This window comes from Nostoc cycadae WK-1 (assembly GCF_002897135.1).
GTDB lineage: Bacteria > Cyanobacteriota > Cyanobacteriia > Cyanobacteriales > Nostocaceae > Nostoc_B.
Window position 1 is genome coordinate 1 of sequence record NZ_DF978428.1, and the last position, 57,421, is coordinate 57,421.

Here is a 57,421-nt window from a genome sequence, read left to right on the forward strand (position 1 = left end):
CCTACCCGACGTGCTTCCGATCTAGGTTTCCAGGTTTAACCTACAGGTAATTCCTGACTCTTATACACATCTAGATGTGTATAAGAGACAGCCTGTAAATTTTTCCACCGGCTTACTTATACTGCTTGAGTCAACAGAGAATCAAGTTGACCTTTGGTGTCTAGCTGATAAATGTCATCACAACCACCAATGTGTTGATTATTAACAAAAATTTGTGGTACTGTTCGACGACCATTAGCTCTTTCTGCCATTTTGGCTCTAGCGGTTTCATCACCGTCGATTTTGTATTCAGTGAAGTTTACGCCTTTCCACCACAGCAACATTTTGGCACGAATGCAGTATGGGCAGGTTTGCCAGGTATAAATTTCGACGTTAGCTTTAACCTTGTCTGGATGACGACCAAGTAGGGGATTGAGGAAGTCCAACATAAGTTTGTATTTTATTGATGTTTGTGAGTTATTTCTAGGCTAGTTTATTATGTTTTACTCCGCCTACCTATCAATTGTTGATAATTAGAAGATAAACGGTATATAAAGCGTGGTATGCCTTCTGGAGATTTAGCGACTTCTTCTTTTTCTACAAAGCCGAGTAAACAAAGTTGTTCTAATCGATAATAAGTCTCTGAGCGACTTCTATTAGTCCACTTTTGCTCGAATGCCTCTTGCTGAAGTCCTCTATTATTATTTGTGGTTTTTGCTTCTATGAAGCTCAGAATATCTTTTTGAGTAGTTGAAAGCAACTTATCTCTTCGCTCAAATAAACTCATTCTAAATTCATTTGGAATAGCTTTTCCTGCATCGAGAGGTAAGTAATATAACAAGGTTGCCAATAAAACAAAAATAATACCCAGTACCAGGGAAGCTAGTCGATACTCTGCATAGGGAGCAACTCCTTTAATTACTGGTAAGTTAAGGTTAGTGGTTAATGCCAAAATGATTAGCAATGCACCCAGTAGAAAAAAAAGAAAGCTAAGAGTGTGTCGTTCTATAAAAATCTGGAATGATTCTAAGATTTTCATAACAATCCTTTAAACTATTGCTTGTGTAATTTAGCGCATAGGTGCGGGAATCCACTGTTGGAAGCTTTCAAAATGACTCCAGTAGGCTAGATATCCGATAAACGCCCAAATCAAAGCAGCCACAATCAACACGACTGTCCCAGTTAATCGCAAAGTACGGTTAGTTTTCCAATACAGAGCAGGTGCGGCAAAAATACCGCCCAAGCCAGTCAGGAGAAAACCTATTCCTGTTAGTACAGGTGTTTTGGTGATGTTTAAATTTATAATGCGGATACCGACAACAACTGCTACCAATCCAGCAAAAAAAGCGTAAATCGCTACTGTCCACAAATCCCAATTTAAAGCTAAGGCGATCGCTGCCGCAATGAACAAAGTTCCGAAAAGGACAGTTGTTTCTCCAAACGCAATAATTGAAGCTACCATGCACAGTCCATGTGAAAATCATGTGTAGCCCAGTTGGCAAGGCAATGGCCCCTGTAATTCCAAACCCAGGAATCCATTGTTTCTGACTTGTGCTAAATAAGCCTCGATTCACGTAATTAGCTAGGAGAACTAATCCAGCAACCATATTGATCAACATAAGAGTGATGTAGTCAATAAACACGCTCAACCTCTGATTTATTTTTCGATGTAGCCAATTTTTTTTCGTAAACTTATACGCAGTTTCTTGACCTAATTTAGTCAATTACACATACAAAAAATACACATTTATTTTGCTGAATTGCTACATTACACTTAAATAAGGCATTACTCATATACTCTCTAAGCCTTGCCCAGCTAAAGCTATGGAGATTTTAACTACTAAGTTAATCTTAATTAGTTAATAGTACAAAAGAACTGTAGTTTCAGCTTACTGGTATTTATTTACATAAATTAGCAGCAAAAATTAACAATTATGTGAGTGAATACTATTTTCCATAGGTATCGGCACTTTGGTAGACTTGAAAACTGAAATGGCCAGATGAAATAACGCAATAGAGAGCAGTTGAGAGGGTGAGTCTGTGGAAAATACGCTTGGGTTAGAAATTATTGAGGTAGTAGAACAAGCCGCGATCGCATCTGCGAAGTGGATGGGTAAAGGCGAAAAGAACACGGCTGACCAAGTAGCAGTAGAAGCAATGCGTGAGCGCATGAATAAAATCTATATGCGTGGTCGCATCGTGATTGGGGAAGGGGAACGTGATGACGCTCCTATGCTGTATATCGGTGAAGAAGTTGGTATCTGCACTAGTCCAGACGCAAAAGACTTTTGTAACCCTGATGAGTTAGTAGAAATTGACATTGCCGTAGACCCCTGCGAAGGTACAAACTTAGTAGCATACGGACAGCCTGGTTCAATGGCTGTGTTGGCAATTTCTGAAAAAGGTGGCTTGTTTGCTGCACCTGACTTCTACATGAAGAAACTAGCAGCACCCCCAGCAGCTAAAGGCAAAGTAGACATTAACAAGTCAGCCACCGAAAACCTCAAGATTCTCTCAGAGTGTCTAGATCGCTCGATTGATGAACTCGTAGTAGTTGTAATGAAGCGCGAACGCCACAACGATTTGATTAAAGAAATCCGCGAAGCGGGAGCCAGAGTCCAACTAATTTCTGATGGTGACGTAGGTGCAGCCATATCTTGTGGTTTTGCGGGAACTAATATCCATGCACTGATGGGTATTGGTGCTGCACCTGAAGGTGTGATTTCTGCGGCGGCTATGCGGGCAATGGGTGGACACTTCCAAGGCCAATTGATCTACGATCCAGCAGTGGTGAAAACAGGTCTAATTGGGGAAAGCAAAGAAGCTAACATTGAGCGTTTGCAGTCTATGAACATCACTGACCCCGATAAGGTCTACGATGCTCATGAACTGGCTTCTGGTCAAAATGTACTGTTTGCTGCTTGCGGAATTACTTCTGGTAATTTAATGCAAGGTGTCCGCTTCTTCCACGGTGGTGCAAGAACTCAAAGTTTGGTTATCTCTAGCCAGTCTAAGACAGCTAGATTTGTCGATACAATCCACATGGTAGAACAGCCTAAGACTCTGCAATTGCACTAGAAATTCGGGAGAGAGATTCATTAAGTCAAAAGTAAAAAGTAAAAAGTAAAAAATATTTTTGTTTTTTACTTTTGCCTTTTGACTTTTTACTTCCATTCCCCAATTGTTAATAACCCATTATTAATTGTTGATAAGAAATGAATATTGCAGTGGTGGGGTTAAGCCATAAAACAGCCCCAGTCGAAATTCGGGAAAAGCTGAGTATTCCAGAACCACAAACTGAAAGTGCGATCGCTCATTTAACTAGTTACCCCCACATTGACGAAGTAGCTATACTTAGCACTTGCAACCGTCTGGAAATTTACATTGTGGCTAGTGAAACTGACCAAGGTGTCCGCGAAGTTACTCAGTTTCTTTCAGAACACAGCAAATTCCCTGTATCTTCTTTAAGACAACACCTGTTTGTGCTACTGCACGAAGACGCTGTAATGCACATTATGCGGGTAGCAGCAGGATTAGATAGCTTAGTCCTCGGAGAAGGTCAGATTCTGGCTCAGGTGAAGAATACTCACAAACTGGGGCAGCAATACAGTGGTATAAAAACAATTTTGAATCGATTATTTAAACAAGCAATTACAGCGGGTAAGCGAGTACGTACCGAAACAAGTATTGGCACTGGTGCTGTTTCTATTAGTTCGGCGGCTGTGGAGTTGGCACAAATCAAAGCTGCTAATTTATCTGCTTGTCGAGTGGCAATTCTCGGTGCTGGCAAAATGTCGCGGTTGTTGGTGCAACATTTAATTTCTAAAGGTGCGGGACAAATTAGTATTGTAAATCGCTCCCGCGATCGCGCCCAGGAATTAGCCAAGCAGTTCTCTGACCAACCAATCCGCATTCATTTGCTGGCGGAAATGATGACCGTAATTGCCGAAAGCGATTTAGTATTTACTAGTACATCTGCAACAGAGCCAATACTTGACCGCGCCAAGTTAGAAATAGTTTTAGAACCTGGCCGTCCTTTGATGTTATTTGATATCTCTGTGCCGCGTAACGTACACTCAGATGTCAATGAACTAGCACATGTCCAGGCGTTTAATGTTGATGATTTAAAAGCAGTAGTTGCACAGAACTACGAAAGCCGACGCAAAATGGCTCAAGAAGCCGAAAAACTTTTAGAAGAAGAAATTGAAGCTTTTGATATTTGGTGGCGCAGTTTAGAAACTGTAACTACTATCAGCTGTCTGCGAAATAAAATCGAAACCATCCGCGAACAAGAGTTGGAAAAAGCTTTGTCGCGTTTGGGTTCGGAATTTGGAGACAAACATCAGGAAGTGATCGAAGCTTTAACAAGAGGAATCGTTAACAAAATTTTACACGATCCGATGGTGCAATTACGAGCGCAACAGGATGTCGAGGCGAGACGACGTTGTATGCAAACGCTACAAATGTTGTTTAACCTTGATGTGGAAGAGCAGTTTGGTTAAAAAAGAGTGTAGGGGTGAAAGGGTATAGAGGGGTAAAGGTGAAAGGAGTCATGATTCTTTCGTCAGTTTTGTAGTCATTGCTCATTCAACTTAAATTAGTTAAGTTAACTTGGTTAATCTTTTCTCTGACACCCTCACACCTCTACACCCAGCCTCAATAGATAACTTTTGTGCTTAAATTTTATTTTGATGCGATCGCCACTTCAAATTCTTCCAAAGCCTGAAGATTGCCTACTTGCCAAGCGCGTTCCACAAAAGTAGGAATGATTTGCTTGATTGGTATGTCTTCAAATACAGGACTATCATCAGAAACTAAATAAATTCCATCACGCAATACATAAATTTTTAGTGTGCCGCTATCATAAACCCAAAGTTCCGGCACGCCAATGGCTGCATAAGCATCAAGTTTGGTTTTAGAAGTGACATCAGATTGAATTGCCAAATCGGGTGGTGGGTCGTCAGGTTCCAAGCGACGACGGCCAATCATACGTTGGTAATTTTGGATGTAAAAGCAAGCGTCGGGTTCAACTCCAGCTATACCTTCCCTTTTGAAAGTAGTGGAACCAAAAGGTTGGTATCTCAGACCTTTTAGCTTTAGCAATATTTTGACAATATCTGAAAGCATGTCTCTGGGTATTTCATGTTCAGGTAAAGGAACCATAATTTCTAAAGTACCCTGGCTATATGCTACTCTCGCACGCCGCTTGTGTCCCAATTCCTCTAAAATCGCCTCGAATTCTGACCAACTGACATCTGGTATAGTAACTGCACTACCAGGAGCCAATTGCATCTGGCTAACAGGTTTTGCTACGGGAATAACAGCAGTCATAATTTCAAGAAGGGAAATATTGTATATTACTTTATCAAATAAATTCTCTTGGCTGGTTTTTGGTCAAGAGAACCGAGCATGATTTTTGAACATTTTTAATTAAAAATAAACACAGATAATTGTTTGTGTTTAATTAAAATATAATTTATTGCCAGAAATATTGTGTGCCTACACAACTTTGTATTTGCTATCTCGGATTTGTTTTTCTTAGGCTAGACTAGTAATCTATGTCAATTAATCATTCACATTGTTGTGGCGATCGCTACTCAATATCGGCAATATTTTTAATTTTTAATCATTATTATTTCAATTACTTATATAAGAGGTCTTGTCCTCGCTTGATAGTCTAGTTTTTGTAATTGTGGAAACTTGCGCTCTTTGAAGTGCTACGTATAAAGTAGATTGGTCTACATCTAAAAATTTAGCCGCCTGTACAACATAAGTACCTTGTTTAATTATTTTGTTTATTCTTTTTCTAGCTAACGAATGTTTCAGCATAGCGAAATGTAAAGAACAACTTAAGAAATTTCATTTTTTTCCTAAACAAATCGCAAAATTGACATTAATTAAAAAAATAAGTGATGGGAAATTAGCGCTGCATTTTAGGAGGACAGCACGAATAATTCGATTTCTTTCTAATTAGATCGGGGTCGAATTAATGATAAAAAATTATGAGAAAAGAACAGTTTAAGACCCTACTACGATTTTTTAAAGTGTTAGCAGACGAAAGTAGATTGAAGATTGTAGGTATTTTGGCAAACCAAGAGTGTAGTGTGGAAGAATTAGCAGCACTCATGCAACTTAAAGAACCGACAGTATCTCACCATTTGGCGAAACTTAAAGAAGTAAATTTGGTGACTATGCGCCCTGATGGTAACAGCCGTTTGTATCAGCTAGATAGTGAAGCCTTAGAAAAAATTAGCCAGGAAATTTTTACTCCAGGAAACATAGCTTCTTTAATTAGCCAGATAGATACTGAAGCTTGGGAAAGCAAAGTTTTGAATAATTATCTAGAAAGCAATCCCACCAGCTTAGATGGAGTTCAACGCCTCAAAGAAATTCCCGTTAGTCGCAAAAAGCGCTTAGTAATTCTCAAATGGTTGTCTACTAAATTTGAGTTAGAAGTTGAATATTCTGAACAGATGGTGAACGAAATTCTCGGTCGTTATCATCCTGACTACCTTACCTTGCAACGCGAGTTAGTTAGTTACAAATTCATTCAGCGAAAGGATGGAATTTATTGTCGGAATCTACAAGATTGAGAATGCTGAACAAAAAATTAAGAATTCAGTAGTCAGCAACCAGAATGTTATTCGGAAGTTCTGACTCCTGAGTGGATTAGATCGAAAATTACTTTCCTAAATAAGCTTCTAAAACTTGGGAGTTAGTTTGAATTTCGCTAGGAGAACCATCAGCTAAATTCTGACCTTCAGCCAGTACCCAAACGCGATCGCACAAGGACATAATCACATCCATATTATGTTCAATAATTAAAAATGTCAGACCGTCTTGGCGGTTCCAGGTGACAATGCGATCGCATATATCATCAATTAATCTTGGGTTTACTCCAGCTGCTGGTTCATCCAACAAAATCAACTTGGGATTAGTCATTAGCGCCCTACCCATTTCTAGCAGCTTGCGTTGTCCACCAGACAAGCATCCAGCGTAATCTTGCGCTTTCTGCGCTAACCCCACAGACTCTAACAAAAACATTGCCCGTTCTTGTAATTGTTTTTCTTCTTTGGCGACTAAGTGGGGTTGGAGTTGCACTTGCCAAAAACTTTCACCTGTTTGCTTTTGCGCCGCCAGTAACATATTTTCCAACACCGACAACCGCGAGAGAGTCCGCGCTACCTGAAAAGTGCGGACTAGTCCCTGTTGGGCAATTTGATATGGTTGCAACTGCTGGATTTGTTCGCCATCAAAAATCACTCGTCCCTTATCTGGACGAATAAAGTTAGAAAGTAAGTTAAATAAAGTAGTTTTACCCGCACCATTGGGGCCAATCAACCCAGTGATGCTACCTTTGAGAACTTCAATTTTTGCCTCATTGACTGCTTTGATCCCGCCAAAGCTTTTGCAAAGTCCAGAGGCTGCTAACAAGGGAAGTGGCGATGATTGGTTATTTACCAAGGGTGAGTTCCTCCTTTTTCCCTAAGATACCTTGAGGTCGCCAAATCATTAGCACCATTAAAATTAAACCAATTACCATAATCCGAAATGCACCCAGACGCGCTTCATCTAGAGGAATAATTCTGGGTAGAACTTCTCTAGTAATGGCATCGTAAGCAAAGTAAATCACTGCACCTAAAATTGTGCCAATGTTATTTCCAGAACCGCCCAAAATTACCATAATCCAAGCGTCAAAAGTTAGCTGCGGTTGGAAATTATCAGGATAAATTGCACTCAACTGCCAAGCAAAGAAAGCACCTGCAACACCTGCGATCGCACCTCCCAACATCAGAGATTGAATTTTGTACCAAAAAACATTTTTACCCAAAGCTTTGGGGATTTCTTCATCTTCGCGGATAGCTTTTAAGACTCGACCCCAAGGCGATCGCACCAAAATTTCTAACCGCCAAAAGACAAATGCCAACACCAACAACGACAACAACATAAAACCAGCTTTGGGGTTGTAATTATACAATCCAATCACACCAGAAATATAAATTGCTGCTGTCAACAAACCCAAAACAATACCTACCCCTAAACGCGATGCCAGTTCTTGCTTGCTGCTGGTTTTTTTAGAAGTATCGGCCACTAAAAATCTTTGGGCTGTGCGAATCCATCGCCACAAAACAAAAAAAGTCACAGCCGCCAACAGCGTCAGCAACCCAATCATTACCAAGCGAACTGCAAAATTTGGTTCTGATGAGAAAGGGATAGTATAACTTTGCACCCCAAACGCCCCAGATATCCATGTATCACCTACAGGTAATTCTTGGTTATTCACCACCAAACGAATTAACTCACCTGTACCAATAGTGACAATAGCCAGATAATCTTCGCGCAGACGCAGAGTCGCAAAACCAATCACCAAGCCCAACAAAGCCGCCACTACTGCCCCAATAACTGCTGATATCAGTAAAGGAACGCCTTTTAAACTTAACAATATTGTTGTATAAGCTCCCAAGGTCATAAAAGCAATATGACCAAAGTTAATTAACCCCGTAAAGCCCCACTGTAAATTCAGTCCCAGACCAAACAAGGCAAAAATTGCCGTAGAAATTGCCAAAAAAATTAAATAGTCAATCATTTTTTAGTCAATAGTCATTTGTTATTGGTCATTAGTCATTAGTTATTCTCCCCTGCTCCCTCTGCACCCTGCCCCCCTGCCTCTTCTTCGTTCCCAAGATAGTACATCTTACCGTTCACCATTGCCAATTTTTGGGAACAATAGCCTTGACTTTTGGAACATAGTTTATTGATATATGAACTTGCTGCGTATAAGAATCCATCATTTAATTGAGCAGTTAGGGGATGAAGAACTCCAAAGCGTTTGGGAGGATGTTCATGCTTTACATTGTGACTTTTATATGCTTAAAGCTATACAGAAAGTTAAGCAATCTCAGCAGCCTTGGGATATCTTGACTCAGGAAGAAGCGATACAAATTTTAATGTTTTACTGATGCAGTGGTGAACAAGGGGTTAGAGGCTAGAGGCTAGGGACTAATCTCTAGTTGACATCTGATTCCCTTACACCCCTACACCCCTATTCCCTTATACCCCTAATAGAGGTGATGCCTAGTGAGTGTGGAAATGCGCTATGCCAGGTCTTTTTTAATGGATCTGAAGAGTTTAGAGCCTGCTGCTTATCAGCGGGTATATGATTTTGTGTTTTTTGAATTTGGGGAAAAGTGGCAGCTGCATTGTCTTCCCGAACTGCGACAGCTAGACAGCGAGGGCATTTTTCATCGTTTTACCCTAGATGATTATTTAATTGGAATTGAAATTAGAGGGGAAATTGTCAAGTTTCTGCGGGTCGTACCTATGCCAGATGTTTAAGACGGCAAATTAGCCCAACACTTAAAACTGTATAAGGCTAGGCAGGGATGCACCTGACCTTACATTAAACTTGTCATGGAAAAACAACTTACTTGAGATTTCCCTATGGATGCAATAGCACTTTGGCAAAGATACCAAGATTGGTTATATTTCCACGAGGGATTAGGACTGTACGTAGATGTAAGCCGGATGCGTTTTGATGATGCTTTCGTGGAATCATTGCGTCCGAAGTTTGATAAAGCATTTGGGGATATGGCGGAATTAGAGAAAGGTGCGATCGCCAATCCCGACGAAAATCGCATGGTTGGACACTATTGGTTGCGAAACCCTGATTTAGCACCCACTCCAGAACTGACACAAGAAATTGTCCAAACCCTGGAACAAATTGAAGCCTTTGCCGAAAAAGTCCAAACAGGTGCAATACATCCTCCGCGAGCTAATCGCTTCACTGATATCATCTCCATTGGTATTGGTGGTTCTGCCCTTGGCCCCGAATTTGTCTCTGAAGCCCTTGCTTCTGATTTTCCTCCGCTAAAAATTCACTTTATTGACAATACCGATCCCGCAGGTATTGACCGCATCCTCAACCAACTACGCAACAATCTCGCCAGCACTTTAGTTTTGGTAATCTCCAAATCTGGAGGTACACCAGAACCCCGCAACGGCATGATTGAAGTCAAAAAAGCCTACGCTGGTCATAATCTCGATTTTGCTCAATATGCTGTAGCGATTACCAGCCCTGGTAGTAATTTAGATAAAGTTGCCCAGTCTGAAGGTTGGTTAGCCACATTCCCCATGTATGACTGGGTAGGAGGCCGCACCTCAGAAATGTCTACTGTGGGTTTAGTACCAGCAGCATTACAAGGCATTGATATACGTGCCATGCTAGATGGTGCAAAAGAGATGGATGATGCAACCCGCATCCCTGATATTAAAAAGAACCCAGCGGCTTTGTTGGCTTTGTCTTGGTACTATGCTGGCGATGGTAAAGGCAAAAAAGATATGGTTGTCTTACCTTACAAAGACAGCTTGGCACTGTTCAGCCGCTATTTGCAGCAGCTGGTAATGGAGTCCTTGGGTAAGGAACAAGATTTAGAGGGTAATATCGTTCATCAAGGTATTGCCGTTTATGGTAACAAAGGCTCAACAGACCAACACGCTTACGTTCAACAGTTGCGTGATGGTGTACCCAACTTCTTTGCAACTTTGATCGAAGTTTTGGAAGATCGTCATGGTCAATCCCCAGAAATCGATCCTGGAGTTACATCTGGCGATTATCTCTCTGGTTTCTTGCAAGGAACTCGGAAAGCTCTTTATGAAAATCAGCGCGATTCAATTACTATAACTATTCCTCAAGTTAATGCTCGCACAGTCGGGGCTTTAATTGCTTTGTATGACCGTGCTGTTGGTTTCTATGGCAACTTGGTTAACATTAACGCCTACCACCAACCAGGAGTAGAAGCAGGTAAAAAAGCCGCTGCTGCTATTCTTGATTTGCAAACTAAAGTAGTTACTGTTTTGCAAGCTGAAAAAACGCCCCTTTCTTTGGGAGAAATTGCTGAGAAAGCTGGTGCGCCTGAAGAAGTGGAAGCCATTTACAAGATTCTGCGTCACTTACACGTCAACCAGCGTGGTGTAGTGTTACAAGGAAATCTTGGTGAACCTGGCAGTTTGAAAGTTTCTCTTAGCTGATTTGTTCGAGAATTTTTCGATCAGCTGAGACGACAATAAAGCATCCTGATCTGAAGTAAAAACTTTCGTTCTCAGGATGCTTTACTTTTAATAAGATAGGTAACAGCATTTTTTAATTACGAATTACGAATTACGAACTAAATTACACCACACTGATCAATCGTTGATTAAAGTAGCTCTTGGGTAAAAAGCACTGGTCAAGCAAAAATGGATTGCGCGTATTTTGGCTAAGAAGATTTTCTGACTTATTCACATGACAAAATGGTGGCACAATTCCCCAATACTCTGCTAACCAAATCCAGTATCCTATTTCGACTCTACCGTAATTTGATACTGTGAGGATTTCTCCCACACTATTATTTATGGAAACTAATTCTGGTGAACATTTAATTTCAATTAATAGCCAAGATAATTCTTCAACTGAAAATTGATAGCCATTATCTTGAGCTATTTTAATGAACTGTTGGGGATTTTTTGCCGCAAGTAATTTGTTTTTCAAAGATGGGATTTTTTGTGCCATATCAAACAGATCCCAAATCTGTTTTCTAGTGACGACAAACCAAGCAAGCGCTTCTGGAGTTAAGTTATAACCATTTTCTTCTGCTAATTTAATAAATGGTTCAATACTGTCAGTTTCTCCTAATTGAGCTTTGAGGGAAAAATTCTGCTCTACTAGTAATAAAAAATCAATAATTTTTTGCCATGTATAATGGTCAAAGTGTTGGTTACAATGGACTTTTTCTTTCCAATAGAAATACTTATCATCTCTCAAGAAAAAATTCCAGATTTGATAATACATAGTTTATTTGTTTCAGGTTTAATAATTGGTAGGGATAGTTACCAGTGTAGTAAGTATAATCAGAGTTAATCGACAGTATTAAATAAACTAATATTGTAAATGAAGTTACACAGTAGTTAAGTATAAATTTTTGGTAAATTTTAGAACATAACAACTTAATATCTACCGAAATTAAGAGAATTTAGAATTATGCGATCGCTCTTTATCCCTGAACTTTGTCAAGCACGGTAATTCTTTAGCCAATTTTTGAAAATTTTATACACAAAATTGTGTGATTATCTCATCTGGTACTTATATCTAAATACACAAACAAACTACAGTGTATGAACTGGTCTACATCAGCAGATACACAAAATAGTTTTGATCCAGTTAACAGAATATTTCTAGAGAATGAATATAGTTTCTCTCAAAAGCAGGAGTAAATACTGCAATTATTACTGCATGATGTGAATCATGAAATTTAAAAATATTTGGAATTGCAAAAGAATTAAGTAGCCAGAACAAGGAACTCACACTATTAAATTGTAAATTGGGTGAGAGATTTAACTGGGTTATTCATCATTTATTGAGAATCTTGGCTCTTGAATTCTCAAGCCTATTCAATAACACAGCATTTAGAAAATGCAGGGTGATGAAAAAATCAATGAACAGTATATATCAAAATCATAAAAAAGCTCCCTTACCTGCGGCTGTACTTCTTTCCGCTTTACTATCAGTTCCTTTTTTAAGTAGCTGTGGTGATGGCTCCCGCACAGCATCACCCCCACCGCCTGTGGATGACACTGTTGGTAGAAACGTAAATTATCCCACTGCTACCAACCCACCCCAAGCTAAAAGAGGATTATCTACTGGACAAAAAGTAGCCGTTTTAGCTGGTGCTGCTGCTCTTTATTACCTTTATAAACAGCGAAAAAATGCCCAAGGAGCAGGGCCAAATGGCAAATATTACCTATCAAAAAATGGGCGTGTTTATTACCGCGATAATCAAGGTCGCGCTCACTGGGTAACGCCGCCACAAGAAGGAATTCGGGTTCCAGAGTCAGAAGCGCAACAGTATCGAGATTTTCAAGGCTATAACGGGCGTTCTACAGGTCGTGATTTAACAAATATTGCTCCCCAAGAAGCGCCAGCTTACTAAATTTATTTAGCACAACAATTCAGGAGAAGCATTATGGTAGACGGCTTTTTTCAAAAAGCGAAAGAGTTTTTCGCAGGTTCAAATAATGATGAGTTTGAGCAAGATAGCGATCGCGAGGTGCGTCCCGCCAGCGAAGATCCCTATGGCGACCCCGCAAATCAAGGCTATGGCGATTTAACTCCCGCTAGTGAAGATCCCTACGGCGACCCTGCTGATGAGTACAGCAATTTAAGTCCCGCTAGTGAAGATCCTTATGGTGATCCTGCTGATGAATATGGACGTTAAGTAAGTAATAAATAATGTCGTGACGATAGATTAAACTGGTGTTGATTAAAGGCGGTGGTATTAATGACCACTGCCTATTTTTTTAGTTATTGAAGAACGAAACAGGCGCAAAATAGTTTTAATAGCTTGGGTGGAAAGTAAAAAGGATTACACTGCTAATTTATAACATTTCTATGTATATTATGGTTGAATTTCTTAATTTTTAAATACTTGATTACTTAATATTGCCGCTCATTGCCGCTTATTACCGCTTAAGGATATAATTTTTAAATTACTACCTTAGAGGGAAGCAATTAATCATGAGCCAAACTGCTATCAATAAGGTTCTAGCTAAAAATGTGTGTAAGCATAAAGCAGGTGATACATGGGAAGCTGGGTGTTGTGGAGAAGATAAACTAGTACAAAAGTATTCTATAAATCTTGAAGAACAAAAGAATGACAATATAAATCCAGTGGAACACACTAGCCCAACCCAATCAATCAAAATATAAATCTGTTAAGAATTTAGCAGACAACTATATTTGTCACTACAATAACTGGCTTGTTTATTTACTCAAACTTAGAGTAATGTATGTTGATTCAATGATTTTGAGTTTTTCTAATGATGTAACTATTTGATTACCTCAAAAGAGATAATTTTTAGCTGCAAAAGGTCATAAATAGTTTTAGGAAGTCAACCGTAGCGGTTGAATACGCAATGTAGTAACTGATTGTGCGAAAGTTCCTCTATATTTCCGTTGTTACTGCCGCCCACAAATATGATACATCTGCAATACTAAAGACAAGACTAGGCAAAAAAATTGGCCTAGGCTTAAACCCAGAGGCTTCCTAGACCAAAATATAAAATTATTATCTAATTCCAAAGTATCATACATCTCTAAAGTATGATAGCTAGATTATTTTGCTGTCTGAGTTCCTCTGGGGTTCATTCTCAAGTATTACGAAGGCATAATAATGCTAAACTCAGAACAGTCAGTTAGTAACAATACTTCACATTGCTGTGAATTAGCTCCACTACCAATAGATCCTATCCAGGAATTACCACAAGATAGTACAGTCAGCTTCATAATTGCTACCGCAGTTTTAATACGAGCTGTCACAGAGCTAATTCAGGTCTTGCTTATGGTTAAACGGCAGAAACCAAATCAGTAAAAGTCATCAATTCTTAATAAATTGACAAATCATATAATCATACCTCTAGCGAATATGCTGGAGGTTTTTTAATCTCACCACACATTATCATAATCTAAGAGTTTTAATCAATAGGCGGTAATAGGCGGCAATAGGCGGTAATTTGATATATTTTCTAATTTTTACCGCTATCGTCAATATAAAATATTGATATGTTACTAAATCATTAGTTATTATCTTTCATCATTTATTTTATGTATCAAGACATCTAGAAGACAAAAATAATTACAGAGGAGATTACTAGTGGTAGCAATTGAAGTTGATAAAGAAGTATTTAATAAATTAAAACAATCTTATCAAGAAAAGTTTGGAAAGTCTTTCAAAAAGCTTATATCTAAACTTCATCAAAAATTTAATAAAGAGTTTGAAGAAAATGATGGGGACGATTTAATATCTGAGCGAACAATTCGTAATTTTTTCAATTCCTCATCTCCTCCAAAGATGAGAGAGGTTAATCTTAATTATTTATGTAATATTCTGCTTGATTGCGAAAGTTATCAACAAGCAGTAAATCAATTTTGTTCTGTCTCTAATTATGTAAAAAGAAGCTGGCTAGAATCTTATTTAGAACATATTAGGAGAGAATGCAACAGTGTAAAAGTCTTAACTATGGATAAACCAGTTTCGTTGAATGATATTTTTGTTAAAGTCAATATTATAGAAAGTATTAAAGGACGGCAAGCAGAACTACAAGCAATATTCTCAAAAGAGAAGTATCATAGGGAGCTTAATTGTAATAGATTTGGTCAGGTAGTACTTAAAACAGGAGTTCCTGGTATAGAAGTAGTCAAAAAACACCACCAACTAATGATTTGGGGAATGGCGGGAGCAGGTAAGACTACTTTCTTAAAATATCTAGCTATGCATTTACCTTCTGAACTTTGTGTTTCAGAAAATGTATTAGAAGCAGCTTTACCATTTTTTATCTCGCTTAAGAAGCTTGCAGAAAATCAAAATAAATTGAGTTTATTTGAAGCACTAATCCAAGAATTTGCTAAATCTATTCCTGCTGATTTAACAAATATTAAAAGTCAGGTAGAGCAGTTTATTTACGACTATCTAAATCAAGGAAAATGTTTAATTTTTCTTGATGGTTTAGATGAAGTATTAGCTAAAGATATTCATAATATATATAAACAGATTGATGAGTTTAATGAAAAATATAATAACGGTAATTATGTAGTTATTACTTGTCGGCATGGAGCTTGCGAATATGTATTTAAAAATTTTATAGAAGTAGAAATTGCTGACTTTGATGAAAAAGAAATTGAAGAATTTATAAAAAGATGGTTTAAAAATTCTCATAATCAAAACAAATTAGAACAGTTTTTAGCAAAACTTGAAGCAAACAAATCTATCAAAGAATTAGCTAAAAATCCATTATTACTGACACTGTTATGTTTAGTCGCAGGAGAAAACTATGACCTACCTGTCAATCGGTATTCATTATATGAAGAAGCAGTAGACATACTTCTCAGAAAATGGGATGCAACTCGTAATATAGAACGGAGTAAAAATTATACAGATAAGCTATCACGCCAACGCAAATTAAATATGTTAGGAGAGATAGCTTATCATGCTTTTATCCAAAAGCCCCAAAAATATTTTTGGCATAAGTGGGAAATTCAAGAACAAATTCGTAAATTTATTGAAAACATTGATGGAATTAATAAAAATATAGAAGATGAAAGTCAAAATATATTGAAAGCAATGGAAGCTCATAATGGAATTTTAACAGAACAAGCTAAGGGTATTTATAGCTTTTCACATTTAACATTTCAAGAGTATTTTACGGCTCAACATATATTGGAAAGTCGTGAATCTATTCTTGAGAAAGAAATTATTAAACAGCATTTAACTGATCCTCAGTGGCGAGAGGTATTTGTCATTATTGGTTCACGCCTTGCTAAAGCTGATGATTTTTTAAAAGAGATTTTTTTCTATACCAATGAAATAGTTAAAAGTGATGAGTTACAAAAAATGCTAAAATGGCTAGATAAGTTAACAAATTCATTTGAAGTTGTATCTAGTTCATGGAGAGCAATGTATTTAACTATAGATCTAGATACAGACTTATATATTGATAATGAGATATGTGTTGACAGAAGGATAGCTGAAAGCATCTCTATCAAGCTAAGGAATATAAATGAAAAAAATGATAATATTATACCTACCAAAGCGAAATGTTTTATAGCACGTAATTTATCGGTAATTCATAGTTTTTCAATTGATAAGGCATACGGTAGAAACTGGAAACTGCAAGCAGCCAGTGAGTTTATCAAGAAAAGATTAGGTATTGATGATAATTTTAATATTGACTTCAAGTTAAATGAAAGTATTGATTTAGCAACTACAAATGGTTATTTGAATCTAGGAGAAGCACTAAAATTTCTCCAATCTTGTAAACCTTGCTATGATAGTTCTGAATTGGAATGGCAACAGTGGGCAGATAATTTACAAAAAGTTATGAGTGGTTATTTAGATATTGGTTATGATGTCAAGTTTTCGGAAGAAGATGCTAAAGCTCTAGATAAATACCTTTATCTTAACAATCTTCTTTTAGATTGTATTTTAGCAGATAGCTATGCTTTTAAAGATTTGCGAGAAGAATTGATAAATCACCTATTGCTACCTAAAGATCGTATTCCACTACATTTGTTTGGTTCTGATATGAATCGTAATATTGGCCGATAATTAAAGAGAAAGGAGAGTTACATCATTGGCTAAAACATAAATATCATAATTATATGGTCGTGGCTAAAATTTCTTGCGATCGCTCGATATTTTTCCGCACAGATTTAGCTGAAGTCTGCAAAGCTTCACGTTCGCTATCACTTAAATTTAATTCCAAAATACTTTCTATTCCACCACAACCTAAGCGACAAGGCACACCAATTACTACATCATTTAAACCGTATTCACCTTGCAAATAAGTCGCAATTGGTAACAGCCTCGATTGATTTAATAATATTGATTCCACCATTAAACTTGTTGCCGATGCAGGTGCAAAAAACGCACCTCCTGTCTGTATCAATTCGACAATTTCTGCGCCGCCGTTGCGGGTTCTTTCTACTAAACGATCAATTGTAGCTGCATCTAATAATTCTGTGATGGGAATGCCGTTAACTGTGGCATAACGTGATAACGGAACCATTAAATCACCATGACTACCTAACACCATCGCTTTAACATCCGCAGGTAAAACACCCAATTCTAAAGCGATGAAAGTTTCAAAACGGGCTGAGTCTAAAACGCCAGCCATACCCATGATGCGATTACGAGGTAAACCTGTAGCTTGCCAAGCTAAATAAGTCATCACATCTAAAGGGTTGGTGACGACAATAAAAATAGCATTGGGAGAATGTGCGATCGCATTTTTCGCTGCTTCGACTACAATCTTGGCGTTGGTTCTTAGCAAATCATCCCGACTCATCCCCGGCTTCCGCGGAAGTCCAGCTGTTATCACCACAATTTCCGAACCAGCAGTATCAGCATAATTATTGGTACCGATAATCTGACGATTATGTATTTCAATTCCCCTAGCCTCCATTAAATCCAGTGCCAACCCTTGAGGCATACCCTCAACGATATCGAGTAACACCACATCGGCTAAATTTTTCTCAGCAATACGTTGGGCGAGAGTGCTACCAACTCTACCAGCACCAATAATGGTCACAAGAGGTAAATGGCAAGGTATAGAGGAAGACATAGAATTAATTCGTAATTTAATGGAATTTGAGCAGCTTCCGCGTTTAACACCGCGGACTTTGCGTTTGAATCACTACTATATATAGTGGATAACTGCGATCGCCAGCTTGTAACTGAAAAGGTGGGCATTACCCACCTAATAATTGTGATTCGTGTTCAGTCCATCAACCACATCCTTTAGTCTGAGGATGGAATGCTTACTTAAATGCTTCTAGTTGGTCTAAGCGTAACCAAATATTTGGCGTTGGTACTTGTCCGAACTTCACAAAGGCATAATCACCTTTAATATCCACCACTTCACCCTGAGTTTCAAACAAGTAAGCAGGAAAACGTGTATCACTGGCTTTGGCTTCGACACTATTTTCTAGCTTTTCGCGGATAGCGCGAACTACGTCTCCTTTTTTGACTGGCATATATTCCCCTGTTAAGTTTGCAGATTGTCTCATAGAGGATTTTAGCTTGCTACAATATGCCAAATCTCAGAGCGATCGCTTTTACACATTTAATTTATCCATTGCAATCTATTTGAAATAGTAATTCCTACTGTTCAGATCCCCGACTTCTTCAAGAAGTCGGGGATCTAAATCTACTATCGCTGGCACTGTGGACAAAAGTGACTAGAACGCCCACCTAATTTAATTCGCTGAATGACATTACTACAAACTCGGCAAGGTTCCCCAGTACGGTTGTAAACCCAGGCTACACCACCATAGTTACCGTTGATCCCCTTAACGTTCAGGAAGTTACTAAAGGTTGTACCACCAGCTGCAATGCTGGTTTCTAAGACTTCAATAATGACTTGGCGTAACTGCTGAATTTGCTCTAGCTGCAAATCTGTACACAAGGTTTCCGGTAACACGCCACATTTAAATAATGCTTCATCAGCGTAGATGTTACCTAATCCCGCTACGACAGATTGATCTAATAATGCTGTTTTAATGGGACGGCGGCGATTTTGCAGTTTAGCTGCGAGATACTCAACAGTGAATTCTGGTGAAAATGGGTCGGCGGCTAGTTTGGCTAAACCAGTCATCACACTTTCTACAGCCACGCCTGGGGGAACCCACCACATTTGACCGAAGGTGCGTTGGTCAACAAAGCGCAATTCTTGTTGATCCCCAAAAAATATTCTGACTCTTGTGTGCTTGTGCAATGCTTCATCACGGTGCAGCCATAATAATTGACCAGTCATCCGCAAATGTACACCAAGATAGCCAGCCCCAGGAGATAGTTCAGATAAAAGATATTTACCACGGCGGTGCCAAGTCATTATGGCACTACCTTGGATTTTATGAATAAACTCATCAACAGAAAACGGGTAGGCGATGGTGCGATTTAGCAACACATCTCCACCCGTGATGTTTTGATTCAGGGTCAATTGATTTAGACCCCGGCGGACTGTTTCAACTTCAGGCAGTTCAGGCATTGGAACTGATAAGTAAGCAATTTAGCTAGGGGTCGAGAAAGATGAGAGGAAGTACTGTACGCACCTATCGGCGAATATCTATTCTATCGAAAAGAAACCGTAAATACCCGCAGGGCAGTTTCTTTTGCTTAGAGTAGGCTGAGAGGAAGCATGAGAGAACTGAAACTTTACGCTTCATTCTACATACTTAAAGCTTCCCTTCATCATCCCATTAAAGAATCCCCTTTTGGCTTTGCTACTTATTTTTTAGCTTTAGCCTTTGGTGCTTCTGTTTCGACTAATTCATCTAAGGCAAAGTTATTGGTATTGATACCAGCGTAATTTACCTTATCAAAACGGACGATTACTGGGTATTTGATGCCGCTTTGGTCAATAGAAGCCACGGTGCCGACATCTTGGAACCAGTAGGATTCTGGGCGGAGAATACGTACTTTAGAACCACGTTGAACCATGATTATCTTCCCTTTTAGTTATCAATTGCCGATATATAGGGCTATTTGATTTCACTCTACAACCTGAAGGTCTCTACTAGAGGGTTTGTTAAGTTATTTGTCATTAGTCAATGGTCAATGGTCACGATTTACTCTCCCCTGCTCCCCTGCCCCTCTGCTCCCCTGCCTATATCTACCTCTCGTTAGGTTCTAAATAAAAGGTTCATACCTAGAATGGGGTCAGACCCTACTTGACAAAGCGCACATGATGGAATAATTTCGTTTCGTTCGCTAACTCACATCTTAAGGAAAAACTTATGTTCGACGCAAAACAAATACACTACCTTCGTTGCCCCTGCCAATGCGGAGATCATCATCTATATAAGTAATGTCTAACCAGCCTTGTTGGTTTTCGCTTTTAATCGGCACATCAATTCCCGTAAACTTTTTACCTGATTCAATTTGGTGGATAAAACTTTCCGGAGAATTGTAGTCAATTAGACGTTGCAAACCTACAATAGATCGATTAAATTTTACCTGGACACGCCGACCGGAGACTGGCTCAAATTTAGCGGCAACGCTGACTAATCCTTCGAGATAAGGTAAGCCATAAATTTCAGCAATATTGTAAACGCTGGTAGTTTCTACCCGAATACACTGATAAATTTGACCAAGTTTACAAAAAGGTAAACGATCTAGGTTTAAAAGAGCTTTGCTAGTGGTATAAAGTAATAGCCAATTGCCATCTAGCAAGTTACCAGCTTCCACTGGACGTGGTGTTGGATTGAGGTCTTCTAAATTGGCGATCGCCGCTAAGATTGCTTGTTTCTGTGGTTCAGTAGCCAGCAAACCGCGATTTGTCGGAGCGATCGCATTGATTAAAGCCGCTTTTCCCATCATGGTTTATTACCCCAAATCAAGAATGTTGAAAATTCATCCACCTTAAGTTCAATATTGATGTCCTATGTATAAAGCTCAAAAAAGTTTTAAGAATTTATTCCTATCTGTATTACCACTATTAAATAAAATATTTTTGCTAACTTACGGATTTCAGCAGGCAAGACTTGAATCAATAAATAACTAAATTATTACGTTTCAAGTGATAGACTGCTTAATGTCTAGTTACATTAACATTTTGTTTCTTCGTTGATATGTTGAATTCTCCCTTACGTGAAGAACCCCGCAACCAACGCGCTGCCGTAATTCCATTAAAGCAAGAATCCTCCCTTTTAGATTGGTTACAATCCCACGGTCGTTTGATAGCGCGTGATGTGCATGAACCTGATTTTTCTGAGGAAGAAAACGAAGAAATCTCAGACTTTCTCGGTGGAGAAGACGGCATTGCTGATTACCTTGATGATGATGACGACGAGATAGCTATTGAAGAAGATTAGCCCCATCAGGCTAGGGACTTGGTGATAGCTATCGTCCCTGTAATTAAATTTTTTTAGTGTGGAGTGAAGGGAAAAGATCCTGTGGACGCTAAATTATCTCCTAACCAAGGATTAAACATTTCTGGTATCGGTCTTGCTTCTGCCTTAGCCACCGGGCTAGGTGTAGCAGCAGTAGTTTGTGATTTGATGGGGAATAGATTGCCTTGGCAAGGCACATCTCTCACCATGCCTTTGTTGTTGTGTGCCGTGATTTCGGCTGCTGTGGGCTATGTAGTAGTACCTATGCTGCAAGCACTGAAAACTGGACAAATTATCCGCGAAGATGGCCCCCAAGCCCATTTGAAAAAAGCAGGCACACCAACAATGGGTGGGATATTCTTCATCCCTGTTGCGGCGATCGTTGCCTGTATAATGTCTAATTTCGCCACAGAGGTCGTTGCTGTCTCCGCATTAACCCTTAGCTACGGTTTTATCGGTTGGATTGATGACTGGCAAATTCTCCGCCGGAAATCCAACAAAGGTATTTCTCCAAAAATGAAACTAGCTTTGCAAATTGGTTTTGCAGCGCTGTTTTGTATCTGGTTAATGTTTAATCAACCTTTTAATATTACAAATATTGCTTTGCCTTGGGTGAGCTTTGCACTGCCTTTAGGGTTCCTCTTCTGGCCTTTGGCGGGGTTTGTTCTCGTAGCAGAGAGTAATGCAACTAATTTAACTGATGGTATTGATGGTTTAGCAGGTGGAACTGTAGCGATCGCACTTCTAGCGTTAGGTGCTGTAGTCGCCCCAACTTCCCCAGCTTTGATGGTTTTCTGTGCAGCTTTAAGCGGTAGTTGCTTAGGTTTCTTGGCACACAACCGCAACCCAGCCCGCGTATTCATGGGTGATACAGGTTCCTTGGCTTTGGGTGGTGCTTTAGCTGCTGTCGCACTTTTAACAAACAGCTTGGTAGCATTATTTATTCTTAGCGGGATCTTCTTTGTCGAAACCCTGTCTGTAATGGCGCAAGTTGCTTATTACAAAGCAACAAAAGGCCCAGATGGTAAAGGCAAACGATTGTTTAGAATGGCTCCTTTACATCATCATTTAGAGTTAGGTGGCTGGTCAGAATTACAAGTTGTAGCTGTATTTTATATAATCGCTGCGATGTTAGCTGTAATTTGTTTAGCGATCGCCCCTTTCTAAATCTTTAAAAAACTGCTTTAAAAAAAGAACCCTCGAAGTTTCGGGGGTTCTTTTTTAATTGGAAGTGAACTAAATATCATACTTGAGATAAATTAAAAATGCCCAAGCGGTAACAAGGGATATGATGATTACATGAACTCAACGAGGGTGTGATTAATAATTTCGCCAACCATCAACCAGATAGTTTGCTGTCTTTAGATGCTGCTACTATTAAGCGGGTAGAAGAAGGAGTAGCAGCAGCCAGCGATCGCGCTGTGCGTCATACAATCAAAGAAGCCTTGACTCGCTTGGAAGGAATTAACCAAGGACAGACAGAACACCAAATTAATGGTAGTGTACGACGGTTTGTGTTGCGATCGCTCATTCATACTTTATTCAGCGTTCGGGTAGAAAATCTCGAAAAATTACCGCAGACACCAGCAATTCTTGCTGTCAACCATCTTCACCACATCGATCCCTTGCTGTTATTGGCAGAACTCCCCAGCCAGCCGTACTACTATATTTTGGGTGATGCTCGCACCCTTTATAACAAATTATGGAAGCGCTTCATTTTGAGTTTTGCTGGCGGCGTGATTCCTTTGGCGCGGTTGTGGAAAGAAGAAATTGCTGTGATGGAAGCAGCCAAAACTGGAAGACAAGACTTAGCTGAACTAGCCGCCGCAATTCAAGACAATGTTCCATCGGGTGGCGATATCCAGACATTACGCCAAATAGACCGCATTGTTTTAGAGATTTTGGCTCATGGGGATGGGATGATTCTATTTCCTGAAGGAAGACTGGGAAATACTGAAGGTAAATTGCATTTTCCCCTCAAGCGAGGAACGGTGATATATGCTTTACGTGCTAGTGTACCAATAGTACCAGTTGCTCTTATTGGTACTTATGACCTGTATCTCAGGAAACAGTTAACTATTCGCGTTGGCGAACCGTTACATTTTTCGCCAAATACCAAAACCACTAAACAGGAAGTAGAAAGCGCTCTAGAAACTTTGCAAAATGCCATGATAGCTCTGTTGCCAGCTAACTATCAAGAACCAAGAGGAACAAAGTTGTTACGTTACTTCCTTAATCATCTGTTGTGGTGATAGCAGTTGTTAATTCGTAATTAAAAATCTTTTCTAGAACATTAGTTAAATTAATTAATGCTCTATATCCTTATTTATGTCATTGCATAAATGTAATGATAAAACAGACTAATGTTTGTTATATGCTCTCAGTTTCCTACTAAAGTTAATCAAAAAATATATCCTTCGTAAGATAGAGTTTTTTGTAAGTTTATATTTAATCAGATTAGACTTTGTCAGTTGACATTTATATCAGAGAGTATAAGAATTAGCAGATTGTGAAAGTACAAATACAGTAGCAGTAGTGTTTTTAGCTATTGCATCTCATGTTTTCTTTATTTAGAATATCAGATTTAAATTAGATTCTTCCCTAAGATAGATATTTTTTCTTAGCAAGGAATTAATTTTATTTCAAAGTTGAAGATTATAAGCTTAATAATATTTTTATAATTAGCATAGTTTTTATCAATCTCAAAAGCCTAGCATAAGGCAGCAAATAAGAATACAATAAGCTGTTAATTACACCTTGCAGTAATTAACACTTAACTAACTTCGATTTAACACATATTAGGTAAGTTAAATCGCAAAGTTAAAGTTTAGTTTGCTTTAACTTTGCGATTTACCTTGCCAAAAAAACTTAGCAATCTATTAGATATCGAGCAATAATGTTGAAACGTCGCACAATACTAGCGGGTCTATCTGTACTGAGCTTAACCTTGGCGGTGAGTACAAAAGTTTATGGGCAATCTACTAGCGGGCCAGATGCTTGGCAGACTGTTTACAATGATGCAATTTCTGGGGCAACAACAACAATCACAGTTCCGCTTTTGAGTCCATTGGTATCATTTATCCTGCAATTAGTCTACAACTTGACAGGTTTTTGGGGTGGTTAATTTTTTGTCTTGTAACCAAACAGAAAAAGAGTCTAAATAGAGGCTTTGTAGCTTAATTGTTTGGTCAGTTTTTCGTATGCGTTCGCATCAATATATCTAACGCAAATTTTTCCATAGTCTAATATTTCATAGCCCGTGAGGAGTTTTCTTTCTATGTTCAAACCTCGCAAAATTTGTAGTGTCTTAACTACAATTATCCTAGCGTTTGCCATCGCTACACAGATATATATACAACCCGCCCTTGCTTCTGGAGGGACGACGTGTAATCCAACGACAATTAACTTACCTATATGCCCAAGTGCAGCACCTTCAGAGTCAGCTAGTTTCGTTGACCCCACGGCGACAATCACCAACCCCACAAATATTACCTTGGGAGAAAAAGTCTACATCGCACCATTTTCCGAGTTAAACGCTACTAATGCCCCTATTAGCATCGATACAGGTTCTAATATCCAAGACCAGGTAAAAATTATAGCTTCGGGAACAGGTGTGGAGATTGGCGAGCATGTCATTATGGCACACATGGCCACCATCAAAGGAGCAGCTAAAATCGGTACTCAAGGCTCAACTGGGCCTTTTACCGACCCAGTTACCAATACTCAGTTTAGCAACACTATTCCAGAGATATTTCTTGCCTTCAACTGTGAAATAGATGGTGCAACTGTAGAAAGAAACACAGTAGTTAACTTTCTGGCACGGGTTGGCCCTGGTGTTACTTTACCAGCAGGAAAAGTTGTCCTGCCTGGTAAAAATGTCACAACTAACTTACAAGCTAGTAGCGGCACCTTGGGGAAAGTCGCAAACCTGACACAAGCCGACGTTGCATTAATGGAAGGTATCATTGAAGTCAATGAAGCATTTGCCAAAGGATATACAGATTTAGCCAGAACAGACTCAACAAATGTAACAGGAATAAATTACGCTCCAGATACATCTTTTAACTCCGGAGGTCTGCCGCAGATAGGTGGAAGTCCGACCCGTGATCCTAACTATCGTAACCGCATCATCGGCAACATCACTTTCCAAGATTCTTTAGCAACACTCAACAACAAACTAGCTAGTAGAATTTCGCTGCGTGCTGATGAGGGTGAACCTTTTAATGTTGGGTCAATTGCTGGGATGGCAAACGATGTTGTCTTTCACGCTTTAGAAACAACTAGTTTAACTCTTGGTAATGGGATTGGTTATGGGCCTCGCGCTCTAGTTCATGGTGGTAGGCAGGTTGTCAATGGTGTTGCTAATGGCCCTGAAACTAGTGTAGGTGATGCCGTAGGGTTAGGGCCGAACTCCGTTATCTTCCGCGCCAGCATCGGCAACAAGTCAGCACTTGGGCAAAGAAGCGCAGTCTTTAATTCCACGATAGCTCCCAGAACTGCGATCGCTTCTCGAACAATTTATGCCGACAACGGCAGCCTGATTTTACCTGTGGAGTGGTAATCAATTTTGCATAATTATGAATCTGAAAATCTTGCCAGTAGTGCAATCAAAATGCCTACGATTGATGCTGTTGCTCACTTTGATATTTGGGTTGGTACTAAGTGTTGATGGCAATTCCTCTTTAGCTGCTGACACCTCCTTTAATCAGCCTCAAGTAGTACAACCTCCAGTTACCGGACTTGTTTCTACATTGTCGGATGAAGTCAAGGAATTACCATCAGATTTAATTCGCTGGTCAACTTACTGGCAAATGTGCTGGGAACCGTATCCTGATGCGAAAGAATACGAACTACAAACGGTGCTGGTCGAAGGTAAGTCTCCCAAGTTGAAGCGTCAAAGCGATCGCTGTTTTCGTATCCAAGCTGCATCTAATGAAAACCAAAAATCACAAGGATTACTCAACCGTGAACTAATCTTATTAATGCACAAGATTCAGCTTGGTTATCGTGTCCGAGCCGTCTTAGATAACAACCGCGTCAGTGAATGGTCTGAAGTAATGGCAGTTGGCGCAACTCATGTCGCTGAATCGAATGGTCAGCTTTCACACATTTAACTTGCCTATCTTTTAGTGTTGACTGTTAACTGTAGTTAACAGTCAACAAAACTCACATAGCAAGAACTTCCATAACAATTATTTCTCTAAAAAGTTAGTAATTTTAAAATTTGATGTTCCTTCCCAACAGTGATTTAAAGATGCGTTGACTTGAGCATCTGCCGCATCAGCGGACTCTTTAGAAGCATTCAATTGTACGGCTGTTACAATATATTCAAAAATAATCACAAACTGTTTTTGAGGTGAAATTCTCTCAACGACAATTGTTTCACCCACCTTGGGTATTTGTGGTAAATGTGCCACAAATGTTTCAATCTTAGGTTTATCTAGTGGATTTTTGAAATTAAAATATTTACAGTAAACAAGAACTTTCACGCAGGAACCCATCAATAATTAATAGTCATTTATCGTTATTCATTAGTTAAAATTGCTGAGTTTTGAGGTATAAGTAAGATATTTTCTCTTGCTCACTCTGTACTTATTATACATCACTTACTTTGCCAGAGCCTTGCTAAAAACTTAATAGTTTTCATCAACATTTCTTCCAACCACAACATAGTGTTATCAAGCCAGACTAAAATTTTTTCTAAGAAATGCTGTTCATAACCAATAGAAGTTGCTTTAATGTCTATCCAGTCGGGTTGAGCCTCAACCTGATGATTTTGGCTTTGGTGTTGAGTAATTTCGCTTGCTTCAGTTTGTTTGACATTTGCAACTTTACCAGATATTTTTTGACTTTGGATCAAATTGCGGCTTGATTTTTGTCTTTTTACTAAACCAGCACCTACTTTTGGTTGCTGTATAGTTAACTTTTTCTGTGGATATGGACTGGAAGGTAAAGTAGAATTTTGCTGTGATGTGGGTGTCACTGTGTTGTCTGCAACTTTTGGAGAACTACTAAACAAGTCATTCCAACTCAACCAAGGGACGGCTGCTACATCCTTATTTTTATTTTTTAATTTTTTGTTTTGAGGTAAAGCTTTATAGTTTCTAGGGTGTAAATATTGCCCTTTAGCATGGATTTTACTATTGCCTGAGTGCATTTTTTTCCCTCTACCAATACCAAAAAAGTAATTTAATGCTGCCTCAATCAAAGCTTGAAAATGGAGTGTTTGAGTTTCTAAAATATCAGGTGTAACGGCAATATTTACCCTAGAGTTTAGTTCCTCTTTGCCATAAAGAAATACATTGAATTGTGTTTGTGTAATTTGGATAATTTCTTGGCTACGTTGTTGTACTGGAACTACAGCATTTTCTTCCAATTTTGCCACAAATTTATCTACTAGTTCCAAGAAAGATCTACTATTAAGTAAATGGGTAGGTATGCCTTGAGTTAATTGTGTAATATTATGTGTATTTTCACCAGTCAGTTTAGCTAATAAACGATGAATTTCTGGTAACAATTCTGATGATGTTTCAGCTTCTATTACTTGTTGAGTATGCCAGTAATTAGCAACTTCGTGAATAATTTTGTTTCTAAGTTTTGTCTGCTGCTGAGGTGTCAAAACATCTAAGATTTCATTACTGCTAGACACTAAGACTAAATGGCGATCGCCTAAATTTGTCGCAATTCCCTGGACTGCTGGTAAATAGCGCTGGAAAGCATTTTCCCGCTGAAGTGAAGTAAGACTACCAGGGTAATTATCTGAAATCGTTAAGGATTGAGCCAAAGAAGTGTTATTTGTGGGACGATGTTTAAACGGTTTTCTCCACCATTTCCCTACGGAATTCCAACGTGCTGATATTTTTGCAGTAGTGGTTATTTCTTCGGATGGAAGATTTTGGACTGCTTCTAAGACACGCTGTATAGGCGTATCAGCAGTTAAGGGAGTTTCGGGTGGGCGATCGCTATAATTTGGTTGTAACTTTAGCCTAGTTTGTGGTTCTTTGGTATACAGCGTTTTCACCTTTGACTCGGCTGACTGTAACAGTAGATACAACGGGTAAAGTAATGCTTCTACACCCCACTTAGTAGTAACTTGTACTTGCCGAAAAGTTTGTTCCCATCGTTGTGTCAACCGCCGAGATTGCTGGTGGACAAAGTTAAAGAGTCTGCTTTGATAACGCCCAGAAGAACCAGATGACATGGTAGTGATTTATGAGTTCGAGTTTTGTTTAGTTGTGAGACTCCCGCCAAAAAATAGATAACGACAAACTGTTAATCATCGTAAGTGCCATCATCTTAGCGAAAATATGACCCCTCCTGTATCTCAATCTCAGACAAATTTAATCTCCGAGACTATTGAGCAATTACGCTCTTGTTGTCAAGTTAATCTTCAGTCTACTTGGCTATACCAAGAATGTGACCGGAGTATTACGGATGTTGTTACATCTAATTTGTCTGATTGGCAACCTGTAGAGTTAAATGCTAAAGGACATATTGCTTGGCAAGGTGGGAAACAAGTTTTATGGCTGGTACAGAAACTAGTGGTTCCCCAAGATTTACAGGGTTATTCTTTAGCGGGTTTGTCTTTGCGCTTGGCTTTGATTTGGTGGGCTGATGCGGCCGAGGTTTATGTCAATGGAGAATTAGTTCAAGCAGGAGATTTATTTGATTTTTACCCCAGAGTATTGCTGAGTCAAAGTGTGTCTAGTGGGGATGAGTTTATTGTAGCTTTGCGCTTGGTCAGTCCCGGACATGACAATGGGGCTTTGATGCGATCGCTTTTAATTTACGAGTCTACAGATTACAATCATCCTGACCCTGGTTTCGTGGCTGATGAGTTGGCAGTAACTCAGCTTTATTTAGAAAAGTTTGCGCCGGAACGGTTAGATGGTTTGGCGGCGGAAATAGAAAGAATAACGAACCGCATTAGACGCGAAGCGGCTTCCCAGCAGGTAGGCGCAAAGGACACAAAGGAAGAGAGGGAAGAGTGGGAAAAATGTCTCTTGTCTGTGCGTCAAAAGTTATTTGAATTTAAAATCCACAATCTAAAATTTAAAATTAATTTACTCGGTCATGCCCATTTAGATTTAGCATGGCTGTGGCCGGTGAATGAAACCTGGAATGCAGCCCAAAATACTTTTGAGTCAGTTCTGAAATTACAAAAAGATTTTCCCGAATTAATTTTCTGTCATTCCACGCCCGCCCTTTATGCTTGGGTGGAAGAACATCGCCCAGATTTATTCGCCGCAATTCAACAAGCCGTAGCGGCTGGAACTTGGGAAATTATTGGCGCTACCTGGGTAGAACCAGAATTAAATTTAATTAGTGGTGAATCAATAGTTCGTCAGTTATTGTATGGTCAGCGTTATTTTCAAGAAAAATTTGGCAAGATTTCGCCGATAGTTTGGGTTCCAGACAGTTTTGGTTTTTGTGCAACGTTACCGCAGTTTTTTGTGAATGCAGGTGTGGAGTATTTTGTCACTCAAAAACTGCGCTGGAATGATACTACTAAATTTGATTATGGGGCTTTTTGGTGGCGATCGCCTGACGGTAGTCAAGTATTTAGTTTGATGTCTGCACCTGTTGGGGAAGGCATTGATCCAGTTAAAATGGCAGCTTACACCCTGGAATGGCAAGCCCAAACAAATTTACAAGCATCACTCTGGCTGCCTGGGGTGGGCGACCACGGCGGTGGCCCTACCCGTGATATGTTAGAAATTGCTCAACGCTGGCAAAATTCCCCAGTTTTCCCAGAATTAGAGTTTACAACCGCCGAAAAGTATTTACAACAAATTAATCAAGCAGACTTTCCCACCTGGGATGATGAACTATATCTGGAATTCCATCGCGGCTGTTATACTACTCACGCTGATCAAAAGCGGTGGAATCGATATAGTGAAAATTTACTCTATCAAGCTGAACTCTTTGCGACGTTAGCAACTATTATTTGTGGTGCGACATCTCCCAAAGCAGAGATAGAAAAAGCTTGGAAGCAAGTGTTATTTAATCAATTTCATGATGTTTTACCTGGTTCTTCCATTACTCAAGTTTATACTGATGCTTTGCCAGAGTGGCAGCAAGTCGAACAAGTGGGGACAAGAATATTAGTAGAGTCGATGCAGGCGATCGCATCTCACTTTACCTTACCAGAACCGCCAGAACCCAATAGTTTACCAATATTCGTTTTTAATTCTCTCAATTGGCAGCGTTCTGAAGTAGTTGCAATTAACTTACCTACAGCTAACCCAGCATGGCAGATATACGATGTCGCTGGAAATCAAATTATCTCTCAATTAACCCAACCAACAACATTACTATTTTTAGCCACCGATATTCCCTCCGTAGGCTACCGCCTATTTTGGCTGGTTCCAGCATCCCAACTCCCCAGCAATTCACCATCTTCGACCACTGATTTTGTCCTCGAAAATCAATTTTTGCGGGTAGTTATTGACCCAGACACAGGTGATTTATCCAGCGTTTTGGATAAAAATCATCAACGAGAAGTCTTAAGTGGTGCAGGAAATCAATTACAAGCCTTTAAAGATAGCGGTCAATATTGGGATGCTTGGAATATTGACCCCAATTATGCCCAACACCCCTTACCAGCCACCAGTCTCAAATCTATTCAAGTATTAGAACAAGGGCCAGTACAACATCGCCTGCGTGTAGTGCGTCAGTTAGGCGAATCAGAATTTCGCCAAGATTATATTTTACAAGCAGGTTCACCGCTGCTAAAAATTGCCACCACAGTTAATTGGCAAGAAAATCAAGTCTTTGTTAAAGCTGCATTTCCTTTAAATGTGGAAGCAGACTTTGCTACTTATGAAATTCCCTGCGGTGCTATTCGTCGCCCCACTAAACCCCAAACCCCCCCAGAACAAGCCAAATGGGAAGTACCCGCCTTACGTTGGGCTGATTTAACCGGAGAAACAGAAATCGGTATTTACGGTGTCAGTTTGCTAAATGATTGTAAATATGGCTACGACGCTCAACACAATCAACTACGTCTATCCTTGTTACGCAGTCCCAATTGGCCAGACCCAGAGTGTGATAGAGGCTTTCACGAATTCACCTACGCCTTGTATCCTCACGCTAATACTTGGGAATCAGCCCAGACCGTACAACGTGGCTATGAACTAAACATTCCCCTGCAAGTCTTTTCTCCTCAAAACTCAAAACTCAGCACTCAGCACTCAGCACTCAATGAGAACTTGCGTGCGCGGGTTCCCCGCGTTGAGCAAAGTTCGATAACTCAGCACTCAGCACTAAATAATATTGACCGAATCAGTTTCTTAAATTTAACTTCTCAAAATTTAATCTTAATGGCCTTGAAGCCAACGGAAGATAACCCCCAAGAGTTTATCCTTCGGTGTTATGAATCACAGGGAAAAACAGCCGAGTTGTGCTTACAGAGCGATTTAGACCTGCTTTTAGGAGAGAAAGTAGATTTATTAGAAAGTTCCCTAGATATCACTGAATTTTCAGTTAGGCAACAACCACTTACAATACATCCTGGAAAAATCATTACTGTCAAATTAATATCAGCATCTAATCCTCAACAGAAGTAAGTCAGCAGTCCGGAGTCGCCATATTTTTACTCTGGACTAGTGACTATGGACTATTGACTATTAACCCAATCTAATCTTCGTGGTCGTCAAAAGGATCTGCCAACTCCTTGCTTGGTGGGCCAAATGATGTATAAATTCCATAGGCAGTAATGGCTACAAGCATCGCGCCAACAGAAATGCTAAGAACTATTGCGGGTTCCATAAAATATAGATTGATTATGAGTGCTATTCTTATAGAATATTACAGAAGATTAAAAAAAGCTTTGGCAACTAATCTTAGGTGAACTATGGCACAACGGACTAGGTTGGGAGATATCCTGAGACCTTTGAATTCTGAGTACGGTAAAGTGGCTCCAGGCTGGGGAACTACCCCAGTAATGGGCGTTTTTATGGCGCTATTTTTGGTGTTTTTACTGATAATTCTGCAACTTTACAATAGATCCATCTCAATTCAGGATGTGTTGGTTGATTGGCGCAGTTTAGGCGGCTAATTTACAACGTAGCAATCAAGCTTGCGTATTCAGCGAACTTACACCCGGCTTGTCCGGGTTTTTTTGTAAGTTATGGACTTGAAAGGTTAGCCTGAAACAAGTCACCATAGTAATGATGGGGAAATGTTTTATTTTAACTCCCCACTCTCCTAATTTTGTTTGCCTGCATAGTTATAGGAGCGATCGCATGAATATATTTGGTATTGGTCTGCCAGAAATGGCTGTAATTATGATAGTCGCACTTTTAATCTTTGGCCCTAAAAAATTGCCAGAGATTGGCCGCAGTGTCGGGAAAGCGATTCGCGGTTTTCAAGAGGCTTCTAATGAATTTCAAAATGAATTTAAACGAGAAGCCGAACAAATTGAACAAGTTGTGAAAACTACTGCTGAACTGGAACCTAAAAAAATCGAAGCGGCTCAACCACAACAAGATACAGTTAATTCTTCTCAAAATAGCTAATTGAGTGCTGAGTTAAAAACTAGCCTCTAGCCTCCAATCCCTTAAAATAGTGCTGCGAATCGATTGATTGTAAGTGAAATGACAGAAGTTGGAACACAACCAGCTTTGGTAATTCCCCAACTAATTGTTGGTTTGGGGAATCCAGAGCCGAAGTATGAACAAACACGCCATAATATTGGTTTTGCTGCTGTCGATGCTCTGGCTCGTGCTTGGCAAATTTCTGTAACAGAAAATCGCAAGTTTCAGGGAGAGTATGGCGAAGGTATAGCATTTGCTGGAAATAAAATCCGGTTGCTGAAGCCGTTAACTTACATGAATCGCTCAGGACAAGCAATACAATCTGTAACAAGTTGGTACAAATTGCCCCCAGAGTCTGTTTTGATCATCTATGATGATATGGATCTGCCTTTAGGGAAAACTCGCCTGCGCTTATCTGGTTCTGCTGGTGGGCATAATGGGATGAAAAGTGCGATCGCCCATCTTAGCACGCAAAATTTTCCTCGTTTGCGTATCGGCATTGGTAAACCAAAAGACGCGGCTAACAGCGATAACTCAGAAACTGTCTCTCATGTACTAGGAAAATTTTCTGCTGCTGAAACTCAATTGATGTCTGCTGTACTTCAGTTTGTAGTTGAGTGTGTAGAAATGAGTCTGAAACAAGGAGTCGAAAAGGCTATGAATCGCTGTAATAGCCGCACTGTTGAAGTTAATAGTTAATGGAGTGCTGAGTCAAAATTTTATCCTCTAGCCTCTAGTTACCATAAACAGCAATATACCCAACCCTGGCATAGGTTTGGGTAAAGGTTGTTAAATTTCATGTGAGTATTATGGCAAAGTGCTGTTGCTGATTGAGATTGATATTCTTTAAGCAACGCCAGTACCAAACCACAGATGTTTATTTAAATCGGCGCTTGCGTCTGGCTGCTACGGCCTTTCGTTTGCGCTTTTCTAATGGTGTTTCAAAATGTCGATGGTATTTAACGTCAGCTAATATACCAGCTTTAGATACTTGGCGCTTAAACCGACGTAGCGCTGAATCTATTCCCTCGTTTTCGCCTAGAACCACTTGGGTCATTCTGTTTCCTCGTTATCAATAATTTCCATTGTAATAGTAGCCTTCAACTTAGCCAAACTCCGCTGAATAGCCTTGTTTTGGCAATCACACCACCATAAAGCAGCGTGAGAAATCCTATTTATTATGGCAATTTAGTATTATATGCAATTATCAACAAATGAATCATTGTCTATTGCAAATAGAGTTTTGATGAAAGATATACTCAAGTTTCTATTATTATCAATAAATGTATGTATTAATACTCTGACAAAATAGTTATTTCATCCTTTATAAGTTAATTCTGCCCTGATTTAATAATTTAAAACCAAGGGACATTGCAGTAAATGCAACAGCAAAACTCCATAAACTAGTTGGTCTTAAAATTACTCCTCCACTTAAGAAAACTAGCACTATGCCAATACCTAGCAATATCCAACCAAAATTACCCGTTTCTCTAGGAAAGAAAATCAAGGCAAAAATCCCAGACATAATTGCTAAAACTGAACCAGTTGCAGGTAAACTCCGATAGAAAAATGAATAGTAGCCGCTAACAAAGATAATGTTTTGTCCGAAAAAATATAAACCTAGAAATAATAAAATTAAGCCTATAAGTTTGATTAAAAGCCTACTCATAACTGTTTGATTTTATTGACTCAAAATAAAGTTAATTTACGTTGATTATATTTTAGTTATTAATTAAAAACCAGAGAACATGGTAAAAATTTATCTAGGCTTTATGTTTTTTAAGTAAATATACGTAAAAAATCAGTTGATTAGGCAGAAATCTGAAAGTTACTCAGCACTCACGATGATAGACAGCGCCAGTTGATAGACTTGGCGGCGGGAAAGTGAGGTAAATTTAGCTAGTTGACGGCTGGCTTGCGATCGCGATATTCCTTGACTAATTAACTGTTGTAATTCAGCTTTTAGTTCTACTTCGGTTAATAATGGTTGAGTGATTGGAGTTCCCGCCACAACTAAAGTGTATTCACCTTGGGGTTCCCGTTGCTGGTAGTGGGCGATCGCCGAAGCGATTGTGCCGCGCCAAAATTCTTCGTATAATTTAGTTAATTCTCTGGCTAAGACAATTTGGCGATCGCTGCCAAAAACTTCTGCTAAGTCTTGCAAAGTTTCGGGTAAACGATGGGGCGATTCGTAGAAAATTAAAGTGCGGGATTCTGTTTGCAAAGTTTCTAGATGTTCCCGTCGCTGTTGGGTTTTTGGCGGTAAAAAACCTTCAAAAGTAAATTTATCTGTGGGTAATCCCGCCGCACTCAAAGCTGTGATTGCTGCACTTGCACCGGGAATTGGTACTACGTTGATTCCGGCATCAATACAAGCTTTAATTAGTTCATAACCAGGATCAGAAATTCCCGGCATACCTGCATCACTAACTAAAGCGATCGCTTTATCATTACTTAAATGCTCTAATATTTCAGGAATGCGACTATTGCGGTTATGTTCGTGGTAACTTAACTGGGGTGTTTTAACTTGAAAATGTTGTAACAGTTTGCCTGTATGACGGGTGTCTTCCGCCGCAATCAAATCCACTGTCTGCAAAATTCGCACCGCCCGAAAAGTGATATCTTCTAGATTGCCAATGGGTGTGCCAACAACGTAAAGTGTTCCTGGTTGTGGATCTGTTTGCATGAGAATATAATTCGGAATTCGTAATTCGTAATTAGGTTTTGTCGTTTTAGTTCTGGAGAACAAAAATTACTGGTGTATCGGGGATTATTTGTTGGTTTAGTCACTTTAGATTTGATTTATCTTGCTGATTCTGCCCCTCAAAATAATCAGAAGATGGTTGCTGCTGACTATACTGTAGCAGCAGGAGGGCCAGCGACAAATGCGGCTGTAACTTTTGCTCATTTAGGTAATCAAGCAGATATCTTGGGTGTGGTTGGTTCGCACCCAATGACGCAACTAATTTATCGTGACTTAGAAAATTATAGAGTAGCGATCGCCGACCTTGAACCTAACCAGCCGACACCCCCACCTGTATCTTCAATTATTGTGACTCAAGCAACTGGTGAACGAGCGGTAATTTCCATTAATGCGGCGAAAACCCAAGCCAGCAGTACATCTATCCCCGTGAATATTTTGCCAGATATTGATATTGTATTAATTGATGGACATCAGATGGAAGTTGGTAAAGCGATCGCGCAAACAGCAAAAAACCATAATATCCCCGTAGTCATCGATGGCGGTAGCTGGAAACCTGGCTTTGAAGAAATCTTACCTTTCGTAGATTATGCGATTTGTTCAGCCAATTTTCATCCGCCCAATTGCAATGCAGAAGTAGAGGTGATTGATTACCTGAGTAATTTTGGCATTCCCCACATTGCTATTACCCACGGCGATCAACCAATAGCATATCTAAGTAGTCAGCAAAGTGGTACCATAACCGTATCGCGCATTACACCAGTTGATACACTGGGGGCTGGAGATATTTTTCACGGCGCTTTCTGCCACTATATATTAAGTGATAATTTCACTCATGCCTTAGCACAAGCCGCTAATATCGCCGCTGGTTCCTGTCAATTTTTTGGCACACGTCGCTGGATGGAAGAGAAGCAATGAAAGATTTAGCCGAAATATTAGCGATCGCTCGTGATGTAGGCTGGAAAGCCGCAGATATACTCCACTCTTATTACCACGGTACAATTAAAGATGCTGATTTACAGGTGCAATACAAACAGAATGAGCCTGTGACCATTGCAGACATTACCGTCAGTCAATATATTTTGCAGAGATTACAAGCTGCTTTTGGTGGCGAAGATTTTACTTACATCAGCGAAGAAACTTATAAATCACAACTCCAGGAACAAAATTCTCAGTTAGTATGGCTAATTGATCCTTTAGATGGCACCAAAGATTTTATTGACAAGACTGGAGACTATGCGATTCACATTGCTTTAATTCAAGATCATCGCCCTATTTTATCAATCGTAGCTGTGCCAGAAGCCGAAACAATCTACTACGCTACAAAAGATGGCGGAACATTTAAGGAAACACCAAAAGCAACTGTACCCATTACACTTTTAACAGAAAAATCCATCGAAGATTTAACCTTAGTTGTCAGTCGTTCTCATCGCCATGAAAGGCTCAACTATTTACTACAACACTTACCTTGTCAAAATCAAAAAGCTGTGGGCAGTGTAGGTTGTAAAATTGCTACTATTCTTGAACAAAAAGCAGACATTTATATTTCTCTTTCTGGTAAGTCTGCGCCTAAAGACTGGGATATAGCTGCACCAGAGCTAATTTTAACCGAAGCTGGTGGTAGTTTTACTCATTTTGATGGCAGTCCTTTGCGATATAACACCGATGATATCAATCAGTGGGGAGGATTATTTGCCAGCAATAGTAACTATCACCAAATTTTGTGTCAGGAAGCGCAAAGGATATTATTAGAGTTCGACAATCTTAAAAGAGTTTAACACTATATATATATATAGTTAAAATTAGCTTGTCTAGATTGACTATATAATTCATAATTATATGTAATAGTTAATCTAATAAATGTCTATGAACATATTTTTAAATATTTATTAGGTACAAATACTCAAATATCTTATACATATAGTTACAAACTACAAAGTTTTTTGACTACTTGATAACTTTGATTCTTTGAAGGTTGTGCTATACTTTGGCATATAAGGATTATTTTCGGTTGAGTAACTCGTTTTGATTTTGAAAAAGCGTCTCTCCGAATTTAACTCTCTACACTCCCTGAATTCGGAGACATTATATGTCAATTTACGTTGGAAACTTGTCTTACCAAGTCACTGAGGAAGACTTGAAAATGGCATTTAGCGAATACGGAAAAGTAAATCGTGTTCAGTTACCCACTGACCGAGAAACAGGCCGTCCTCGTGGTTTTGCCTTTGTAGAGATGGAAACAGAATCACAAGAAACTGCCGCTATTGAAGCACTAGATGGTGCTGAATGGATGGGACGTGACTTGAAAGTAAATAAAGCTAAACCTCGTGAAGAAAGAAGCCCTTCTCGCGGTGGTGGCGGCGGCTGGGGTAACAATAACCGTGGCGGTGGCGGTGGCGGTCGTGGCGGTCGTTACTAAAATTTTGAAATAAAAATTTAGCATTTAGAGTCTCCAGCAGAAACGAGCCTTTGGCTCGTTTCTGCTGGAGTATCTTATTTTTTCTCTATAGTTCAATATTCATCCATCATCAGAAGGAATGAGAATGAGGGTATTGATTCAGCTTTGCGACGATTTAAAGGGGAAGTATCTAAAGCTGGAATTTTCCAAGACATGAGAAAGAAACGTCACTTTGAGACACCACTAGAAAAACAAAAACGCAAAGCGGTTGTAAGACACAAACAAAATCGTAGCAACAGCGCTCATCGCTTCAAATAATACTTCTAGCCCATCTGGCTAACCAATAAAATAATTTAGACAAATATTAATCAAAATACTAGTTGTAGTAGCGCTCACGATTTTATAACGGCGCTGCTACGTGTCTAACCAGTATATATAAAGTTACAATAAATTTAGGTAGTAAAATTTCCTTGGCAAAATATCCAGCAATTGAAATATAGTAAGAAATAGGGAATAAGCTGGAAAGCCTCTTGGTATATTGCTTTGTTCTTAAAATTTGGATCTCATTCACCTGTAATCTGTTGTGTATCTACCTATATACATACTAAATGTTGTAGTCTGTAGCCTGATTCGGTAATTTCTGGCCTTGGATTTTCAGAAAAATGTTGCGTGTTTATCATATTTTCATAGCTGCGCTTTTACTGTTATTAATGCCATTCGGTGCAAAATTCATCCTCCCCTACTTTTCTGGAACTAAGGTAGAGCCAAAGAACCAAGTAGCATCCACATCCAAGGCTTCCCCACCAGTTAAGCCGGGAAACCCTTCTACCCCAATAGGGGGAAATGTTTGGCAGAAAGTTTTAGGTAAAAATATTGTAGTGCCTAGCGGTTGGCAAGTAGTTCCATGTCAGGGAACTGAACCTTTGTTATGTGTATCTGCCAAAGGTGAAGTTTTAGGTACACTTGAGATGAGTGTTTCTCAAGTTAGTCAAAATCCCAATTTTCAAAAGCATCTGGCTGATGCAGGTATTTCCTTGGGCACGAAACTAGACTATAAAAATTCTAGTAACCAAAATAAAGTCCTCGCAGCGCTGAAAGCTTGGTCTGGTGACTATTATGCTGCGTTGAGTAAAGACCGCCAAAAAGGAAATGGCAATAAAATTATATTTTCTACTCATCCATTAGAAAATATATCAGTTGGTAAGCTGCCAGGAATACGCTACGGTTTCACAGGTATTAAAGCTGAAGGTGGATTACAAGAGCAGTATATTAGTTATGCTGCTTTTGATGGGAATGCGCTGTATATAATTAGTACAGCTTTTGACCCAAATGCTGCTAAAGGTAAGTTTGAAAAATTGGAAAATTTAGTAATTTTTCAGCCTTATTTAGATGCGATCGCCGAAAATTTAAACTTATAAGTTAGTCATTAATCATTTGTAAATACATAATGACTAATGACTAGGAGTGATTTAACTAAATCTCAGCTACAGCGCGTTCAATTAGGCGACGTGCTAAAGTTTGCGTACCTGTATGTTCGTAATAATTAGTAGACACATCTAAGAAGGCTGCCAAATAATCCAACTTGTCATCACTCACTTCCATAAAACTTTGCAAGTGACTAACGACATTTTGCGGAGTTAAATTATTGCTAGTAACTAAGCCATTCATCCAACCTTTAACAGAATCAAAACTTTCGCCAATAAAGTTTAGTTTACTAGCAGCATTACCGCCAGGAATTGCATCTTGAATGCCTTTAAAGGTTGTGTTTTGTTCCAGTTCTTGGGGGCTAGTTTGGTTAAGTAAAGATAACGCTTTATTGATGAAATCTGGGCCTAAAGGTATCAACCCATCAATACAAACTAATGCAACTAATCGCATGAGCGATTCACCACTATATTCACCTAAAGCACCGACAAAATCGCCGATGCTATCTCCAGGAATACCATTAATTTGGCAAAAAGCTACTAATTCAGCGACTACTTTTAAGGATAAATCAATCGTTTGTGCTTTATCTGGTTTGGGAGTCACAGAGTTAAGAAAACCCAAAAGGGGAATTGATTCACCAACTTTGTTAGCTAAAGCGGCTGCACCGAGAACTTTATCTGTACCATCAACAGTTTGATAAAGCCACATAGCTGTTTGGTAGCCTTGAGAGCTATCGTTATACAGATAAATAGCTCGTTCGCCAATTTGTTGAATTAACTCTTCGTCATCTTCACCAGTCACAGTTTTAATGGTATTGACGAAGCCAACAGTATTTTGCCATTCACCAGGAGCAACAAAATCGAGAGCCTTCAACATAGATATTGTTAAACCACCAGTTGGTAGTTGATCAACCAATTCTTGAATCGGTTTACCCATAAAAATCTCCTGATTGCGAGTTTGTTATGTAAATATTTTGAGTGTCGATTATTTGAGTTTGGCTAGGCCATCAAGATTAAATTTACTGAGCCAATCGGCGCGATCGCTCGCTGTAAATGTCGTAGCTTTTGACTGAACTTTGACTTGATACTTCCCTACCAAAATCGCACTTTGGGTTTTACCCTGTTCTACAGCCGGATATCCAGCAATCTTTTTGGTACTTTTAGAGAATTTTGCTGCTGCATCTGGGGTGCTGGTTGTATCCGAAATCGACAGCACCGCTACTTCTTTACCAGCTTTTTTCAACTTAGCTTCTGCAAAACCTTTTTTCTCTTGAGTGTAAACGCGATCATAACCACCACCAGATTTTGGGAAGAATTTGTTAAATTCACCTCCCTGAGTCGCAGTCTTGGCAACTGCTTGACCTTTTTTCTGTTTACTACTTTCTTGTTGTACTTGGTCAAAACGCCCTGGTGTTTTAGGTGTACAAGCTGTTGTCAATAATAATACTGAGATGAGCAACACAGCTAAAACTTTCCGCCCACGATAGAAACTCATGTTTCCGACTCCTTATACTTTGAGGCAATTATCAACGCACTTGTCAAATTTTGCCCACAAAATTTATTTTTTGATAACTATTGACATTAATGTAGAGTTACTCAATCTGTGATTGCATGGCTAATCTTCCTCCAGGCTGAACACTAGAAGCCTGAGTAGCCTTGATACTATGGGAAAAAGAGACTTTAGCGCCTCTGATGTTTTGGGACTATTACAAAAATTTGTGAAGCAGAACAATGAACACTGATTGTGGCAATCTTCTTGGGGAAAATTTTTTAGTTCGAGCGATACATACTTCTATCAAAGGTAGAGCCAGATATAAAGTGAGGGGATTATATGATTCTCCAGCGCTCAAACAATACCTAGAATTGAGATTGTCAAAGGAAGATATGATCTTTCAAGCCAGTGCTAACCATTTAACAGGGAATGTTTTGGTACTGTTTCAGCCAGATTTTAGTCCCAATGCGATCGCCTGGCTGCTGCAAAATATCGTTTTAGATTACACAAGAGTTCATAAACAATTACCACCCAGTAGTGCGCCAGAATTTATTCCTAGCAAGAGCCTTTCTAGGGTGGTGCTATCAGATACCACAGTCAATCAATGGCGTAGTCAACTAATTCCTGTAGCAGCAGCCTTTTCTGCTTTGTCTTTGGGTGCAGCCCTATTACACATAAATGGTTTAGACACCAGTATTTTACTAACTCTTCAAAAGCTGCATACGCCCTTACTAGATCGCCTCATGGTAGGTATAACTTCCCTAGGTGAGCCACCACTGTTAATCTTGAGTTGTTTAACATGGGAAGCGCTGTTGCTGTATCGCCGCCGTCGATTACAAGCTACTATCTTTGGGATGGCGGCGGTGGGGGCGATTAGTTTAAATTACCTGCTGAAAGAACTGTTTGTTAGGGCGCGTCCAGCTTTGTGGGATTACATTATTAACGTCAATCACTACAGTTTTCCCAGTGGACATGCAATGGTGTCAATGGTGGTTTATGGTTGTATGGGCTATTCCCTCTCCAAAGAATTTCCCCAATGGCGATCGCAGATTTTCACCTTGACTGTGACTTTAATTTTGGCAATTGGTTTTAGTCGGCTTTATTTGGGAGTACATTGGCCTACGGATGTGATTGCTGGTTATGCGGTGGGTTTAGTGTGGTTGACTGCTTGTGTTGTTAATCAAGCTTGTCAAGCGTCAAAAAGTGCGGAGTTAAAGACAGAGTTAGGCGGAGTTTTGGTTTAAATTGACTACGGGGGCATAAATTACACCTTGAGATTCTAAGAAGGCTGCTACTCGTAAGATTAATGCTTCATTGTAGGGTGCGGCGATTAATTGCACACCGAGAGGTAAAGCATCCGGGCGTTGAATGGGAACTGATAAAACAGGTAAGCCAATGAAAGATAAGGGTTGAGTGAATAATCCCAAATGAGGACGCACTAAAATTTCTGCACCATCTAAAATCATTGTCTGCTGACCGATTAATGGTGCGGAAATGGGTGTAGTTGGGGCGAGAATGATATCGACATTTTGGAAAACTTCTCGAACGCGATCGCGGTACCATTGACGAAATCGTTGCGCTTGCAAGTACCAACTACTGGGAATTAACGCCCCAGCCAAAAAGCGATCGCGGGTTGCGGGGTCAAAATCTTGAGGACGCGATTTCAATTGATCTAAATGCAGATTTGCGCCTTCACTGGCTGTAATCACAAAAGCCGCTGCACGGGCGCGTTGAGCCTCTGGTATGGTGATATATTCAGTTACACCTAAAGCCGCTGCTACTGTTTGCACTGCGGCTAATGCTTCCGGTGCTGCACCTTGGATAAAATAATCATCTGCGATCGCAATTCTCAGATGAGAGATATCTTGATGGAGTTGGGGTGAACACAATTGTGGTGGACGTTTCGTACAAATGCGATCGCCTTCATCTTCTCCTTGCAGCACATCAAATACTGTAGCGATATCTTGCACCGAACGGGCAAAACTGCCAATGTGGTCAAAACTACTAGAAAATAAAGTGACACCTGCACGAGATAAGCGTCCGTAAGTTGGCTTTAAACCAAACACCCCACATAAAGCCGCAGGTACGCGAACTGAACCGTTAGTATCAGAACCCAGTGTGAAAGGAACCAAACCAGCCGCCACCGCCGCCGCAGAACCACCAGAAGAACCACCTGCTAACCTGTGTAAATCATGGGGATTGTGAGTAACACCATAATGAAAGTTTTCCGTGACAAATCCATAAGCGTACTCATCCATATTTAAAGCCCCAACCAACACCGCACCAGCTTGTTTCAAGTTGGCGACGGCTGTTGCATCTTGGGTAGCTGGGGAATTTTCGGCATTAATTTTTGCCCCAGCCAGAGTTGTGACACCAGCAATATCAAACAGATTTTTCACAGCAAAAGGTACGCCAGCGAGTAAACCTGGAGAATTACCTTGAGCGATTTCTCGATCAATTCTGGCTGCGTCTGCTAAAGCTGTTTCGGTAATGACGGTGGTAAAACAGTTAAGTTGCTCATCTAGATTGGCAATTCTTGTGAGTGCAGCTTGAGTCACTTCTACGGCACTAAATTGACCACCGCGCACAGCTGCTGCTATTGATAAGGCATCAGCGAACTCTAAATTCATTGGTTAGATAATATTGCGTTTAGCTTTTTGAGTAACCGCAGTCCCCATAGTTTTTGTGAGTTGTAACAATACAACAGTAAAACCCAAGTCGACAAAACAAGATACTAAAAACCACACAGGGAGAAATTTATCTCCAGGATTTTTAGAAGCTTCAAAAACAATGCGGTTCAAAGCTCTTGACCCGATCATAAAACAATATAGTGGCGCTATCAGCGATCGCACTCGTTCACTCAAACTCGTTAAATCACCACCTTCTGCTTGAAATTTTTCGGCAAAGGTAGATAAAGTGTGAGATATTCCCCAAAGGCTGTATATGGGAATCATAAATCGCGCGATCGCACCGCCGGGAGTAATCGGATATTCCTGGAAAAGATTTTTTAAATCAGTATGGATACGATGTAGCCAAACCAAAAAAATAATAATTGAAATTACACCAATCAACAACGAAACTATTGATATGAGTCCATCAATAGAAGCAAATATTTGATAAATTGGCTGTGCTATGACTGCTAACAAAGAGAAAAACGTAGAAATAACGCCAATTCCGATTAGCACCCACAGCAAACGCACCAAAAATTTCCCAATAGCCGCAGACTTCAATGAACTACCAGCATTGAAATTACTCATTTCCTGTTTCCAATAGCATTATTGGCTAATATCTTAATCTTGGTAGTTATATCTAAGACTCAGTGCATTTACTTGAGGAGTCCAGTAGATTATCAGCAACTATGGTTCAAATACTGGTGCAGATTCAACTTCTGCGGGTAAAGGAAAAGAATTTACGAGTTGAGCGATCGCTTTAATTCTTACAAAATTTGCAACCACTCCATCACGATATTCATTTTTGATTGGCAAATTTAATAATAAAGATATTTGTTCAATATATTTATTTACATCTAATTCTTGATTTTGCATATTTTCTAGCAACTTCCCCATTTTAAAATTTCTAATTTGTACAAATATAGAGTTCACACTCAAAACCTCTCTCCTTGTAGGAGAGAGGTTTGGAGAAAGGTCAAAACAGTTCTACTCTCAACCGAGAACTGCTATCAACCATCCTAAAAAGTAAAAGTAGTCCGAAGTACACCCACAGTTGTAGTTTCGTTTCTACTGTCACCTTCAGGGTTAAACAACACAAAAGCTCCGGGAGTAATGCTGATATTATCTGTCAGCTTCAAACGATAATACGCCTCTAAATGATAAGGAGTGGCACGATTTACCCCATCTGGAGCCAGTTGAGCCGTACCACCTGCATCAGAACGAAACAGGGGTTGTCCAAACAGAATTCCCGCATTATTTCCTGATTTAAATAAATCATTGAAGTGCAGCCCTACCATCCAGCTAGTAAAAGTGGTGGAAGCATTAACAGCATCAGAAGAATCATCCACAAACATTGCAGCACCATAACCAGACAAAGCAACTTTTGGAGAAAAGCGCCAAGTTACCGTACCACCAACAGAATTTAGGGACACTGGTGTCCCTAAAGGAACGCCAGCTAACGCACCAATATCATCACGAATTAATCCTGTACCTAAAATGTTAATTTCGTGATAACTGTGGGCATAGTTTAAACCCACATCTATCGAACTAGTGGGTTTAAACGTTAATTGAGCGCTGACAACACTACTACCACCAAATACACCTGCGCCTAAAGGAGTGTTAGAAACACCTGGCACAATCTCACCCGCTTCTTGGGGTATATTCGCATTGACACTACCGTATAAAGCTCTTAAATCTAACTGAGGAGAGATATTAAATATAAATCCCGCTGCCGAGGCTAAACCAGTTCCCGAAGTTCCTCCAGAAACTCGCGCTACAGGATTTAAACCAGCAAACCGCGAAATTGACTCTTGTCCTTCACCATAAAAAGGTGTGATTGCAGGAAAAGCATCAGTTGCTTCCGCAGCAGTTCCCGCAAACAAAGTCAATTTATCAGCAACAGGAAAAACATACAGTAATTTATAGAGTTGTACGCTATTTGCTGCCTGATCTGATAAAGTTTTCACATCAAGCCCAGGAAACAACGGTTCAAAACTTGTCCGCGCACTACTAGCTGTCAGTAAATCCGAAGCTAACCCTAAACCTCTTTGCAAGCTACCACTTCCATCTACACCACCCAAAAAGTTATAAGCTTGTAAACCAGTAATTAATAAATCTTTCCCAGTAAAGCTAGTGGTGAGATTTAACCTAACTCTATTCACCAAGATAATATTAGGATCGCCCTGATTAGGTGCGCCACCTGTAGCACCAATACCTGCGATAATTACCTCTCCATTGAGTTTAGTAGTAGTAGAAAATTGATTTGCTTCTAGTTCTGCGGTGCGTGCTTCTAGTGCATCCACCCGTCCCCGTAGGGTTGCTAGTTCCGCAGCAAAGTCTTCTTGTAACTTCTGCAAAGTTGCTAAATCTTCTTTCTTGACTAAATCAGAAGTTGCTGTGGCGATGAGTTCATTAACTCGTTCTAAACAAGCATTTAAGCCAGCTGCAAATTCATAACGAGTCATAGCACGATTACCGCGATAAGTGCTATTGGGATAACCAGCAATACAACCATAACGCTCAACTAAAGACTGTAATGCTTGAAAAGCCCAATCAGTTGGTTGCACATCAGAAAACTGTGATACAGATGTTACTTGAGGGCTGTCATTGTTATCTGATATCTGCAACTCTTGAGGGGAAAATGAATCTTGGCTTTCTTGCTTGTCTGGAATAGTAGGTGATGCTGCTGGGCTATCATTGGCTATAATTAATTTAGTTTCAGCCGTTTTGGGTAAAGTAACTTGATTAAACTTGTTAAGTTGATTAGGGATTTTGTTATTGACAATTGCTGATTTTTGAGGAGCATTTAATAATAACTTTTGCTCGGTTGGTACGGTATTAGCCAGTGCTTGAATGGGTAATAGTCCGTTAATTAAACATAAAAAACTAGCTCCACTAGCAGAAGCTAGAAGATACTTTGCCATGATTGCTCCTCACAGATATAAAATATTTAAAAAACTTATCTACGGTATTTAACGGTTATGAAGCATTCTCAAGTGAATTGCTCAAAAAATCTTACTTCCTATAAGGAATTACCATAGATATTAAAATATAGTAAATACTATTTAGATAAAAAAATAACATAAATGATGATTAATAATTTTAATACTTTTGATAACCATATTTTAACCATCAAAACTATCTATAGTAACCATAGATAAAACCATGAATATTTGAGAAATTTATATTTACTTTCACTAAAAATTATTTGATATGGGAATACAGATGTCCATACCAAAAAAAGGTACAAGAAAAATTTTAGTTGATGGAGAAACATTCATTTGGCTAATCAGAAGACAAGCTACAAACTGCCAAGTAGACTATCCTGATGGACATATTCATGTTGCAGTAGCACACGCTTCTGAGCCAGGTTCAGTATTAGGGGTTATTACCGATAAACTTCACTCACAGGGGTTTATCCTCACTCCAATACAAACAGTCACACCAAAAGACGTAGCCAAGTGGATAAAGCAAGCTATACAACTTGGATGGATACCTAAAAAGTCAGGCAGAACTTTTCAGGTTTGTGTTATTAGTAATAGTATGATAAAAGCCTGCGGCGCTGATTAATTTTTTTGACTAATTTCCCGATAATTCGCTTGATAATTCAACAAAGTCTCTTTAGCTTGTTGATAAACAAATGTATTTCCAGGAATTTGTTTTAAAGTATTAATTGCCTTTTGCCATTTATTTTTTGCTTGCTCTCGCACCGAAAATGAATGAGGGGAACTTTGGATTAAAAAGTTTGCTTCTATTGCTAATTTATGAGCTATTTCTAAACTATTTACTGCTTTATTTTCAGTAATTACTTTTTTACTAATCACATTAAGATATAAACGATAAGTAATTAACTTATCTTTAGCTTTGGTAGAAACTGATGTATTGTGTGGTATATTTTCTAGTAGCTTAATAGCCTCTTGCCATTTAGATTCTGCTTGTTGCCAAACAATTAAAGGATGGGGTGGAGATTGTACTAAACCAGAGGCTTCCAAACCGAGGTTTTGCGCGGCTTTAAAATTAGCGATCGCAGTTTCTTCTTGATTAAAATTTAAGTAAATTTGTTGGAGTTGGGGAATTTCTGCTTTGAGCATCCAACTACCAAAGCTTAAGAATAATAAACTAGCAGCAATTATCCCACCATAATGAGTTAAATTCTTTTCTTTAAACTTTTTTATTGGATGATAATTTCCTAATTTCCATTTTTCAGATTTAGGTTTGAGTAACTTTTTTTCTGATTTAACTCTCAAAGAACTAATCTGCAAAATCAAACCATCAATTTTAGTTTGGTAAAACTCACAGTCATTAATAATATCTGTTAACTCTTGTAATCTGCCATCCCCAGATATAATTAATTCGTGATCATCATCTAGCCATTCTAGTGCAAAGCCAGATTTACCACAAAAAGATGAGATTCCGAGTAAAATGCTTAATAAATTATGGCTCTGCTTAATATTATTAAAAATAAATTCTAATCTTTCCTTGATTTTTAAAGAATCTTCTTGAGCTTGGATAATTTGCTGAATTTGTTGTTGAAGAATCCTAGGTTTATTTAAATCTAACTGAATTTTTAAGACTTCCTCTACTGATTGAAAGGTTGCAGGGATACTATCATGATTAGCATCAATATTTAGTTGTTGCACTAATTTAATATCACTTAAAATATCAGCAGCAATAGCCTGAATTAAATCACCCCAATCAATCCAGACTTCTATTTTAGCTTGAATTTCTTTAAGGGAAATATCCGCTGGTAGTTTCCCAAATTTTGCTGTTAGCAAGCCTGGATAATCATATTTATATATGTAGACTGTATAATCTCCATTTTTGCAATTTTTTGGGACTGAATCTAAATAAGCAACTGTAGTAGTAGGAGATTTTTCTAATTGGCTGGACTTAACTTTTTCTTGAATATTCCGTAGTTGATCCTGTCCATGATTAATCATGACAATCTGTTGCATGATGTCATGGGAATGTCCAATATTTAGCCTCAGACTATGAACAATTTTTGGTAATTCATTTACCAGAGTTTCTAAATCAGCCATAAATATCCCTTGGGGATTTGCCGAAAGTTGATGTGAAACAATTAAAATGACTATGCAGCAAGGTGTTAGCTTGAATACAAGCTTCATCTTATTGGTGGTAGAGCAGCATCCTGAAAGATAGAAAATCTGAGGAGCTATGGATTCATACTTCCCGTAAATCCTGCTAAAGTAACAAATTCAGTTGAAAAATTTTAAATAATGCACAATTGGTAACTAAAGTCAAATATGAATGAAATTGATTTAGCGTTTACTCCAGCCCTGGAGTTAGCGCGATTAATCCGCCATCGGGAAGTGTCGCCACTGGAGTTGGTGGAAATATATTTACAAAGAATTGAGCGTTTGAACCCCCAATTGGGAAGTTATTTTACGGTGACGGCAGAAATCGCGATCGCTGATGCCCAAGCAAAAACCGAAATGTTGGCAACATCTACTGAACTACCGCCGTTTTTTGGGGTGCCAATTTCCATTAAAGACCTCAACGCTGTGGCTGGTGTCACCTGTACCTACGGTAATCCGGCATTGTTAAATAACGTTCCTAATTATGATGACGGGGTGGTAACGCGGATTAAACAAGCAGGGTTCACTATTCTTGGTAAAACCGCCACTTCCGAAATTGGTTCTTTTCCTTACACCGAACCAACAGGCTTTCCTCCAGCGAGAAATCCCTGGAATTTAGAATATACTCCCGGCGGTTCTAGTGGTGGCGCAGCCGCAGCGGTAGCCGCGGGATTATGTGCGATCGCTCAAGGTTCTGATGGTGGTGGTTCAATTCGTGGCCCAGCTGCTTGTTGCGGTTTAGTCGGGATTAAACCATCACGCGGTAGAGTCACTAAAGCCCCTGTCGGCGATCGCTTGGGGGGAATTGCGGTTAATGGCCCAATTGCTAGGACTGTGGCTGATGCAGCGGCTATGTTAGATGCAATATCTGGTTACTTCACAGGTGATCCTTATTGGCTACCTGACCCCGAACCTTCATTTTTCGCCGCTACCCAAGCAAAAGTTTCTGGGTTACGCATTGCTTTCTCTACTCAAATCACACCTTTGGGAACGGCGGATGCTAATTGTCAGCAAGGTGTATTACAAACAGTCCAGTTATTAGAACAATTGGGGAATACCGTTGAAGAAAACTGCCCAGATTTTAGCGGCTTAGTCGAACCATTCCAAATCGTTTGGCAAGCTGGGGTAGCTGCATCAGGACTTCCCGTAGAGGCGTTGCAGCCTGTTAACCGTTGGTTATTGGCGCGTACAGGTTCTATTGCCGAATATCTCCGGGCTTTATCCCAATTGCAAATTGTCTCCCGGCAAATTGTGGCATTTTTCGACCATTTTGATGTGTTGGTATTGCCTGTATATTTACATTCGCCAATTCGAGTAGGAGAATGGGCGGCTTTAAGCCCCGAAGAAGCATTCCAAAATATTATGCGTTGGGTTGCACCTTGTCCTGCGGCTAACGCCACCGGACAACCTGCGATCGCATTTCCAGTGGGTTTTGATAGTCATGGTGTGCCTATGAGTGTGCAACTTGTGGGTAAACCTGCGGCGGAAGCTACTTTAATTAGTCTTGCAGCCCAAATTGAAACAGCAAAACCTTGGCTTCAACATCGCCCAGCCTTTGCCAGCTAATGACAATGAAGAAGATTAACCCTCAAAAACTTATGAGCAAACGTTAAGTTATTTTACAATCACATAACACTGAGTATCAGAATTTCTCAAAATGACTGGTGCAACTCATCCAAAATCAAAAATCAGTGATGGTTTACAAGCGAGGCGATAGGCTTACCATCCTTAATGCTGAGAAATTCCCAGCGATCGCCCTTGGCAGACTATTAACTCAATAAAATAACTAAATTAGGCCGTAATTAGCCATGAATCCAGATTTTTCTCTTGCCCAATAATTTAATTGTTTCTCTCACAACCAGGGTTTTTACTAAGTATTTATTCCTACTTTAGGGGTGGTTTTGAGTGCAACACACCCCCTAAAAACACAAAAAATCCTGAAATCCATATAAATTAACGGTTTCATATATCCACTTCTGGCTGCTACACCTTAGAATGATTCATTGAAAAGTCGAGCCAAAGGGATGTGTAGCCGTTTTGAGTAGAAATACTCCCTAAGCACGACTTTTGTAGTTCTGCAAACAGAGATTTCAGTAAGGATGCTACATGGTGCATCTTGAATGAAATCTCAAGTAAACCTGAAGGAGTTTATATGAACAAAGGCGAATTGGTTGATGCAGTAGCAGAAAAGGCTAGTGTTACCAAAAAACAAGCAGATGCTGTCTTAACCGCTGCTTTAGAAACCATTATTGAAGCGGTTTCCTCTGGCGATAAAGTCACACTAGTGGGGTTTGGTTCCTTTGAATCACGGGAACGTAAAGCCCGTGAAGGTCGTAACCCCAAAACCAACGAGAAAATGGAAATTCCGGCGACTAAAGTGCCTGCTTTCTCTGCTGGTAAACTGTTTAGAGAAAGAGTTGCACCCCCAAAATCTTAAGTTTAGTTTGCGGAATTTTTATTTTGATGCAGCAACCAGCACACGGGGGAAATTTAGCCTGGGCAGCAGCACTGGCTGGATGTCCCCGTGATGCTATTCTTGATTTTTCTGCAAGCATCAGCCCTTTAGGGCCACCGGATAGTGCGATCGCTGCGATTCAATCTCAAATTAGTAGTCTGAGGCACTATCCAGAACCAGAATATAGTGAACTGAGACTCGCTCTCAGTCACTTCCATCAATTACCTCCAGAGTGGATTTTGCCAGGTAACGGTTCAGCAGAATTATTAACTTTGGTGGGTAGGGAATTAGCAGCATTATCTGCAACAATCTTGCTTACTCCAGCCTTTGGTGATTACTACCGCACTCTGACGGCTTACAACGCTAAAGTTCTGGAGTTTCCCATTGATTTAGCAGTTAATAGTCATTTGTTAATTAACAATGACACGAGTCTGAGTGTTGGCAGCCAGCACTTAGAGCTTTGGGGACAAAGTACTAACGACAAAGGACTGCTGTTAAACAATCCCCACAACCCGACAGGAAAATTATTTTCACGGCAGGAAATTTTACCGCTGTTAAAAGAATTTGCCCTAGTGGTGGTAGATGAAGCGTTTATGGATTTTGTACCACCAGAAGCAGAACAAAGTTTAATTCCGGTGGTGCAGGAATATGAAAATTTAGTCGTGTTGCGATCGCTCACAAAATTTTACAGTCTGCCGGGGCTGAGACTGGGATATGCGATCGCTCATCCCGACCGCTTATCACTGTGGCAGTCGTGGCGTGATCCTTGGCCTGTGAATAATCTCGCTGCGGCCGCCGCAATTGCTGTCATTAGCGATCGCAATTTTCAACAGCAAACTTGGCAATGGCTACCACCAACCCGAAACCAATTGTTTCAAGGTTTAGCTGCCATTCCCGGATTGCAACCTCACACCAGTGCTGCGAACTTTTTATTAGTGGCATCACAACAATCTAGTTCGCAGTTACAGCAACAATTACTCCAACAGCATCAAATTTTAATTCGAGATTGCCTGAGCTTTAAAGAATTAGGCGATCGCTTTTTCCGAGTAGCAGTGCGTTCTGTGTCTGATAACCAGCGCTTATTAACAGCGCTCCAAACATTACTCTAAAATTCGTAGTTTGTCAGAATCTAACTACGAATTATCTTGCACCTTGTAGAGACGCTAATCATCTCGTCTCTACAATTAACTAATGACCAATGACAAATGACAAATGACCATTGATTATGATGTCGTGATTATTGGCGGCAGTCTTGCCGGACGCTATGCTGCTTTAGCTGCAACTAAATGGCACGCGAAAGTGGCTTTAGTAGAACCACGAATAAATTACGGATTTATTTATCACCACACTCTCAGCGAAATTGCTCACCGTTTACAGTCTCTCAATCAAGCAGATAGCTGTGGTATTCATAGCAACCATGCCGACATCGCCGAAAAATGCCATATATCTGTTGCCTGGCAAGAGGCAATGCTATATGCTGACGGCGTTGCGGCCAATGTTCAAGAACTCAATTCTCCAGCGACACTAGCCGCAATGGGAGTAGATGTGATTTTTGGCAAAGGTGAATTTCAAGCTTCACCACATTTGGCATTTGCCATTGATGAAAATGAAGCAACATCAGCCAACACTTGCCAACATCCAGTCCGCCGCCTATTACGAGGACGCACCTATTTACTAGCCAGTGGTTCTTGTCCAGCCGTTCCCAATATTGAAGGTTTACCAGCTACAGGTTACATGACCTTAAATAATATTTGGCGATCGCTCCAAAAAACCACACTACCCCAAAATTGGGTAATTCTTGGTGGTGTTCCGCAAAGTCTAGAAATAGCGCAAACTTTAGCTCGTTTAGGTTGCACTGTCACATTAGTTATTAAACATCCTCATATTCTGCCAAATATTGACCCAGAAATTGCTCAAATTCTTCAGGCACAATTAGAAGTTGATGGTGTACGAATTCTGACTCAAACTGCCGTTACACAAGTCAAACAAATTGATGATAAAAAATGGATTCAAGCTGGAGATAAAGCAATTGAAACTGATGAAATTTTAGTAGCAACAGCACAAAAACCAAATTTTGAGTCTTTAAATTTAGCAGCAGTAGGGGTGAAATGGTATCAGCATCGCTTGGTAGTTAATAATAAATTGCAAACTACTAACAAACGGATTTACGCTTGTGGCGATGTAATTGGTGGCTATGACTTCATTAACATCGCTAATTATGAAGCGAGAATTTCTCTCAATAATGCCTTATTTTTCCCTAGATTAGAAGTTAATTATCAACATATACCTTGGGGAATATTTACACATCCCATGTTAGCGCAAGTCGGTTTGACCGAGACGCAAACAAAACGACAATTTCGTGATGATAAATTTTTAGTTTTACGGCAATATTTTAAATCTTTAACAGCAGCACAAATCAACAGCGAAACTACAGGTATTTGTAAATTAATTGTGTTACGTAATGGCGAAATTTTAGGTGCAACTATCTTAGGTCAAAGTGCAGGAGAACTAATAAATGTAATTGCGTTAGCCATCAATCAAAAAATTAAAATCCAAGATTTAGCTAACTTAGCACCTGTTCATCCCAATTTTACAGAAATTTTGACTCAAATAGCCCAAGAATATCAGCAAATATTAAATAACCACCCAGACGTACAAGATAGATTAGAAGGCTTCTTTCATTTCCGCCGCAATTGGAATTTGTGAATTATCCCAACTCAGATTTGCAGAGATAATTCCGGAATTTGAAGGGTTTTTTGTGTTTTTAAACACGGAGGAAAGTGGAGGAAAGGGCAAAGTAACGCGGAGTATTGGTGCTAGTTATTGAGTGAATGCCATTTAATTAAGCTGATTTTCATCCAAGAATGGTATTTTTGTCTACAAAGCAAAGAGGCTGATCAATGAATAACAGATTGATTTCTCAAAAAAATTCTGCATTATTAATTTCCAGTGTTGTTATTGTTATGAGTTTCGGTGTTTGGGTTTCTGTAGAAGCACAGGTGCAAAAACAACCGGAAACAACAGCAGCTCCAACGTTGAAAAAAGCGGGTCAATTAGAATTACAAAATAATGGCAAACCATTCAAGCCAGAAAAACTTGAGGAGTCAAATAAACCTATTAAAAAAGGAACGCGGGGAACGATAGGCCGGGACGATCGCCTACCCATGTTAAGTAATAATTATCCTTGGTCTACTGTTGGTCGCATTGTTGGCGAATCAAACTCGCAAACTTACACTTGTACCGGGACTTTGATTGATGAGGATATTGTTTTAACTAATGCTCACTGTGTAGTTGACCCAAAAACTGGACAAGTTGCCAGCCGAGTTGCTTTTCTACCCAATGTCGTGGATGGTCAATATAAAGATAGAGCTTATGCTGTGCAGTATCTAGCGGGTACACATTTTCAAGATAAAAATTCTGAGGCTAATGATTGGGCGGTTATCAAAATTGATAGACCGTTGGGGCGCAAATATGGTTATCTAGGTTGGAAGTCTCTGCCTGCTAAAACGTTAATTCGGAATGAGAAAAGATTCTTTTTTGTGGGATATTCTGGTGATTATCCCCAAGCTGAGACGGAAAAGTTTTGGGGTTTAACAGCCGGACAAGGATGGACAGCGGGTTTCCAAGCTGGTTGCAGTATTGTTGATGAGCAGTCAAATATCTTATTACATGATTGCGATACGGCAGGTGGTTCATCTGGTGGCCCGATTATTGCCTCTATTGATGGTGAACCTTATATTGTGGCTTTAAATAATGCGGAAATCGTCGATAGAAGGAGTGGGAAAGGTTTAATTAATTTAGCTGTAAATATCTCCTTTTTAGATAGCTTATTTGGGAAGAAATAAGAGGTTATAAGTTACAGGTTAGAAATAAAATTGTAGGTTGGGTGTAGGCGATAGGGAAACCCAACAAAGTCTTGATGATGTTGATTTTTATTCCTCTACCTAACCTACATTTGAGTCGGCAAAATTAAATATTGGCAAAGTCTTCTAAAGGTGCGATCGCATATTTTCCCTGTGCATCTTGAGTGACTAAACCTAAAGCTATTAAATCTCGATCAATAAACAATTTTGTCGCTTTACCACCTGCATCAATCTTGGCATTAATCAACTGCATCGCATAGCAAATGGTATCATAAACCCTTTGAGGATTCATCGCCATTGTAATTGGTTGATATCTACTCACAGATTCACACAGTCGGTAAACACCATGTTCTTGAAACTGGGGATATCCATAATGCTTGACGGCTCGTGGTAAAAAATATCCAGCAGTAATTGGCTGTTTTCCTGACGGACGCACACAGGAATAACTGCAATCACCAACTGTATCAGCAGCCATACTCCCAGGCATAAATCGCAGCACATTAAAATTCAAAAAATCTGGGTTACACTTTTCAATACCAAAACGAATTGCCTCGATATCATCTGCATAAGTTGTCGGTTCATAACCAATAATCTCAGTCTTTTTATCGTTGAGTTTAGCTTTGGGTAAGCCTAAAATCAAAAAATAACTACTAGGCAATCCCGCCTGATTCATATCTTGAAAAGCTCTGGTAATCTTGGCTGGATAATCAAATGCTTGCTTAATTTGACTAGCAACAGAACCGTTAAATTTGTGGTTAGCTAATGAAACTTCTGGTAAAGTATGCTCAACCCCAAAAAACAGATATACACAATTATGTTCTGCTAAATAACGCATCTGTTCATAATTAATTTTATCGATGCGCGTATTAGAACCCCAAAAAAAGCCTTCTTCTTTAAGAGTTTCGGCTTCACGTTTAGCTGCTTGCTCATGCACAGTAAAAGTATCAACATCTAAATAAATTGCTTCATAACCACGCTGTTTTAGTTGCCGTAATTGTCTACGCAAAGATGCTTCACTTAACCTAATAACACTATTACTTTCACTACTTTTATTACAAAAACCACATCCCCAAGGACAGCCTCGTTGAGTAAATATTTGGGCGGTTTTTAATTGTCTACCATCTGAAGATTTAAAAATATCCATATCATGTACTTGCGGTACATGAACTAAACCAAAGCTTTGGTCAATATCATCAAAATTATTAACTCTGGTTGCAATAGTTCGATGAAATTTCCCATCATCATTTATAAAACATAACCCTGGTAAATGTTGCATCTCTTCATAAAAAGTACCTCTAGCAACAGTATGAGAAATTTCTATAATTGATTCTTCGCCTTCACCATCACAAAAAGCTGTAATCCAAGGTGTAATGCGGGCAATATCTTCAACGCTTTTAGTTGCATAACCACCAACTAAAATTGGTACGTTTTTTCTGCCATATTTTTGAAGTTCGGCAAAAATTTTGCTACTATGATCGTCAATCTCTGGCCATTGAGTTGTGAGACAGCCAGCAAATATAATTAAATCAGCATTGATGATTTCCTTTAAAACATCATCAACTCTTAAATCTAGGCGTTCTAAATCTAGTTGTAAAACTTGCCTAAATCCTGCATTAACCAAACTAGAAGCCAGAACTGGCAAGGCTTTGTTTGCGCCATTAAAGCTTCTGTGTTTCAGAAATTCTCCAATTAATACAATTTTAATGGAATAAATCTGAGTGGATGTTTGTTTACTTTGAGTTTGAGATAATAACACAACGATTACACACCTAAGATTAATATTTTTTGATGGTGTAATGCCCTGGTAGTTGATTGGTATTCTTGGGAAAAAATATAAAAACACCAATCATCTCAATAAATGAACAGGAAAACAGAATGATGTACTTGCATTCATATCTCTTGAGAATGATTTCAGATGCAAATTTTCATCATGAATGTATTCATTTTTGATCAGCCTACTGCCGGAAAGCTGAGAACTTTAATCAACAGCACCTAACATTTTTAAAGAAGCTCTTTCAGCATCTGTTAAGCCTGTGATATTGCTAATATCCATACGTTCGTAGAGCCGATCTGGTTTAAGTGATCGCACTCTCCGACAAGTCTGCACATCCCATAGTTGAATCTTTTCGTCTTCGCCGCCACTCGCCAATACTTTACCATCGGGAGTAAAAGCTAAGGAACGAATCGCTGCTGTATGTCCTAATTTCAAAGTTTCGAGAAACTCGCCTGTATTTACTTGCCACAGCATCACAGTGGTATCAGCACCAGCACTAGCTAAAATCTGCCCATTGGGACTAAATGCCACTGAGTAGACTTGTTGATCATGCCCTATTAAAGTGTGAATACATTCGCCTGTGCGAAGATTCCATAACTTCACGGTTTTGTCTTC

59 protein-coding genes and 1 pseudogene (1 of these 60 cut by a window edge) are annotated in these 57,421 nt (G+C 39.4%); 32 read left to right on the forward strand and 28 right to left on the reverse strand.

The window, feature by feature from the left end:
• Positions 1-116 precede the first annotated feature (116 nt).
• The 3 genes and pseudogenes from grxC to NCWK1_RS12645 form a co-directional block, all read right to left on the reverse strand.
• Entirely contained in the window at positions 117-428 is a 312-nt protein-coding gene (gene grxC / locus NCWK1_RS12635; RefSeq protein WP_096583520.1) for a glutaredoxin 3, read from the reverse strand.
• A 47-nt stretch (positions 429-475) separates the two neighbouring features.
• Complete coding sequence (locus NCWK1_RS12640; RefSeq protein WP_103124972.1) at positions 476-1,018, reverse strand: hypothetical protein; 543 nt, start codon at positions 1,016-1,018, stop codon at positions 476-478.
• Positions 1,019-1,048: 30 nt separating this feature from the next.
• Positions 1,049-1,622 (reverse strand): annotated as a pseudogene (locus NCWK1_RS12645) (DUF981 family protein).
• A 397-nt stretch (positions 1,623-2,019) separates the two neighbouring features.
• Between NCWK1_RS12645 and glpX the strand changes: the two are divergent.
• Positions 2,020-3,057 (forward strand): class II fructose-bisphosphatase, encoded by a 1,038-nt coding sequence (glpX, locus tag NCWK1_RS12650; protein ID WP_103124973.1) that lies wholly within the window; start codon positions 2,020-2,022, stop codon positions 3,055-3,057.
• 137 nt (positions 3,058-3,194) lie between these two features.
• A complete protein-coding gene (locus NCWK1_RS12655) occupies positions 3,195-4,481 on the forward strand; it encodes a glutamyl-tRNA reductase (RefSeq protein WP_096583516.1) in 1,287 nt (428 codons plus the stop codon).
• Between the two features lie 181 nt (positions 4,482-4,662).
• Here NCWK1_RS12655 and NCWK1_RS12660 read toward each other — a convergent pair whose 3' ends face one another.
• The gene (locus NCWK1_RS12660) at positions 4,663-5,310 is read right to left on the reverse strand and encodes a Uma2 family endonuclease (protein WP_103124974.1); all 648 of its coding nucleotides are present in this window, start codon (positions 5,308-5,310) and stop codon (positions 4,663-4,665) included.
• A gap of 671 nt (positions 5,311-5,981) precedes the next feature.
• Between NCWK1_RS12660 and NCWK1_RS12670 the strand changes: the two genes are divergently transcribed.
• The gene (locus NCWK1_RS12670; protein ID WP_103124976.1) at positions 5,982-6,572 is read left to right on the forward strand and encodes a DUF2087 domain-containing protein; all 591 of its coding nucleotides are present in this window, start codon (positions 5,982-5,984) and stop codon (positions 6,570-6,572) included.
• 88 nt (positions 6,573-6,660) lie between these two features.
• On the opposite strand, the gene NCWK1_RS12675 is transcribed toward NCWK1_RS12670, so the two are convergent.
• Together NCWK1_RS12675 and NCWK1_RS12680 are read right to left on the reverse strand one after the other, a co-directional pair.
• Positions 6,661-7,443: an ABC transporter ATP-binding protein gene (locus NCWK1_RS12675; RefSeq protein WP_103124977.1), complete on the reverse strand. Its 783-nt coding sequence runs from the start codon at positions 7,441-7,443 to the stop codon at positions 6,661-6,663.
• A complete protein-coding gene (locus tag NCWK1_RS12680) occupies positions 7,433-8,566 on the reverse strand; it encodes a branched-chain amino acid ABC transporter permease (RefSeq protein WP_103124978.1) in 1,134 nt (377 codons plus the stop codon). Before NCWK1_RS12680 ends, NCWK1_RS12675 begins: the two co-directional genes overlap by 11 nt.
• 175 nt (positions 8,567-8,741) lie before the next feature.
• Here NCWK1_RS12680 and NCWK1_RS12685 point away from each other — a divergent pair, with 175 nt between their 5' ends.
• The 3 genes from NCWK1_RS12685 to NCWK1_RS12695 all read left to right on the forward strand — a co-directional run bounded on the left by NCWK1_RS12685 (position 8,742) and on the right by NCWK1_RS12695 (position 11,007).
• A complete protein-coding gene (locus NCWK1_RS12685; protein WP_015111825.1) occupies positions 8,742-8,939 on the forward strand; it encodes a hypothetical protein in 198 nt (65 codons plus the stop codon).
• A gap of 118 nt (positions 8,940-9,057) precedes the next feature.
• The gene (locus NCWK1_RS12690) at positions 9,058-9,315 is read left to right on the forward strand and encodes a cytotoxic translational repressor of toxin-antitoxin stability system (protein ID WP_096583506.1); all 258 of its coding nucleotides are present in this window, start codon (positions 9,058-9,060) and stop codon (positions 9,313-9,315) included.
• Positions 9,316-9,420: 105 nt separating this feature from the next.
• Positions 9,421-11,007, forward strand: a complete 1,587-nt coding sequence (locus NCWK1_RS12695; protein WP_103124979.1) for a glucose-6-phosphate isomerase — start codon at positions 9,421-9,423, stop codon at positions 11,005-11,007.
• Positions 11,008-11,149: 142 nt separating this feature from the next.
• Here the strand turns inward: NCWK1_RS12695 and NCWK1_RS12700 are convergent, their stop codons facing one another.
• Positions 11,150-11,806: a Nif11-like leader peptide family natural product precursor gene (locus NCWK1_RS12700; protein ID WP_103124980.1), complete on the reverse strand. Its 657-nt coding sequence runs from the start codon at positions 11,804-11,806 to the stop codon at positions 11,150-11,152.
• 643 nt (positions 11,807-12,449) lie between these two features.
• On the opposite strand from NCWK1_RS12700, the gene NCWK1_RS12705 reads away from it, so the two are divergent.
• The 3 genes from NCWK1_RS12705 (at position 12,450) to NCWK1_RS12715 (ending at position 13,720) form a co-directional block, all read left to right on the forward strand.
• On the forward strand, positions 12,450-12,944 hold the full coding sequence (locus NCWK1_RS12705; protein WP_103124981.1) for a hypothetical protein: 495 nt from the start codon (positions 12,450-12,452) through the stop codon (positions 12,942-12,944).
• Positions 12,945-12,977: 33 nt separating this feature from the next.
• Positions 12,978-13,229, forward strand: a complete 252-nt coding sequence (locus NCWK1_RS12710) for a translation initiation factor (RefSeq protein WP_103124982.1) — start codon at positions 12,978-12,980, stop codon at positions 13,227-13,229.
• A 299-nt stretch (positions 13,230-13,528) separates the two neighbouring features.
• On the forward strand, positions 13,529-13,720 hold the full coding sequence (locus NCWK1_RS12715; protein WP_103124983.1) for a hypothetical protein: 192 nt from the start codon (positions 13,529-13,531) through the stop codon (positions 13,718-13,720).
• A 447-nt stretch (positions 13,721-14,167) separates the two neighbouring features.
• Here NCWK1_RS12715 and NCWK1_RS29565 read toward each other — a convergent pair whose 3' ends face one another.
• Entirely contained in the window at positions 14,168-14,329 is a 162-nt protein-coding gene (locus tag NCWK1_RS29565; RefSeq protein ID WP_187308139.1) for a hypothetical protein, read from the reverse strand.
• A gap of 334 nt (positions 14,330-14,663) precedes the next feature.
• Between NCWK1_RS29565 and NCWK1_RS12725 the strand changes: the two genes are divergently transcribed.
• On the forward strand, positions 14,664-17,114 hold the full coding sequence (locus tag NCWK1_RS12725) for an NACHT domain-containing protein (protein WP_103124985.1): 2,451 nt from the start codon (positions 14,664-14,666) through the stop codon (positions 17,112-17,114).
• Positions 17,115-17,163: 49 nt separating this feature from the next.
• Here NCWK1_RS12725 and mdh read toward each other — a convergent pair whose 3' ends face one another.
• The 5 genes from mdh to NCWK1_RS12750 form a co-directional block, all read right to left on the reverse strand.
• Positions 17,164-18,129, reverse strand: a complete 966-nt coding sequence (mdh, locus tag NCWK1_RS12730; RefSeq protein ID WP_103124986.1) for a malate dehydrogenase — start codon at positions 18,127-18,129, stop codon at positions 17,164-17,166.
• Between the two features lie 196 nt (positions 18,130-18,325).
• Positions 18,326-18,541, reverse strand: a complete 216-nt coding sequence (gene ndhO / locus NCWK1_RS12735; RefSeq protein WP_096585656.1) for an NAD(P)H-quinone oxidoreductase subunit O — start codon at positions 18,539-18,541, stop codon at positions 18,326-18,328.
• Between the two features lie 176 nt (positions 18,542-18,717).
• On the reverse strand, positions 18,718-19,554 hold the full coding sequence (locus tag NCWK1_RS12740) for a DNA-formamidopyrimidine glycosylase (protein WP_096583490.1): 837 nt from the start codon (positions 19,552-19,554) through the stop codon (positions 18,718-18,720).
• Positions 19,555-19,793: 239 nt separating this feature from the next.
• Entirely contained in the window at positions 19,794-20,006 is a 213-nt protein-coding gene (locus tag NCWK1_RS12745) for a photosystem I reaction center subunit IV (protein WP_096583488.1), read from the reverse strand.
• A 294-nt stretch (positions 20,007-20,300) separates the two neighbouring features.
• Positions 20,301-20,885 (reverse strand): PAP/fibrillin family protein, encoded by a 585-nt coding sequence (locus tag NCWK1_RS12750; protein ID WP_096583486.1) that lies wholly within the window; start codon positions 20,883-20,885, stop codon positions 20,301-20,303.
• A 251-nt stretch (positions 20,886-21,136) separates the two neighbouring features.
• On the opposite strand from NCWK1_RS12750, the gene NCWK1_RS12755 reads away from it, so the two are divergent.
• The 6 genes from NCWK1_RS12755 to NCWK1_RS12780 all read left to right on the forward strand — a co-directional run bounded on the left by NCWK1_RS12755 (position 21,137) and on the right by NCWK1_RS12780 (position 26,511).
• Entirely contained in the window at positions 21,137-21,379 is a 243-nt protein-coding gene (locus NCWK1_RS12755; protein WP_096583484.1) for a DUF3134 domain-containing protein, read from the forward strand.
• 81 nt (positions 21,380-21,460) lie between these two features.
• The gene (mraY, locus tag NCWK1_RS12760; protein WP_103125134.1) at positions 21,461-22,564 is read left to right on the forward strand and encodes a phospho-N-acetylmuramoyl-pentapeptide-transferase; all 1,104 of its coding nucleotides are present in this window, start codon (positions 21,461-21,463) and stop codon (positions 22,562-22,564) included.
• 149 nt (positions 22,565-22,713) lie between these two features.
• Positions 22,714-23,649: a lysophospholipid acyltransferase family protein gene (locus NCWK1_RS12765; protein WP_187308140.1), complete on the forward strand. Its 936-nt coding sequence runs from the start codon at positions 22,714-22,716 to the stop codon at positions 23,647-23,649.
• Between the two features lie 644 nt (positions 23,650-24,293).
• A complete protein-coding gene (locus tag NCWK1_RS12770) occupies positions 24,294-24,521 on the forward strand; it encodes a hypothetical protein (RefSeq protein WP_103124987.1) in 228 nt (75 codons plus the stop codon).
• Between the two features lie 153 nt (positions 24,522-24,674).
• Entirely contained in the window at positions 24,675-25,958 is a 1,284-nt protein-coding gene (locus NCWK1_RS12775) for an LbetaH domain-containing protein (RefSeq protein WP_103124988.1), read from the forward strand.
• A gap of 16 nt (positions 25,959-25,974) precedes the next feature.
• Positions 25,975-26,511 (forward strand): hypothetical protein, encoded by a 537-nt coding sequence (locus NCWK1_RS12780; protein WP_103124989.1) that lies wholly within the window; start codon positions 25,975-25,977, stop codon positions 26,509-26,511.
• A gap of 78 nt (positions 26,512-26,589) precedes the next feature.
• Here the strand turns inward: NCWK1_RS12780 and NCWK1_RS12785 are convergent, their stop codons facing one another.
• Both NCWK1_RS12785 and NCWK1_RS12790 read right to left on the reverse strand, forming a co-directional pair.
• Entirely contained in the window at positions 26,590-26,886 is a 297-nt protein-coding gene (locus NCWK1_RS12785; RefSeq protein ID WP_096585642.1) for a hypothetical protein, read from the reverse strand.
• A gap of 113 nt (positions 26,887-26,999) precedes the next feature.
• A complete protein-coding gene (locus tag NCWK1_RS12790) occupies positions 27,000-28,598 on the reverse strand; it encodes a hypothetical protein (RefSeq protein WP_103124990.1) in 1,599 nt (532 codons plus the stop codon).
• 106 nt (positions 28,599-28,704) lie between these two features.
• Here NCWK1_RS12790 and NCWK1_RS12795 point away from each other — a divergent pair, with 106 nt between their 5' ends.
• On the forward strand, positions 28,705-31,965 hold the full coding sequence (locus NCWK1_RS12795) for an alpha-mannosidase (RefSeq protein ID WP_103124991.1): 3,261 nt from the start codon (positions 28,705-28,707) through the stop codon (positions 31,963-31,965).
• Positions 31,966-32,035: 70 nt separating this feature from the next.
• On the opposite strand, the gene psbN is transcribed toward NCWK1_RS12795, so the two are convergent.
• A complete protein-coding gene (gene psbN / locus NCWK1_RS12800) occupies positions 32,036-32,167 on the reverse strand; it encodes a photosystem II reaction center protein PsbN (protein WP_015111807.1) in 132 nt (43 codons plus the stop codon).
• 85 nt (positions 32,168-32,252) lie between these two features.
• Here psbN and psbH point away from each other — a divergent pair, with 85 nt between their 5' ends.
• The 3 genes from psbH to pth all read left to right on the forward strand — a co-directional run bounded on the left by psbH (position 32,253) and on the right by pth (position 33,633).
• Positions 32,253-32,456 carry a photosystem II reaction center phosphoprotein PsbH gene (gene psbH, locus NCWK1_RS12805; protein ID WP_096583472.1) on the forward strand — a complete coding sequence of 68 codons (204 nt, stop codon included), beginning with the start codon at positions 32,253-32,255 and terminating at the stop codon, positions 32,454-32,456.
• 187 nt (positions 32,457-32,643) lie between these two features.
• Entirely contained in the window at positions 32,644-32,916 is a 273-nt protein-coding gene (locus NCWK1_RS12810; protein ID WP_096583470.1) for a TatA/E family twin arginine-targeting protein translocase, read from the forward strand.
• Positions 32,917-32,994: 78 nt separating this feature from the next.
• Entirely contained in the window at positions 32,995-33,633 is a 639-nt protein-coding gene (gene pth / locus NCWK1_RS12815) for an aminoacyl-tRNA hydrolase (protein ID WP_096583468.1), read from the forward strand.
• 178 nt (positions 33,634-33,811) lie between these two features.
• Here the strand turns inward: pth and rpsU (NCWK1_RS12820) are convergent, their stop codons facing one another.
• The 3 genes from rpsU (NCWK1_RS12820) to rsmI all read right to left on the reverse strand — a co-directional run bounded on the left by rpsU (NCWK1_RS12820) (position 33,812) and on the right by rsmI (position 35,620).
• Positions 33,812-33,991 (reverse strand): 30S ribosomal protein S21, encoded by a 180-nt coding sequence (gene rpsU, locus NCWK1_RS12820; protein ID WP_008226419.1) that lies wholly within the window; start codon positions 33,989-33,991, stop codon positions 33,812-33,814.
• Between the two features lie 267 nt (positions 33,992-34,258).
• Entirely contained in the window at positions 34,259-34,603 is a 345-nt protein-coding gene (locus tag NCWK1_RS12825) for a hypothetical protein (protein WP_096583466.1), read from the reverse strand.
• Between the two features lie 159 nt (positions 34,604-34,762).
• Entirely contained in the window at positions 34,763-35,620 is an 858-nt protein-coding gene (gene rsmI / locus NCWK1_RS12830; protein WP_096583464.1) for a 16S rRNA (cytidine(1402)-2'-O)-methyltransferase, read from the reverse strand.
• 69 nt (positions 35,621-35,689) lie between these two features.
• On the opposite strand from rsmI, the gene NCWK1_RS12835 reads away from it, so the two are divergent.
• The 5 genes from NCWK1_RS12835 to NCWK1_RS12855 all read left to right on the forward strand — a co-directional run bounded on the left by NCWK1_RS12835 (position 35,690) and on the right by NCWK1_RS12855 (position 39,451).
• A complete protein-coding gene (locus tag NCWK1_RS12835; RefSeq protein WP_103124992.1) occupies positions 35,690-36,553 on the forward strand; it encodes a sugar kinase in 864 nt (287 codons plus the stop codon).
• The gene (locus tag NCWK1_RS12840; RefSeq protein ID WP_103124993.1) at positions 36,550-37,413 is read left to right on the forward strand and encodes a 3'(2'),5'-bisphosphate nucleotidase CysQ family protein; all 864 of its coding nucleotides are present in this window, start codon (positions 36,550-36,552) and stop codon (positions 37,411-37,413) included. The genes NCWK1_RS12835 and NCWK1_RS12840 overlap by 4 nt, the downstream gene beginning before the upstream one ends.
• Before the next feature lie 311 nt (positions 37,414-37,724).
• The gene (locus tag NCWK1_RS12845; RefSeq protein WP_096583458.1) at positions 37,725-38,054 is read left to right on the forward strand and encodes an RNA recognition motif domain-containing protein; all 330 of its coding nucleotides are present in this window, start codon (positions 37,725-37,727) and stop codon (positions 38,052-38,054) included.
• A 105-nt stretch (positions 38,055-38,159) separates the two neighbouring features.
• Complete coding sequence (gene rpsU / locus NCWK1_RS12850) at positions 38,160-38,351, forward strand: 30S ribosomal protein S21 (protein WP_103124994.1); 192 nt, start codon at positions 38,160-38,162, stop codon at positions 38,349-38,351.
• Between the two features lie 344 nt (positions 38,352-38,695).
• Positions 38,696-39,451: a hypothetical protein gene (locus tag NCWK1_RS12855; protein ID WP_103124995.1), complete on the forward strand. Its 756-nt coding sequence runs from the start codon at positions 38,696-38,698 to the stop codon at positions 39,449-39,451.
• Positions 39,452-39,506: 55 nt separating this feature from the next.
• Here the strand turns inward: NCWK1_RS12855 and NCWK1_RS12860 are convergent, their stop codons facing one another.
• On the reverse strand, positions 39,507-40,394 hold the full coding sequence (locus tag NCWK1_RS12860; RefSeq protein WP_096583452.1) for a hypothetical protein: 888 nt from the start codon (positions 40,392-40,394) through the stop codon (positions 39,507-39,509).
• 48 nt (positions 40,395-40,442) lie between these two features.
• Complete coding sequence (locus NCWK1_RS12865; RefSeq protein WP_096583450.1) at positions 40,443-40,952, reverse strand: hypothetical protein; 510 nt, start codon at positions 40,950-40,952, stop codon at positions 40,443-40,445.
• Between the two features lie 236 nt (positions 40,953-41,188).
• Between NCWK1_RS12865 and NCWK1_RS12870 the strand changes: the two genes are divergently transcribed.
• The gene (locus NCWK1_RS12870) at positions 41,189-42,193 is read left to right on the forward strand and encodes a phosphatase PAP2 family protein (RefSeq protein WP_103124996.1); all 1,005 of its coding nucleotides are present in this window, start codon (positions 41,189-41,191) and stop codon (positions 42,191-42,193) included.
• Here the strand turns inward: NCWK1_RS12870 and NCWK1_RS12875 are convergent.
• The 4 genes from NCWK1_RS12875 to NCWK1_RS12890 form a co-directional block, all read right to left on the reverse strand.
• A complete protein-coding gene (locus NCWK1_RS12875) occupies positions 42,173-43,579 on the reverse strand; it encodes an AtzE family amidohydrolase (protein ID WP_103124997.1) in 1,407 nt (468 codons plus the stop codon). The genes NCWK1_RS12870 and NCWK1_RS12875 overlap by 21 nt on opposite strands.
• A gap of 3 nt (positions 43,580-43,582) precedes the next feature.
• Positions 43,583-44,206 (reverse strand): DUF4328 domain-containing protein, encoded by a 624-nt coding sequence (locus tag NCWK1_RS12880; protein WP_103124998.1) that lies wholly within the window; start codon positions 44,204-44,206, stop codon positions 43,583-43,585.
• Positions 44,207-44,305: 99 nt separating this feature from the next.
• On the reverse strand, positions 44,306-44,494 hold the full coding sequence (locus NCWK1_RS12885; RefSeq protein WP_103125136.1) for a DUF4089 domain-containing protein: 189 nt from the start codon (positions 44,492-44,494) through the stop codon (positions 44,306-44,308).
• Positions 44,495-44,637: 143 nt separating this feature from the next.
• Positions 44,638-46,542: an iron uptake porin gene (locus tag NCWK1_RS12890; protein ID WP_103124999.1), complete on the reverse strand. Its 1,905-nt coding sequence runs from the start codon at positions 46,540-46,542 to the stop codon at positions 44,638-44,640.
• A gap of 301 nt (positions 46,543-46,843) precedes the next feature.
• On the opposite strand from NCWK1_RS12890, the gene NCWK1_RS12895 reads away from it, so the two are divergent.
• On the forward strand, positions 46,844-47,188 hold the full coding sequence (locus tag NCWK1_RS12895; RefSeq protein ID WP_103125137.1) for a hypothetical protein: 345 nt from the start codon (positions 46,844-46,846) through the stop codon (positions 47,186-47,188).
• Here the strand turns inward: NCWK1_RS12895 and NCWK1_RS12900 are convergent.
• On the reverse strand, positions 47,185-48,744 hold the full coding sequence (locus NCWK1_RS12900) for a hypothetical protein (RefSeq protein ID WP_146033985.1): 1,560 nt from the start codon (positions 48,742-48,744) through the stop codon (positions 47,185-47,187). The genes NCWK1_RS12895 and NCWK1_RS12900 overlap by 4 nt on opposite strands.
• Before the next feature lie 138 nt (positions 48,745-48,882).
• Here NCWK1_RS12900 and NCWK1_RS12905 point away from each other — a divergent pair, with 138 nt between their 5' ends.
• From NCWK1_RS12905 to NCWK1_RS12925, 5 genes are all read left to right on the forward strand, one after another.
• Positions 48,883-50,280, forward strand: a complete 1,398-nt coding sequence (locus NCWK1_RS12905) for an amidase (RefSeq protein ID WP_103125001.1) — start codon at positions 48,883-48,885, stop codon at positions 50,278-50,280.
• Positions 50,281-50,866: 586 nt separating this feature from the next.
• Positions 50,867-51,151 (forward strand): HU family DNA-binding protein, encoded by a 285-nt coding sequence (locus NCWK1_RS12910; RefSeq protein WP_015111786.1) that lies wholly within the window; start codon positions 50,867-50,869, stop codon positions 51,149-51,151.
• 26 nt (positions 51,152-51,177) lie between these two features.
• A complete protein-coding gene (gene cobD / locus NCWK1_RS12915; RefSeq protein WP_103125002.1) occupies positions 51,178-52,278 on the forward strand; it encodes a threonine-phosphate decarboxylase CobD in 1,101 nt (366 codons plus the stop codon).
• Positions 52,279-52,381: 103 nt separating this feature from the next.
• Positions 52,382-53,875: a dihydrolipoyl dehydrogenase family protein gene (locus NCWK1_RS12920; RefSeq protein WP_103125003.1), complete on the forward strand. Its 1,494-nt coding sequence runs from the start codon at positions 52,382-52,384 to the stop codon at positions 53,873-53,875.
• A 194-nt stretch (positions 53,876-54,069) separates the two neighbouring features.
• Positions 54,070-55,014 (forward strand): trypsin-like serine peptidase, encoded by a 945-nt coding sequence (locus NCWK1_RS12925; protein WP_103125004.1) that lies wholly within the window; start codon positions 54,070-54,072, stop codon positions 55,012-55,014.
• A gap of 124 nt (positions 55,015-55,138) precedes the next feature.
• On the opposite strand, the gene NCWK1_RS12930 is transcribed toward NCWK1_RS12925, so the two are convergent.
• Together NCWK1_RS12930 and NCWK1_RS30140 are read right to left on the reverse strand one after the other, a co-directional pair.
• Positions 55,139-56,788, reverse strand: coding sequence for a B12-binding domain-containing radical SAM protein (locus NCWK1_RS12930; protein WP_103125005.1), 1,650 nt, complete (start codon positions 56,786-56,788; stop codon positions 55,139-55,141).
• Positions 56,789-57,010: 222 nt separating this feature from the next.
• A protein-coding gene (locus tag NCWK1_RS30140; RefSeq protein WP_245894893.1) for a WD40 repeat domain-containing protein crosses the window boundary here: on the reverse strand, positions 57,011-57,421 show its 3' portion. It continues 1,701 nt past the right edge of the window; 411 of the gene's 2,112 nt are visible here — the last part of the coding sequence; the start codon falls outside the window, past its right edge; the stop codon is at positions 57,011-57,013.

Excerpts from the sequence above, each read along its gene's own strand:
- NCWK1_RS12705 (WP_103124981.1), top strand. The coding sequence starts at position 12,450 with ATGAACAGTATATATCAAAATCATAAAAAAGCTCCCTTACCTGCGGCT.
- NCWK1_RS12920 (WP_103125003.1), top strand. The coding sequence starts at position 52,382 with ATGACCATTGATTATGATGTCGTGATTATTGGCGGCAGTCTTGCCGGA.
- NCWK1_RS12740 (WP_096583490.1), bottom strand. The coding sequence starts at position 19,554 with ATGCCTGAACTGCCTGAAGTTGAAACAGTCCGCCGGGGTCTAAATCAA.
- cobD (WP_103125002.1), top strand. The coding sequence starts at position 51,178 with ATGCAGCAACCAGCACACGGGGGAAATTTAGCCTGGGCAGCAGCACTG.
- psbN (WP_015111807.1), bottom strand. The coding sequence starts at position 32,167 with ATGGAACCCGCAATAGTTCTTAGCATTTCTGTTGGCGCGATGCTTGTA.
- NCWK1_RS12845 (WP_096583458.1), top strand. The coding sequence starts at position 37,725 with ATGTCAATTTACGTTGGAAACTTGTCTTACCAAGTCACTGAGGAAGAC.
- NCWK1_RS12880 (WP_103124998.1), bottom strand. The coding sequence starts at position 44,206 with ATGAGTAATTTCAATGCTGGTAGTTCATTGAAGTCTGCGGCTATTGGG.
- NCWK1_RS12685 (WP_015111825.1), top strand. The coding sequence starts at position 8,742 with ATGAACTTGCTGCGTATAAGAATCCATCATTTAATTGAGCAGTTAGGG.
- NCWK1_RS12860 (WP_096583452.1), bottom strand. The coding sequence starts at position 40,394 with ATGGGTAAACCGATTCAAGAATTGGTTGATCAACTACCAACTGGTGGT.
- NCWK1_RS12700 (WP_103124980.1), bottom strand. The coding sequence starts at position 11,806 with ATGTATTATCAAATCTGGAATTTTTTCTTGAGAGATGATAAGTATTTC.
- NCWK1_RS12925 (WP_103125004.1), top strand. The coding sequence starts at position 54,070 with ATGAATAACAGATTGATTTCTCAAAAAAATTCTGCATTATTAATTTCC.
- NCWK1_RS12810 (WP_096583470.1), top strand. The coding sequence starts at position 32,644 with ATGAATATATTTGGTATTGGTCTGCCAGAAATGGCTGTAATTATGATA.
- NCWK1_RS12715 (WP_103124983.1), top strand. The coding sequence starts at position 13,529 with ATGAGCCAAACTGCTATCAATAAGGTTCTAGCTAAAAATGTGTGTAAG.
- NCWK1_RS12640 (WP_103124972.1), bottom strand. The coding sequence starts at position 1,018 with ATGAAAATCTTAGAATCATTCCAGATTTTTATAGAACGACACACTCTT.
- NCWK1_RS12755 (WP_096583484.1), top strand. The coding sequence starts at position 21,137 with ATGTTGAATTCTCCCTTACGTGAAGAACCCCGCAACCAACGCGCTGCC.
- NCWK1_RS12875 (WP_103124997.1), bottom strand. The coding sequence starts at position 43,579 with ATGAATTTAGAGTTCGCTGATGCCTTATCAATAGCAGCAGCTGTGCGC.
- NCWK1_RS12660 (WP_103124974.1), bottom strand. The coding sequence starts at position 5,310 with ATGACTGCTGTTATTCCCGTAGCAAAACCTGTTAGCCAGATGCAATTG.
- NCWK1_RS12780 (WP_103124989.1), top strand. The coding sequence starts at position 25,975 with ATGAATCTGAAAATCTTGCCAGTAGTGCAATCAAAATGCCTACGATTG.
- NCWK1_RS12770 (WP_103124987.1), top strand. The coding sequence starts at position 24,294 with ATGTTGAAACGTCGCACAATACTAGCGGGTCTATCTGTACTGAGCTTA.
- NCWK1_RS12775 (WP_103124988.1), top strand. The coding sequence starts at position 24,675 with ATGTTCAAACCTCGCAAAATTTGTAGTGTCTTAACTACAATTATCCTA.
- NCWK1_RS12795 (WP_103124991.1), top strand. The coding sequence starts at position 28,705 with ATGACCCCTCCTGTATCTCAATCTCAGACAAATTTAATCTCCGAGACT.
- grxC (WP_096583520.1), bottom strand. The coding sequence starts at position 428 with ATGTTGGACTTCCTCAATCCCCTACTTGGTCGTCATCCAGACAAGGTT.
- NCWK1_RS12710 (WP_103124982.1), top strand. The coding sequence starts at position 12,978 with ATGGTAGACGGCTTTTTTCAAAAAGCGAAAGAGTTTTTCGCAGGTTCA.
- NCWK1_RS12695 (WP_103124979.1), top strand. The coding sequence starts at position 9,421 with ATGGATGCAATAGCACTTTGGCAAAGATACCAAGATTGGTTATATTTC.
- NCWK1_RS12855 (WP_103124995.1), top strand. The coding sequence starts at position 38,696 with ATGTTGCGTGTTTATCATATTTTCATAGCTGCGCTTTTACTGTTATTA.
- ndhO (WP_096585656.1), bottom strand. The coding sequence starts at position 18,541 with ATGCCAGTCAAAAAAGGAGACGTAGTTCGCGCTATCCGCGAAAAGCTA.
- mdh (WP_103124986.1), bottom strand. The coding sequence starts at position 18,129 with ATGTCTTCCTCTATACCTTGCCATTTACCTCTTGTGACCATTATTGGT.
- NCWK1_RS12865 (WP_096583450.1), bottom strand. The coding sequence starts at position 40,952 with ATGAGTTTCTATCGTGGGCGGAAAGTTTTAGCTGTGTTGCTCATCTCA.
- pth (WP_096583468.1), top strand. The coding sequence starts at position 32,995 with ATGACAGAAGTTGGAACACAACCAGCTTTGGTAATTCCCCAACTAATT.
- NCWK1_RS12670 (WP_103124976.1), top strand. The coding sequence starts at position 5,982 with ATGAGAAAAGAACAGTTTAAGACCCTACTACGATTTTTTAAAGTGTTA.
- rsmI (WP_096583464.1), bottom strand. The coding sequence starts at position 35,620 with ATGCAAACAGATCCACAACCAGGAACACTTTACGTTGTTGGCACACCC.
- NCWK1_RS12790 (WP_103124990.1), bottom strand. The coding sequence starts at position 28,598 with ATGTCATCTGGTTCTTCTGGGCGTTATCAAAGCAGACTCTTTAACTTT.
- NCWK1_RS12840 (WP_103124993.1), top strand. The coding sequence starts at position 36,550 with ATGAAAGATTTAGCCGAAATATTAGCGATCGCTCGTGATGTAGGCTGG.
- NCWK1_RS12870 (WP_103124996.1), top strand. The coding sequence starts at position 41,189 with ATGAACACTGATTGTGGCAATCTTCTTGGGGAAAATTTTTTAGTTCGA.
- NCWK1_RS12745 (WP_096583488.1), bottom strand. The coding sequence starts at position 20,006 with ATGGTTCAACGTGGTTCTAAAGTACGTATTCTCCGCCCAGAATCCTAC.
- NCWK1_RS12900 (WP_146033985.1), bottom strand. The coding sequence starts at position 48,744 with ATGAAGCTTGTATTCAAGCTAACACCTTGCTGCATAGTCATTTTAATT.
- NCWK1_RS12890 (WP_103124999.1), bottom strand. The coding sequence starts at position 46,542 with ATGGCAAAGTATCTTCTAGCTTCTGCTAGTGGAGCTAGTTTTTTATGT.
- NCWK1_RS12905 (WP_103125001.1), top strand. The coding sequence starts at position 48,883 with ATGAATGAAATTGATTTAGCGTTTACTCCAGCCCTGGAGTTAGCGCGA.
- NCWK1_RS12655 (WP_096583516.1), top strand. The coding sequence starts at position 3,195 with ATGAATATTGCAGTGGTGGGGTTAAGCCATAAAACAGCCCCAGTCGAA.
- NCWK1_RS12895 (WP_103125137.1), top strand. The coding sequence starts at position 46,844 with ATGTCCATACCAAAAAAAGGTACAAGAAAAATTTTAGTTGATGGAGAA.
- NCWK1_RS12885 (WP_103125136.1), bottom strand. The coding sequence starts at position 44,494 with ATGCAAAATCAAGAATTAGATGTAAATAAATATATTGAACAAATATCT.
- NCWK1_RS12825 (WP_096583466.1), bottom strand. The coding sequence starts at position 34,603 with ATGAGTAGGCTTTTAATCAAACTTATAGGCTTAATTTTATTATTTCTA.
- NCWK1_RS12750 (WP_096583486.1), bottom strand. The coding sequence starts at position 20,885 with ATGATGGGAAAAGCGGCTTTAATCAATGCGATCGCTCCGACAAATCGC.
- psbH (WP_096583472.1), top strand. The coding sequence starts at position 32,253 with ATGGCACAACGGACTAGGTTGGGAGATATCCTGAGACCTTTGAATTCT.
- NCWK1_RS12680 (WP_103124978.1), bottom strand. The coding sequence starts at position 8,566 with ATGATTGACTATTTAATTTTTTTGGCAATTTCTACGGCAATTTTTGCC.
- NCWK1_RS12910 (WP_015111786.1), top strand. The coding sequence starts at position 50,867 with ATGAACAAAGGCGAATTGGTTGATGCAGTAGCAGAAAAGGCTAGTGTT.
- rpsU (WP_008226419.1), bottom strand. The coding sequence starts at position 33,991 with ATGACCCAAGTGGTTCTAGGCGAAAACGAGGGAATAGATTCAGCGCTA.